The 57,671-nt window shown below is 49.1% G+C and carries 58 protein-coding genes, 1 pseudogene and 1 riboswitch (2 of these 60 cut by a window edge); of the genes and pseudogenes, 49 read left to right on the forward strand and 10 right to left on the reverse strand.

Annotation, left to right across the window (positions count from 1 at the left end; translation table 11 throughout):
• The 14 genes from CFI03_RS20560 to CFI03_RS20620 all read left to right on the forward strand — a co-directional run.
• On the forward strand, nt 1-450 hold the 3' portion of the coding sequence (locus tag CFI03_RS20560; RefSeq protein ID WP_248759119.1) for a copper amine oxidase N-terminal domain-containing protein. It extends 531 nt beyond the left edge of the window; only the last 450 of its 981 coding nucleotides appear in the window; its start codon lies beyond the left edge, outside the window; it ends in the stop codon at nt 448-450.
• 165 nt (nt 451-615) lie between these two features.
• Nucleotides 616-1,056, forward strand: coding sequence for a GNAT family N-acetyltransferase (locus CFI03_RS20565; protein WP_248759125.1), 441 nt, complete (start codon nt 616-618; stop codon nt 1,054-1,056).
• A gap of 272 nt (nt 1,057-1,328) precedes the next feature.
• Complete coding sequence (locus CFI03_RS20570) at nt 1,329-3,617, forward strand: glycoside hydrolase family 3 N-terminal domain-containing protein (RefSeq protein WP_248759126.1); 2,289 nt, start codon at nt 1,329-1,331, stop codon at nt 3,615-3,617.
• A 330-nt stretch (nt 3,618-3,947) separates the two neighbouring features.
• Nucleotides 3,948-6,026: a serine hydrolase domain-containing protein gene (locus CFI03_RS20575; protein ID WP_248759127.1), complete on the forward strand. Its 2,079-nt coding sequence runs from the start codon at nt 3,948-3,950 to the stop codon at nt 6,024-6,026.
• Nucleotides 6,027-6,165: 139 nt separating this feature from the next.
• Entirely contained in the window at nt 6,166-6,288 is a 123-nt protein-coding gene (locus tag CFI03_RS31165; RefSeq protein ID WP_283094638.1) for a hypothetical protein, read from the forward strand.
• A gap of 274 nt (nt 6,289-6,562) precedes the next feature.
• Nucleotides 6,563-7,078: a hypothetical protein gene (locus tag CFI03_RS20580; protein WP_248759128.1), complete on the forward strand. Its 516-nt coding sequence runs from the start codon at nt 6,563-6,565 to the stop codon at nt 7,076-7,078.
• 323 nt (nt 7,079-7,401) lie between these two features.
• On the forward strand, nt 7,402-8,436 hold the full coding sequence (locus CFI03_RS20585; protein ID WP_248759129.1) for a LacI family DNA-binding transcriptional regulator: 1,035 nt from the start codon (nt 7,402-7,404) through the stop codon (nt 8,434-8,436).
• Nucleotides 8,437-8,515: 79 nt separating this feature from the next.
• Complete coding sequence (locus tag CFI03_RS20590; RefSeq protein WP_127492054.1) at nt 8,516-9,973, forward strand: extracellular solute-binding protein; 1,458 nt, start codon at nt 8,516-8,518, stop codon at nt 9,971-9,973.
• A 113-nt stretch (nt 9,974-10,086) separates the two neighbouring features.
• Nucleotides 10,087-10,962, forward strand: coding sequence for an ABC transporter permease subunit (locus CFI03_RS20595; RefSeq protein ID WP_248759132.1), 876 nt, complete (start codon nt 10,087-10,089; stop codon nt 10,960-10,962).
• Between the two features lie 5 nt (nt 10,963-10,967).
• Nucleotides 10,968-11,837, forward strand: coding sequence for a carbohydrate ABC transporter permease (locus CFI03_RS20600; RefSeq protein ID WP_248759134.1), 870 nt, complete (start codon nt 10,968-10,970; stop codon nt 11,835-11,837).
• 11 nt (nt 11,838-11,848) lie between these two features.
• The gene (locus tag CFI03_RS20605) at nt 11,849-13,327 is read left to right on the forward strand and encodes a CehA/McbA family metallohydrolase (RefSeq protein WP_248759138.1); all 1,479 of its coding nucleotides are present in this window, start codon (nt 11,849-11,851) and stop codon (nt 13,325-13,327) included.
• A 140-nt stretch (nt 13,328-13,467) separates the two neighbouring features.
• Nucleotides 13,468-13,719 (forward strand): DUF7667 family protein, encoded by a 252-nt coding sequence (locus tag CFI03_RS20610; RefSeq protein WP_174806528.1) that lies wholly within the window; start codon nt 13,468-13,470, stop codon nt 13,717-13,719.
• A gap of 194 nt (nt 13,720-13,913) precedes the next feature.
• Entirely contained in the window at nt 13,914-14,147 is a 234-nt protein-coding gene (locus CFI03_RS20615) for a hypothetical protein (protein WP_248759139.1), read from the forward strand.
• Nucleotides 14,148-14,185: 38 nt separating this feature from the next.
• Nucleotides 14,186-14,380 (forward strand): hypothetical protein, encoded by a 195-nt coding sequence (locus CFI03_RS20620; RefSeq protein WP_201008028.1) that lies wholly within the window; start codon nt 14,186-14,188, stop codon nt 14,378-14,380.
• A 63-nt stretch (nt 14,381-14,443) separates the two neighbouring features.
• Here CFI03_RS20620 and CFI03_RS20625 read toward each other — a convergent pair whose 3' ends face one another.
• Nucleotides 14,444-15,154 carry a class I SAM-dependent methyltransferase gene (locus tag CFI03_RS20625; protein WP_248759141.1) on the reverse strand — a complete coding sequence of 237 codons (711 nt, stop codon included), beginning with the start codon at nt 15,152-15,154 and terminating at the stop codon, nt 14,444-14,446.
• A gap of 225 nt (nt 15,155-15,379) precedes the next feature.
• Here CFI03_RS20625 and CFI03_RS20630 point away from each other — a divergent pair, with 225 nt between their 5' ends.
• From CFI03_RS20630 to CFI03_RS20680, 11 genes are all read left to right on the forward strand, one after another.
• Nucleotides 15,380-15,751, forward strand: coding sequence for an LSm family protein (locus tag CFI03_RS20630; protein WP_201008026.1), 372 nt, complete (start codon nt 15,380-15,382; stop codon nt 15,749-15,751).
• Nucleotides 15,752-15,772: 21 nt separating this feature from the next.
• Nucleotides 15,773-16,282: a hypothetical protein gene (locus CFI03_RS20635; RefSeq protein ID WP_248759143.1), complete on the forward strand. Its 510-nt coding sequence runs from the start codon at nt 15,773-15,775 to the stop codon at nt 16,280-16,282.
• Between the two features lie 184 nt (nt 16,283-16,466).
• Nucleotides 16,467-16,865, forward strand: a complete 399-nt coding sequence (locus tag CFI03_RS20640; RefSeq protein WP_248759150.1) for a VOC family protein — start codon at nt 16,467-16,469, stop codon at nt 16,863-16,865.
• A 282-nt stretch (nt 16,866-17,147) separates the two neighbouring features.
• Complete coding sequence (locus CFI03_RS20645) at nt 17,148-17,876, forward strand: amino acid ABC transporter ATP-binding protein (protein ID WP_248759151.1); 729 nt, start codon at nt 17,148-17,150, stop codon at nt 17,874-17,876.
• A 66-nt stretch (nt 17,877-17,942) separates the two neighbouring features.
• A complete protein-coding gene (locus CFI03_RS20650) occupies nt 17,943-18,791 on the forward strand; it encodes a transporter substrate-binding domain-containing protein (protein WP_127492077.1) in 849 nt (282 codons plus the stop codon).
• A gap of 75 nt (nt 18,792-18,866) precedes the next feature.
• Complete coding sequence (locus CFI03_RS20655) at nt 18,867-19,520, forward strand: amino acid ABC transporter permease (RefSeq protein WP_248759152.1); 654 nt, start codon at nt 18,867-18,869, stop codon at nt 19,518-19,520.
• A 69-nt stretch (nt 19,521-19,589) separates the two neighbouring features.
• Nucleotides 19,590-20,240: an amino acid ABC transporter permease gene (locus CFI03_RS20660; protein WP_248759153.1), complete on the forward strand. Its 651-nt coding sequence runs from the start codon at nt 19,590-19,592 to the stop codon at nt 20,238-20,240.
• 77 nt (nt 20,241-20,317) lie between these two features.
• Nucleotides 20,318-21,571 carry an ATP-binding protein gene (locus CFI03_RS20665; protein ID WP_248759154.1) on the forward strand — a complete coding sequence of 418 codons (1,254 nt, stop codon included), beginning with the start codon at nt 20,318-20,320 and terminating at the stop codon, nt 21,569-21,571.
• Between the two features lie 5 nt (nt 21,572-21,576).
• A complete protein-coding gene (locus CFI03_RS20670) occupies nt 21,577-22,476 on the forward strand; it encodes a response regulator (RefSeq protein WP_248759156.1) in 900 nt (299 codons plus the stop codon).
• Between the two features lie 324 nt (nt 22,477-22,800).
• A complete protein-coding gene (locus CFI03_RS20675) occupies nt 22,801-23,964 on the forward strand; it encodes a hypothetical protein (RefSeq protein WP_248759158.1) in 1,164 nt (387 codons plus the stop codon).
• Entirely contained in the window at nt 23,865-24,656 is a 792-nt protein-coding gene (locus CFI03_RS20680) for a hypothetical protein (RefSeq protein WP_248759161.1), read from the forward strand. The genes CFI03_RS20675 and CFI03_RS20680 overlap by 100 nt, the downstream gene beginning before the upstream one ends.
• 87 nt (nt 24,657-24,743) lie before the next feature.
• Here the strand turns inward: CFI03_RS20680 and CFI03_RS20685 are convergent, their stop codons facing one another.
• The 3 genes from CFI03_RS20685 to CFI03_RS20695 are packed head-to-tail and all read right to left on the reverse strand — an operon-like array spanning nt 24,744 to nt 27,841.
• Nucleotides 24,744-25,568 (reverse strand): carbohydrate ABC transporter permease, encoded by an 825-nt coding sequence (locus CFI03_RS20685; RefSeq protein ID WP_201005097.1) that lies wholly within the window; start codon nt 25,566-25,568, stop codon nt 24,744-24,746.
• A gap of 14 nt (nt 25,569-25,582) precedes the next feature.
• Nucleotides 25,583-26,545: a carbohydrate ABC transporter permease gene (locus CFI03_RS20690; protein WP_481857699.1), complete on the reverse strand. Its 963-nt coding sequence runs from the start codon at nt 26,543-26,545 to the stop codon at nt 25,583-25,585.
• A gap of 36 nt (nt 26,546-26,581) precedes the next feature.
• Nucleotides 26,582-27,841 (reverse strand): ABC transporter substrate-binding protein, encoded by a 1,260-nt coding sequence (locus tag CFI03_RS20695; protein WP_248759162.1) that lies wholly within the window; start codon nt 27,839-27,841, stop codon nt 26,582-26,584.
• 399 nt (nt 27,842-28,240) lie between these two features.
• Here CFI03_RS20695 and CFI03_RS20700 point away from each other — a divergent pair, with 399 nt between their 5' ends.
• The 3 genes from CFI03_RS20700 to CFI03_RS20710 are packed head-to-tail and all read left to right on the forward strand — an operon-like array spanning nt 28,241 to nt 29,072.
• Nucleotides 28,241-28,711 carry a DinB family protein gene (locus CFI03_RS20700; protein ID WP_248759163.1) on the forward strand — a complete coding sequence of 157 codons (471 nt, stop codon included), beginning with the start codon at nt 28,241-28,243 and terminating at the stop codon, nt 28,709-28,711.
• A 24-nt stretch (nt 28,712-28,735) separates the two neighbouring features.
• On the forward strand, nt 28,736-28,873 hold the full coding sequence (locus CFI03_RS20705) for a hypothetical protein (RefSeq protein ID WP_248759165.1): 138 nt from the start codon (nt 28,736-28,738) through the stop codon (nt 28,871-28,873).
• 4 nt (nt 28,874-28,877) lie between these two features.
• A complete protein-coding gene (locus tag CFI03_RS20710) occupies nt 28,878-29,072 on the forward strand; it encodes a hypothetical protein (protein WP_248759167.1) in 195 nt (64 codons plus the stop codon).
• Nucleotides 29,073-29,229: 157 nt separating this feature from the next.
• Here CFI03_RS20710 and CFI03_RS20715 read toward each other — a convergent pair whose 3' ends face one another.
• The 3 genes from CFI03_RS20715 to CFI03_RS20725 all read right to left on the reverse strand — a co-directional run bounded on the left by CFI03_RS20715 (nt 29,230) and on the right by CFI03_RS20725 (nt 32,166).
• Nucleotides 29,230-30,321 carry a PRK06851 family protein gene (locus CFI03_RS20715; protein ID WP_248759175.1) on the reverse strand — a complete coding sequence of 364 codons (1,092 nt, stop codon included), beginning with the start codon at nt 30,319-30,321 and terminating at the stop codon, nt 29,230-29,232.
• A 143-nt stretch (nt 30,322-30,464) separates the two neighbouring features.
• Nucleotides 30,465-31,814 carry a hypothetical protein gene (locus tag CFI03_RS20720; RefSeq protein ID WP_248759177.1) on the reverse strand — a complete coding sequence of 450 codons (1,350 nt, stop codon included), beginning with the start codon at nt 31,812-31,814 and terminating at the stop codon, nt 30,465-30,467.
• 160 nt (nt 31,815-31,974) lie between these two features.
• Entirely contained in the window at nt 31,975-32,166 is a 192-nt protein-coding gene (locus CFI03_RS20725; protein ID WP_248759179.1) for a hypothetical protein, read from the reverse strand.
• 110 nt (nt 32,167-32,276) lie between these two features.
• On the opposite strand from CFI03_RS20725, the gene CFI03_RS20730 reads away from it, so the two are divergent.
• The 19 genes and pseudogenes from CFI03_RS20730 to CFI03_RS20820 all read left to right on the forward strand — a co-directional run bounded on the left by CFI03_RS20730 (nt 32,277) and on the right by CFI03_RS20820 (nt 51,088).
• Nucleotides 32,277-32,687, forward strand: coding sequence for a MarR family winged helix-turn-helix transcriptional regulator (locus CFI03_RS20730; RefSeq protein ID WP_248759182.1), 411 nt, complete (start codon nt 32,277-32,279; stop codon nt 32,685-32,687).
• Nucleotides 32,688-33,095: 408 nt separating this feature from the next.
• Nucleotides 33,096-34,847 (forward strand): ribosomal protection-like ABC-F family protein, encoded by a 1,752-nt coding sequence (abc-f, locus tag CFI03_RS20735; RefSeq protein WP_248759183.1) that lies wholly within the window; start codon nt 33,096-33,098, stop codon nt 34,845-34,847.
• A 189-nt stretch (nt 34,848-35,036) separates the two neighbouring features.
• Nucleotides 35,037-35,462, forward strand: coding sequence for a macro domain-containing protein (locus CFI03_RS20740; protein ID WP_248759184.1), 426 nt, complete (start codon nt 35,037-35,039; stop codon nt 35,460-35,462).
• Nucleotides 35,463-35,761: 299 nt separating this feature from the next.
• The gene (locus tag CFI03_RS20745) at nt 35,762-36,166 is read left to right on the forward strand and encodes a DUF5071 domain-containing protein (RefSeq protein ID WP_248759186.1); all 405 of its coding nucleotides are present in this window, start codon (nt 35,762-35,764) and stop codon (nt 36,164-36,166) included.
• Between the two features lie 106 nt (nt 36,167-36,272).
• Nucleotides 36,273-36,842 (forward strand): annotated as a pseudogene (locus tag CFI03_RS20750) (hypothetical protein).
• 237 nt (nt 36,843-37,079) lie between these two features.
• A complete protein-coding gene (locus CFI03_RS20755; RefSeq protein ID WP_248759188.1) occupies nt 37,080-38,096 on the forward strand; it encodes a LacI family DNA-binding transcriptional regulator in 1,017 nt (338 codons plus the stop codon).
• Nucleotides 38,097-38,125: 29 nt separating this feature from the next.
• Nucleotides 38,126-38,950 carry an ABC transporter permease gene (locus tag CFI03_RS20760; RefSeq protein ID WP_127492115.1) on the forward strand — a complete coding sequence of 275 codons (825 nt, stop codon included), beginning with the start codon at nt 38,126-38,128 and terminating at the stop codon, nt 38,948-38,950.
• 132 nt (nt 38,951-39,082) lie between these two features.
• Nucleotides 39,083-40,108 (forward strand): ABC transporter ATP-binding protein, encoded by a 1,026-nt coding sequence (locus CFI03_RS20765; RefSeq protein ID WP_248760083.1) that lies wholly within the window; start codon nt 39,083-39,085, stop codon nt 40,106-40,108.
• 57 nt (nt 40,109-40,165) lie between these two features.
• Nucleotides 40,166-41,356 carry an extracellular solute-binding protein gene (locus tag CFI03_RS20770; protein WP_248759190.1) on the forward strand — a complete coding sequence of 397 codons (1,191 nt, stop codon included), beginning with the start codon at nt 40,166-40,168 and terminating at the stop codon, nt 41,354-41,356.
• Nucleotides 41,356-42,198 carry an ABC transporter permease gene (locus tag CFI03_RS20775; protein ID WP_248760085.1) on the forward strand — a complete coding sequence of 281 codons (843 nt, stop codon included), beginning with the start codon at nt 41,356-41,358 and terminating at the stop codon, nt 42,196-42,198. Before CFI03_RS20770 ends, CFI03_RS20775 begins: the two co-directional genes overlap by 1 nt.
• Nucleotides 42,198-42,662: a hypothetical protein gene (locus tag CFI03_RS20780; protein ID WP_248759192.1), complete on the forward strand. Its 465-nt coding sequence runs from the start codon at nt 42,198-42,200 to the stop codon at nt 42,660-42,662. The genes CFI03_RS20775 and CFI03_RS20780 overlap by 1 nt, the downstream gene beginning before the upstream one ends.
• A gap of 4 nt (nt 42,663-42,666) precedes the next feature.
• The gene (locus tag CFI03_RS20785; protein ID WP_248759198.1) at nt 42,667-43,662 is read left to right on the forward strand and encodes a CehA/McbA family metallohydrolase; all 996 of its coding nucleotides are present in this window, start codon (nt 42,667-42,669) and stop codon (nt 43,660-43,662) included.
• A gap of 42 nt (nt 43,663-43,704) precedes the next feature.
• On the forward strand, nt 43,705-44,466 hold the full coding sequence (locus CFI03_RS20790; protein WP_248759199.1) for a glycerophosphodiester phosphodiesterase: 762 nt from the start codon (nt 43,705-43,707) through the stop codon (nt 44,464-44,466).
• Nucleotides 44,467-44,660: 194 nt separating this feature from the next.
• Nucleotides 44,661-46,367 carry a biosynthetic-type acetolactate synthase large subunit gene (ilvB, locus tag CFI03_RS20795; protein WP_248759204.1) on the forward strand — a complete coding sequence of 569 codons (1,707 nt, stop codon included), beginning with the start codon at nt 44,661-44,663 and terminating at the stop codon, nt 46,365-46,367.
• Entirely contained in the window at nt 46,364-46,840 is a 477-nt protein-coding gene (gene ilvN, locus CFI03_RS20800; protein WP_248759207.1) for an acetolactate synthase small subunit, read from the forward strand. The genes ilvB and ilvN overlap by 4 nt, the downstream gene beginning before the upstream one ends.
• A 113-nt stretch (nt 46,841-46,953) precedes the next feature.
• Nucleotides 46,954-47,166, forward strand: a complete 213-nt coding sequence (locus tag CFI03_RS20805) for a hypothetical protein (RefSeq protein WP_248759208.1) — start codon at nt 46,954-46,956, stop codon at nt 47,164-47,166.
• A gap of 90 nt (nt 47,167-47,256) precedes the next feature.
• On the forward strand, nt 47,257-48,168 hold the full coding sequence (locus tag CFI03_RS20810) for a hypothetical protein (protein WP_248759210.1): 912 nt from the start codon (nt 47,257-47,259) through the stop codon (nt 48,166-48,168).
• Nucleotides 48,169-48,303: 135 nt separating this feature from the next.
• A complete protein-coding gene (locus tag CFI03_RS20815) occupies nt 48,304-49,884 on the forward strand; it encodes a spore germination protein (protein ID WP_248759213.1) in 1,581 nt (526 codons plus the stop codon).
• A 37-nt stretch (nt 49,885-49,921) separates the two neighbouring features.
• Nucleotides 49,922-51,088 carry a Ger(x)C family spore germination protein gene (locus CFI03_RS20820; RefSeq protein ID WP_248759217.1) on the forward strand — a complete coding sequence of 389 codons (1,167 nt, stop codon included), beginning with the start codon at nt 49,922-49,924 and terminating at the stop codon, nt 51,086-51,088.
• Between the two features lie 212 nt (nt 51,089-51,300).
• Here the strand turns inward: CFI03_RS20820 and CFI03_RS20825 are convergent, their stop codons facing one another.
• Nucleotides 51,301-52,404 carry a GerAB/ArcD/ProY family transporter gene (locus tag CFI03_RS20825; RefSeq protein ID WP_248759218.1) on the reverse strand — a complete coding sequence of 368 codons (1,104 nt, stop codon included), beginning with the start codon at nt 52,402-52,404 and terminating at the stop codon, nt 51,301-51,303.
• Nucleotides 52,405-52,612: 208 nt separating this feature from the next.
• On the opposite strand from CFI03_RS20825, the gene CFI03_RS20830 reads away from it, so the two are divergent.
• Nucleotides 52,613-53,596 carry an SLAC1 anion channel family protein gene (locus CFI03_RS20830; RefSeq protein ID WP_248759221.1) on the forward strand — a complete coding sequence of 328 codons (984 nt, stop codon included), beginning with the start codon at nt 52,613-52,615 and terminating at the stop codon, nt 53,594-53,596.
• A gap of 213 nt (nt 53,597-53,809) precedes the next feature.
• Nucleotides 53,810-54,000: riboswitch (Lysine riboswitch) on the forward strand.
• Between the two features lie 168 nt (nt 54,001-54,168).
• Nucleotides 54,169-55,560 (forward strand): amino acid permease, encoded by a 1,392-nt coding sequence (locus CFI03_RS20835; protein ID WP_244935520.1) that lies wholly within the window; start codon nt 54,169-54,171, stop codon nt 55,558-55,560.
• 39 nt (nt 55,561-55,599) lie between these two features.
• Here CFI03_RS20835 and CFI03_RS20840 read toward each other — a convergent pair whose 3' ends face one another.
• The gene (locus CFI03_RS20840) at nt 55,600-57,273 is read right to left on the reverse strand and encodes a DUF11 domain-containing protein (protein ID WP_248759223.1); all 1,674 of its coding nucleotides are present in this window, start codon (nt 57,271-57,273) and stop codon (nt 55,600-55,602) included.
• On the reverse strand, nt 57,270-57,671 hold the end of the coding sequence (locus CFI03_RS20845; RefSeq protein WP_248759225.1) for a DUF7507 domain-containing protein. The gene runs 6,312 nt beyond the window's last position; the window shows 402 of its 6,714 coding nt (coding positions 6,313-6,714); its start codon lies off the right edge, out of view; its stop codon occupies nt 57,270-57,272. The genes CFI03_RS20840 and CFI03_RS20845 overlap by 4 nt, the downstream gene beginning before the upstream one ends.

Genomic DNA, 57,671 nt, shown 5'->3' on the forward strand with positions numbered 1-57,671 from the left:
TTACGCAATTATGAGCTTCCTCCCTTGAAAACGGGAGCATTTGTCGCTAACGAAGCCTACCTGTTCCCAGAGGGAGAGGCGCTGCGGTTTTTCATGATCGAAGACAATGAGATCATTACGTATTATGAGTATAAGGATGATTTCCTCGTAGCCACTTGGCAAGGGCGGTTGGAAGACAAGGCAGGCAACGCCATTGATCAATTGTACGCAGACAAGTTCAAGGAACGCACGGGACCGACTCCGAAAATTAATAAACCCTTTTTCTACCGATACTATTCGGGGTACGAAAATTCGGTCTGGCGCTGTGGTCGCATCGATGTCGATGGGAAGTTTACTGAAACTGGATTTAAAGATGAGACGCAGTCCATTGGAATGATTTCGTTCGTGTTTCCGAATGAGATTCGAAAGGAAGTCATACCCGTATCGCAAACCAGTCTAAGAATCCCTTGATCTTAAAGTAAATAATCTGTAGAACTTAAGAAATGTCGAATATAAAAGATCCGAAAAGAGAGGTAAGAATGAAGCCATATATCAATTGGAGATATACGATCACCATCTACAAGAAAAGCATGGAAGGAGCGTGATAAATTAAATAAAAAAAAGGAGCAGAACGAAATGATACAAAACAGAAAAGCAACCGTTAATGATTATGATATGATCATAAATCTTTGGGAAAGATCGGTAATGGCCACTCATCACTTTTTGAGTTTCAAGGATAAAGAGGAAATCAAAAAAGAACTACCCAAGTATTTTCCTCATCTTGATGTACGTCTCTGGTTTACCGAAGACTCCATCCTTGGTTTTACCGCCATTAATGAACATCACTTGGAAGCATTGTTTCTCGATCCCGCAAAAATTGGCAAAGGGTATGGGAAACAAATTATGCAAACTTGCGTTAATGATTTTGGGATCACTTCCGTAGATGTGAATAAACAAAATGAAAATGCGACAAGATTTTACTTAAAAAGCGGTTTCGGAATAACCGGTGAAGATTTGACAGATGGAGCAGGCCGCCCATATCCCATTTTACATTTGAAATACAATGATCAGCAGTAGCCTTCTATATAACTAATCAAAAATCAGCACATTCATCTCAGTGTCACTTCCAGTTTTGGGGTTCGGAGATGATTACTATGGTAATCACGCCGAGTTGGCCGGCTATAGTGGCAGAGCAAAAGCCGCAGCGAAATGCCGCTGCGGCACTTTGGCATGCCCTCATGTTTAATTGGTAGAACATCCCATACAGGCGATGGTTTGCTTACGAGCAACATTTCACCCTTAATGACGTATTACTATCGACAATCATATCGGGGAAGTGACAAAGAGAAATGAGATTCAAAACATTGTCTGTCGGGATAGCCGCCGGGCTATTTGGTTCGTTATGCTTTTTTGGGAGCGCCGCAGCTGCGGCGGAAAAGTTTACTGATCTGCAGCACGCGCAGTGGGCCGAGGATAGCATTCAATACTTATCGAATCGGGGTACGGTGGCCGGTTACGGCGGCGGTCGATTTAACCCAAACGGGGCGGTTACACGCGCCCAGGCTGTCGCTTTCATGACGAGGGAGCAGTACCCTCTAGGGATTCCCGAAGCTGACGCCAACGCTGTTAGTTATTCTGATGTTTCGCCGTCGCATCCATTCTATAGGGAAATTGCCGCTGCGGCGTCAAGTGGGTTGGCAAGCGGATTCCCGGACGGCTCCTTCCGTCCGGACGCTCCGATCACCCGTGCGGAGACTGCGGCGTTCCTCGCGCGAGCGTATGCGCTTGAGGCCGGTAATCAGGAGATGCGGCTTACCGATGCAGCGGCTTCATGGGCAGCCGATCCGATTCGCGTTATGAGCTCGAATGGCCTCATAGGCGGCTACGCGGACGGCACGTACCGTCCGGATCGATCCGTGACGCGGGCAGAGTTCGCGGTTTTTATGACACGGGTAATCCGTTTCGAACGCGAGATGGCGATTGAGGAGAAGGATTGGGACAAGCTGCTGTCGTATATGACGGTGAACGAGCAGGTCGGACAGATGTTGATGCCGGATATCCGCATGTGGAACGGAGCGTTAACGACGACCGTCCATGACGGACTGAAGGCGATTATCCATGAGCAGGCGCCAGGTGGCTTTATATTATTCGATAAAAACATAGTCAGCGCGGAACAAGTCGTGACGCTAACCGACGGTCTACAGGCGGAAGAAAGGAAGGCAGGCGATATTCCTCTCTTCCTCGGCGTCGACCAGGAGGGCGGCGTCATCCAGCGCATTCCGAGCGGCACGAATTTGCCTGGCCAAATGGCGCTTGGCGCAACGGGAGACGAGGGGCTCGCCGAGCAGGCTGGGAAGCTGACGGGCGAAGAATTGAAGGCGCTCGGACTGCAGCTGAATTTTGCACCGGATCTGGATGTGAACAGCAATCCGGATAATCCGATCATCGGCAAGCGGTCATTCGGCTCCGATCCGTATCTGGTCTCTCGCCTTGGTGTTGCGACGATGAAGGGACTGAAGGAATCAGGCGTGATCGCGGCGGTGAAGCATTTTCCGGGACATGGGGATACGATAGTCGACTCCCACTTGGGTTTGCCGGTGCTCATGGATGACCGCGACCGGTTGGACGAGGTGGAATTGCTGCCGTTTAAAGCTGCCATTGCGAGCGGAGTGGACATGATTATGACCGCGCATATAGCTTTCCCGGCAGTGGACGACACGCATGTCACTTCCAAGAAGGACGGCAGCAGCGTACCGATTCCAGCGACAATGTCGAAGAAAGTGTTGACGGGGCTGTTGCGGGAGGAGCTTGGGTTTAAAGGCGTTATCATCTCCGACGCTTTTACGATGAAGGGTATCGCGGAGCATTTCGGGGAAGAGCAGGCCGTCGTGAGAGCCGTGAATGCGGGCGTGGACATCATACTCATGCCCCAGGAGCCGGCAGACGCGCAGCGGGTGCTGGTAAAGGCGGTGAAGGACGGCGCCGTTCCGCTGGTTCATCTTCATGAATCGGTGAAGCGGATCCTGGAGCTCAAGGATAAGTATGGGCTATTCGATCAAGACGAGAGCCTGTCCGCCAAGCTTGCATCCTTAAGGAAGATAATCGGATCTAACGCTCACCGGCAAGTAGAGCGCACAATCGCGGAGCGCGCGGTGACGCTGCTAGCTGGACGGGACGGGAAGCATCCGGACCAGATTCGGCAGGGGGATAACATCGCTATAGTCGCGGTCGACATAGAGCAGGCGAAGCAGCTGGAGAACCAAGTGAAGCAAGCAGGCGCGTCGCTGCAGCTGAAGACGCAAGTTATCGTTCTGAAGCCAGGCATGGCGAATGCGGCGATGCAGGCGATCAACGGAGCGGATTACGTAATAGTCTCGTCTTATCAATTCCGTAACATGGCTAGCCAATTCAACTGGTCCGACAGCCAAGCGCTTATTGACGGGCTGAACAAGCTTAATAAGCGTTATGTGCTGCTGTCGCTTGGCAATCCGTACGAAATGCTTTACGTGAAAAACGTGAAATCGAGTCTTGCGGTATACGGTAAGGAAACCCCTAATACGGCTGCGGCCGCCCGCGTGCTTCTTGGTCAGTTGGAGCCTCAAGGCATGCTGCCCGTTGCTGCTTCGGCAACTAAATGAACGATCATACCGGCCGAGCTGCTTGCGAGTTTGATAATATGGAAAAAGATCAGAGCCAGCCCCCTTGGAGGGGCTGGCTCTGATCTTTTCACGGAATCGATCTACGATATTGCATCCGTCTAGCAAGATTCCAATAAGGAAAAGAATAAGCCGGTGTGCTTGCCTATTCGTTTTTTAATTTACCTGAATTTATTCCAAATTAAAGGAACTTTGGGAGAGATTTAACGTAATACCTGTGACTACGATCTTAAGCTCATGCTTACGTAGCAAGAATCATCACAAATGGACTGAATATAGCCATTTGTATGATAATTCTATTTAGGAGGTATTATGAAAACGAAAAGAATGGTTCTAATGCTAGCTATTATGACATTGATGTTGTCGATGCTGGCACCGCTTGGCGTAGTTGCAGCCGCCTCTGGCGAGGGGGCACTTGCTTACAAGGATACCCAGAAGGCCGCATACGAGAAAGCCTCGCTCCTCACGGGCCAATACGGTACGACAAGCGTTCAATACGCGCTTATCGATCAAGGGAAGATCGTTGTTTCCGGGCAAGCCGGAATTAACGATACTGCTGGGAAAAAGCCATTAACGGCAGGCACGATGTACGGTATCGGGTCGACAAGCAAAATGTTCACGGCGGCAGCAGTCATGAAGCTGGTGGATGCAGGCAAGATTAATCTGGATCATCCTGTTACGGAATACGTCCCTGATTTTACAATGAAGGACGACCGATTCAAGCAAATTACTCCCCGCATGCTGCTCAATCACTCCGCGGGTTTTAACGGTTCATCACTGACGAATGCATTCTTATTCTCGGATAACGATACTTACGCGCATGATACGCTTCTTAAGCAATTGGCCGAACAGCAATTAAAAGCGGTGCCTGGCGCCTATTCGGTCTATTGTAATGACTGTTTTTCTCTAGCAGAAATTTTAGTTGAAAGAGTAAGCGGTACCGATTTTACTTCCTATATCCATCAGAATTTTACCGAACCACTGGGGATGATGAATACGAAAACACCCCAGGATCAGCTAAATACATCCCAGTTTGCTGCACTTTATTTCCCTAATTCCCAAACTCAACTGCCAAGAGAAACGGTAAACGCTATTGGAACGGGAGGAATCTACTCCACGGCGGAAGATCTGGCTCGATTCTCTCAGATTTTTACCGGGCAAGCTGCCGGCATTCTATCATCCGGCTCGGTGGATGCGATGGCGCAAGCCGAGTATAAGAAGGGCTTCTGGCCGGAGGATGCGGATACTGTAGTCAATTATGGATTGGGCTGGGACAGCGTCAACCTGTTCCCGTTCGGCGACTATGGCATTCAGGCATTGACCAAGGGTGGAGATACGATTCTGTATCACGCGTCGCTAGTCGTTCTTCCCGGAGAAAACATGGCAGCGGCCGTGCTGTCATCGGGAGGCTCCAGCACAACCAATCAACTGCTGGCTAACCAGATTCTGCTCCATGCCTTGAAGGAAAAAGGAACCATAGATGAAATTAAGGCCGAGAAGTCATACGGAGCACCTGTTAAAGCCGACATGCCCGCGGAATTGCTGGATTCTGCAGGGATGTATGGTGCAACGAATCAATTACTTACGGTTAACATTGCCAAGAACGGGGAGTTGTCGATTGCGACGCCTCAAGTTCCGAATTATCCAGCCGAGAAATACGCGTATTCGTCAGATGGTTCATTCTTGAGCGCGGACGGAAACGTGAAAATTAATTTCGTCAAGGATAACAACGGCCGTACCTACTTGTGGACTCGGCAATATCTATCGTTACCGGGACTCGGACAATTAGCCTTATCGGAGTATGCTGCCGAGAAGCTCGAACCTAACGATGTCTCTGAAGAGGTGCTTCATGCATGGAAGGAACGGGACGGCAAACGTTATTATGTCATCAACGAAAAATATACTTCCGTCACCTTATTGAGCCTCGGCTCCTTACAAGTTCGATTGTTCAAGGAAGCACCTGGTTACGTTATAGACCAGAAAATAACGGGTCTGAATACTGCTGTCGCAGACCATCAGATTCCTACAACGGGCAGCAGAGACGTTACGCCGCTTGATTTCTACGAGCAGGATGGCGTTGAGTACCTTCGTTATGGGGGGAGCCTGTTAGTAAGCGAAGATGCCTTGAAACCGATTTACACGGGCAAACACTCTTCAACGACCATTCAAGCAACCGGTTATGCCAAGTGGTACTCGATTCCGGACCGTGCCGCCGGCAAGACCATGGCGGTATCATCATCATCCAAGGGCTCATATGCCGTGTATGACGAGAACGGAGCATGCGTCGGTCTCGGTATCGTCAAACCGGACAAAGCAACTGTACTTCCCAAGAATGGCACCATTATGTTCGCGGGCGAGGCGGGAGCAAAGTTTGAAATTAAATTGAAATAAGCATAGCCTAGAATATAAAAGCGGTGCAGGCAGCTATGCCTGTGCCACTTTTTTTGATTTAGAGGCATGCTGCTTTTTCAGTAAGTTACAGCAAATGAAAGTCGAATAGCCTAAACGCTATTCGAGGAGGAGGCATTTAATGAAGAATCAATTAAAAGGTAAAGTTGCTGTTATTTTAATAATAATAACTTGTTGTATCCTCTTATTTTCATTTTGGTTGTTATTTAATATGGTCGATGCTCCAGATCCATTAAATCCCTGACCGATTGAGCATCACCATTAATTTTAGTTGCGTTTAAAATGAAGGAAACTCAATTTGCAAGAAAACGCATAGTCTATAGGTAATAATTGTTTATGGAGTTGAAAAATGATACAACAAATAACCTAGTTTAGGAGGTAATATGCGTAAATATAGTCTTTGTTTAATGCTATTTGGGATACTTGCTTTTCTTCTTGCCAGTTGCAGTCAGACATCGATCTATGGTACGCCCGCGCCTATCCAGAAATTGAAATGGGGTATGAATGAGGAGGAGGTAATGAATGCTCTAAAACTATCCGAAAAAGATATTACAAAAATAGATACAGGGCTTGCTCACAATGATCTAATTCATTTAAATCATTCAATTAAATTATATGACCGCTCTGCTGAGGTCAGCTTTACCTTCTCCTATCACATCTTAATTGGACTTACAGCACATTTTAAACCGGAGGATGTTGAATACGTAGAAAAAGCGATAACGAAAGAGCGTGGAACAGGAATTTATAAATATAATGGTAAGAATGAGAAAACCGATGTAACCTGGCAAGACGAATTACTGGAAAACAATAAAACGTGGAAAGCAGCAGTGGAAGAGATCTATAAAAATCTTGGATTCAAGATAAGTGATGATCCCATGAAGGACGGAATATCCGTTGGTCAAAAGCCGATAACGTGGTGCAGGCTAACGATGGATAGTAATAGCCCCTTATACGGAAACCTGTATTTTAATGGCGATGTCGCATCGATGCTCAATTATCCTGAAAAATATGCTCCAGAATTCATTCTGAATTAGGTACGATAACCCCCTTTTAATTAAGAAGACAGTTAATAATTTGAGGGGGAGTATATGAGGAGATTCTGGAAACTTTAAAACGGCAGCTGACGGCTGTCGTTTTTTTATTCCCCGTTGAAAATCATTCCCCTATTAAAACGGTTTAATGCTGCTTTTTTCCTAACTTCATGATATTTCACCTGAATTTCTGCGATAATACGTGACTTTTAGACGAATTTTCTATTTTTACAATAACTAATTATCATTCTGAAATAGATTTTACAAAACCGGTTTAAGCTTAATCTCGTGTCCGGTATCACGGAAGAAAGCGAGGTTTAACGATTTTGGCAACTATTGATGACGTCGCCAAGGCGTCCGGCGTCTCCAAAGGAACGGTTTCAAGCGTGTTCAGCAAGAAACGCCCAATCAGCAAAGAGGTCACAGAGCGCGTTCTTGCTGCGGCTAAATCGCTGAACTACAAGCCGAATTATTGGGCGAGGAGCCTAGTGAACCGCTCCACGCGCATACTCGGATTGAATATCAGGGGGGAATCGCTCGAATTCGGCCAGTTCCACCATTCTCTTCTTAACGGCGTTCTTCGCGTCTGTTACGAGAATGGCTACCGTCTGCTGGTTAATGCGCTGTCGCCTGCCTATCTCAGTCAAGTCGAGAATATCTCTTCGGATCCGGTGGACGGCGAAATCTTACTGGACCCCATAGAATCGGATGCCAGGATTGTAGAGCGGCTTCAGAACGGCATGCCCATCGTCATTATCGGCCGCCCGCCTGTGCCCTACGAGGCGCAGGTCAGCTATGTCGATAACGATAATATCGGCATGGCTGCAAAGGCCACAAACTACTTGATCGGTCTTGGGCATACGGAAATTCTGTTTCTGAATGCGCCGATATCAAGAACGGTATCCGAGGATCGAAGTATCGGATACAAAGCTGCCTTCAAGCATGCCGGCATGCAGCCGAAGCCTGAGCTGATCCTGCACAAGCCGCTTAAAGGCGAGACCGCACATACCTTTGGCTATGAGGCGGCGTTGGCGAAGCTAACGGCTTCGCCTGGTATTACAGCGGTCATCGCCGATACGGACATGATGGCGCTTGGCGTATACAAGGCCGCGGAGCAGCTAGGACTGCGCATTCCGGAGCAGTTGTCGGTGTTCGCGTTTAGCGACGATACCGTGCTCTCCCCTGAATTGTCGCCGCCGCTCACCGGCGTTCGGCTCCATGCCGACCGGCTTGGGATTGAAGCACTGCGGCTCTTGCTTGAGCAGTTGAACGCGACCCAGAAGAGCGCCAAACGGGTGCTTGTTCCGACGGAGCTTGCGATTCGCGGCTCTTGCGCTGCGCCTGGCGCACGAAGGAAGTAGAGGCAGCCTGTTGTGTTGTACCTTAATCGCTCTGATTTAGAATACCAATACGCTTGTGCATGTAGGAGGTTAACAACCCATGAAAAAAGTATGGTTAACGATGTCGACCGTTGCAGCTCTCGGAACGCTGCTTCTGTCCGGCTGCGGTTCGGAGAATGGAACGAACAACACCGCCAATACGCCGGCAGCTGATAATACGCAAACCGGCAATGGCGCGAACACGCCGGCCAATACACCGGCGGCAGATATGAAGCTTCGGATTCTGGACGGTAACGTCGGCGGCAAGACACCGGAGGAGACTACGAAGTTCGCAGCCGAAATCACGCGACTGACCGGCATTGATACGACGATTGAGAAGCCGGCTAGCGATTACGATCAGAAGGTGTTGACGGCACTCGGCTCCGGCGAGAAATATGATCTGATCGAGCTCAGCGACCTCGGCAAGCTGGCTACCTTCGTCGATCAAGGGGTTGTCACGGACCTGACGGATTTCGTCACCGGCTCCAAAGTGCTCTCGGACCCGACAGTCGTCCCAACTAGCGAATGGGAGCAGCTGAAGGATAAGGACGGCAGAATTGTTGCCGTGTTTAACAAATTCCAAGGCGGTACGATGCCGATTGTACGCAAGGATTGGCTGGACAAGCTTGGTCTGAAGGAACCGAAGACGCTTGACGAGTACTATAACGTGCTCAAGGCGTTCAAGGAGAAGGATCCTGACGGCAACGGAAAGAACGATACGTACGGTCTCAGCACGGCCGATATTTACGATATACAAGCCTTCATGAGCGCCGCCGGCGTTAAGGCGCATTACGTAATGAAGGATGGCAAGCGCACCATTCCGTACGCGACGGAAGCAGCAATCCCGATTTATGAATGGTTCGCCAAGCTGGTGAAGGAAGGAATCATGGATCCGAATTTCGTAACGAACGACACGGGCAAAATGCGCAATCTGTTCCTCACCGACCGCGTCGGAATGGTTACCTATTGGGATGCTTGGGTTGGCATGTTCAACAACACGCGCAAACAAGAGGATCCGAATACGACGTTTAACGCAGAAGCTCTTGAAAGTATCCCCGGAGCTGACGGCACCAAACTAATGAGACGAGGAGATCCGGATTTCTGGATCATTCCGTCCAATGCCGAGCATCCGGAAGCCGCGCAGAAATTCCTCGAATTCTGGCATACGGAGCCGGGCATTATGCTTGGAAGCCTGGGCATCGAGAACGAGGATTACACCAAGGAAGGCGATGCGTATAAGCTGACCCAGACCGGCACCGAGCATAACATGGACCACGGGGTACCTTTCTGGTACAACCAAAACGTGAAGTATCCTTTCGGCAAACTGCCGGGCGTACAAGAAGCGCAGGATCTCGTGAACAAGGACGCGACGCTTGAATTATCGTTGCCGGGTTGGCCTGACGCGGAGAAGATCGTCAAGAATTACGCGCTTAAAGCGATGTCCGGTCAAATGGACGCTGCGGAAGCCGTAAAGAAGATGCACGAAGAGCTGCTTGGGAAGAAACTGATCGACGAGTAAACCCGATCCGAATGAATGGAATACAAGCAGGCAGGGGAGTTTGAATTCCCCTGCTTGCGTGCTTTTCATCCCGATAATGGTTCCCTTTACCAGATAAGGACGTGAATAAAAGGATGAGATTATTGAAGAAATACAGCGCCCTCTACGTCATGATGGTGCCGGTGATCGCTTATTTTCTTGTTTTTGCCTATTACCCGCTCGTGAAAGGGCTTCAGACCAGCTTTCAGGATTACAAACTGATGGGGGACAGACCATACGTCGGATTCGCGAACTACTCCGCGGTGCTTCATGACTCGTTATTCTGGGAAGCGGTGATGAACACGCTCGTCATTGGAGGAGGCATTCTCTGCTTCAGCTTCGTTGCGCCTCTCGTGATCGCGCTGTCGCTTAACGAAGTGCTCAGGACCTGGTTCAAGAAGGCGGCGCAGATGATTTTGTACGTACCGCATCTGCTCTCGTGGGTCGTTGTAGGAGGAATCTGGATCTTCATGCTATCGCCTGACAGCGGGATCATTAATATGATCCTTGTTCATGTGTTCCACATGAAGCCGATTAATTTCATGGCAGACTCCGGATGGGCGCGCTGGATCTTGATTCTACTTGCAACATGGAAGGAAATGGGCTATACCTGTATCCTGTTCCTGGCAGGGATCGTATCGATTAATCCGTCGCTCTACGAGGCGGCGCGCATGGATGGCGCGACGCGCTGGAGGCAATTAATCTACGTCACGATTCCGCAGCTCAGCAACACGATGAAGGTTGTCTTCCTGCTGAATACGCTTGGCATTCTGAAAATCTTCGACGAAGTTTTTATTTTGCGGAACCCTACAATCGCCGCGAAAGTGGACGTGCTCATGATGTACACGTTCCAGAAGGGGATTCTCGAAATCCAGCTTGGCCCTGCGGCTGCTGCCAGCTTCTTCATACTGCTACTAACTCTTGCGATGACACTCGTCGTACGGCGAATCACGCGATTTGATGAGGTGTAAATACAATGTCCGATCGATTTGAACGTCTCGGGTGGAAGAATAAAGCGTTCGACATGCTAAACGTCTTGTTTCTGTTCGGGCTCATGCTGACCATGATCATTCCGTTTATTAACGTACTGGCGTTGTCCTTCTCTTCGGGTATCGCCTCCATGAGGCCGGAAATCGTGCTGTGGCCGAAGCAGTTCAGCGCGGAGGGATACTCCATTGTATGGAAAAGCCTAGACATCTGGCGCCCCCTGATGAACAGCGTCATCGTGACCGTGGCCGGTACCGTACTGCACGTATTGCTGTCCAGCTTGGCCGGCTATGTATTTATCTATCCTCGTCTTCCCGGCAGGAAGGTAATGTTGACGTTCATTCTGATTACGATGATGCTGCCGCAGGAAGCGATCATGATTCCGCTTTATGTGGTCAACAAAGACCTGCATCTGATCAATACGCTGAGCTCGCTTGTGCTGTCGGGTCTCGTGTCCGGCTTTTCGATCCTGCTTATGCGCAGCTTCTTCCTGAACGTTCCTTACGAGATGTCGGAATCGGCCAAGATCGACGGCGCCGGAGAGTTCCGTATCTTCCTGACGATGTATATGCGTCTTGCGGCTGCGGGTCTTGCGACCGTTATACTGTTCGAGTTCGTTGGACGGTGGAACATGTTCACCGCTCCGGTCATGTTTATTAACGATTCCATGAAGTACACGCTTCAGGTTGCGCTAAAAGCGATGATCATCGATACGAGCAGCAATTCCGGTACCTATATGGTCACGACAAACGTGCGGATGGCAGGTATCGTCATCAGCATTCTTCCGCTGCTCGCGGTATATCCGTTTGTGCAGAAATATTTCATGAAGGGCATCCTGCTTGGTGCCAGCAAAGAATAGGAGGAAGTAAAATGGTCATAAAGAAACAACGGCTCGTGCTGCGGAGATGGATCAACAAAGACGAGCAGCGTTCCTATTTGGAGGTTCCTTTCGCGGTGGAAGGAGCTGTGGAGCGTATCGATATCGCCTACCGTTACGACCGCGGTGAAAACGGCGGGACGGTTGTCGATATCGGCCTTCGCTCGCATAAGCGGATCGTCGGCTGGAGCGGCGGCGCTCGCGAAGCATTCTTCGTCGGCACGGAGAAAGCAACCCCGGGCTATCTGGCTGGACCGATCGCCCAAGGTGAATGGGCCGTGCTGCTTGGTGCTTACAAGATCCCCGAGGGCGGCGCGGAGGTTATCGTTGAAGTGGAGCTGACCCGGCCGCACGGCCGCTGGATGAAGGGTGATCTTCATATGCACAGCGTGCATAGCGACGGGAGCTACACGATCGGTCAGGCGATGGAATCGTGCAAAGCCCGCGGTCTGGAATTCATGGCGCTGACGGATCATAATACGTCCTCACAGAATTATGCGGCGCTTGTCCCTGACGAAGAGATGCTGCTTATTCCCGGCGTTGAGATGACCAGCTATTTTGGCCATGCCAATGTCCTTGGCGCGTCGGACGCGCTTCAAGATTTTCGCGTGACGACGGCGGCGCAAGCGGACGCGGTGCTTGGGGATGCACGCGAGAGAGGCGGCTTCGTGTCGCTGAATCATCCATTCTGTCCCTCTTGTCCTTGGGAGCTCGGTTTTGACGTGCCATATGATGCAATCGAGGTGTGGAACGGCCCGTGGCGCGGGCTTAATGAGCGCGCGCTTGCCTGGTGGCAAGGGCAGCTTGCAAAAGGACGCCGCGTGATCGCCCTCGGAGGAAGCGATGCCCACCGGGAGGAAAGGTTTGTCAAACATGGACGTCCGACAGCTTCTGTGTGGACGGAAACCGACACGGTGCATGGCGTGTTGGCCGGCATCCGCCAAGGCCGTGTCGTACTGCAGTTCGATCCTGATGAGACCTGCCTTTCCCTTACCGCCGGCGAATACAGTATTGGCGAGACCATTCCGCGTACGGCTATCAAAGAGATGGATGGCATCCCGTTGACAATCGACGTTTGCGGCGCCAAAGGTGACCGCGTGCTCTTATGGTCTGACCGCGGTATTGAAGCGGCATGGGACATTGCCGTTGTGCCGGCATTCGTCGGAGCGAAGGAGTGGGAATCGGATGGCATGGAGGCAAGCGGCCGGACCGTGCAGCGGGAAATCGCCGCGATGCTCGAATTCGATGCGGCGGATAATAAAGACTGCGCTTTGTGGGCGCCGGAAGCAGCGTTTCTTGCAGTCGAAGCCGCGCCTCAATGGATAGAAACGGAGAACGGTCACGTCCGCTTGCCATTCGAGGGCTCGAGCGACAGATTATTTTACCGGCTGGAAGCACGACGCAGCGTGGAGGGGCTTAAGCAGTCGGCGGTGACTTGTCTGACAAATCCGATTTACATCGATCAAGACTAGCCTCCGCCGGAATCGAACGACTTTTCCCGGGAGAAAATTGCTCTCTTTTGTCGGAGTTGCCGTCCAGACTGCGCTTGGAAGCTTTCTTTTTGGGTCATACTGGCTAGTAAGGTAAGACGACAGAAGGAGGCGCATAAAGCATGACCATTTTGCCGATACATGAACGACTTGCGGAGTTGTGGACCATACGCGGCAGCCGGCATCTGACCGGGGAAGAGCAAGCAGACTTCGAGCATTGTCTAGCGGTAAATGCTATGCATATCAGACAAATCGCCAATTTGTATAATCTATCGCTGGCCGCGTCCATGGCAGGGGATGTGGAATGGCAGCACGAGATTTGCCAAAGGCTGGAGAAGCTGGGCGGCAGGCTGCCGGGCTCGCCCCAATTATAACGAATGCCCGTCGCTAGCCAACCGGCCTAGCCTATTCCAATCTCGCTAAAAGCCGCGAAAATCGCGGTTTTTTACTTGTACCACTCATTGATGCCAACGGAGTGAATCCGATTTCGTTCGCCTGGTAAAATCAAACCTTCATACATAATTATGGATGCATTAATCCAGCCTAATAGGCAGGATGGTGATCAGCAATGGAATCAAAATCACAGAATGAACCGACCGAGAGCGAAAGCAGGTTCCATAAAAATATCGAACTAGATTCAGATGTCAATGAGGACCGTGGGCGTGAGTTGCAATTGGATGCTTCTTTTGAAGAATGGTACCGGACTATCGGGCATTGGGAAGAACAAAAGTTAGAAATGAAACAAGCTACCGAGTCCAATGTGTTTGATGACGCAGCCAATATGGATCGCGAACAAGAATAAAAACAGCGTGCTGACAGCGAAAGTGAGGATCAACATTTATGTCCAATAAAAAAAACTACTATTCCTTCGAAGATCCATCCGGAACTACTATTGAGTTTCGAGCCACCAGTTTACAGCAGGCAATGGTCATTAAGAAAAAGCTGGCTTTAAATTTGGGGATTTCCAAGGAGGATTTTGAATTAACAAACATTAGCAATAAACGAAATGCATCCAGTGATCATTCTGACGAATGACAAGTTGCATGGAGACAAGGCAGACGATCAGCGTGATCGTCTGCCTTGTCGTTTTATATGCATTCAACCTTTCCAAGCCGTAATTACAACACTGCCCATCACATTGGAGAAGTTGCTCAACAGGCGCTCGTTTGTCATCATCATGGCAATTACATCCGGTTTCGTGAATAGTTCGTGATCGATTACCCGTAAGGGGTCATCATCGCCCGCCAGCTGCTTCATTTGCAAAAAAGGAGACGCGGAGTGCTTATTAAACTTTGATTTGCTCATCAGCTTCAGCCATTCCGGAACGGTTCGCAGATGATGAAGTCCGTAAAACGACTGCAGCTTTTTCTTTTGCACCGTAGTTAATTTTACGGCAAAAGCCAGCTCTCGATCGTAGAGGACTCCTTTTGGCTTCAGAACTCGCCAATATTCGCTTATAGCGGAACTTCCTTTGGTGAAAGCCGTTACCGACTCCGTAAAAACGGCATCAAACGTTTCATCCGAGAAAGGCATTGAAGCGGCATCTGCCTGTAAGATTCGGACGGGGAGTTCGCTTATCTTCGCACGGTAGGCCGCTTTTTGAATCATATTCTCGTTCCGGTCAATGGCAGTCACGCTGCAGCCTAAGCTCGCTAAATAACATGCCGTCCGGCCTGTTCCGCATCCTACCTCCAGCACTTTCGTGCCGCGCGGAAAATGGATCTGTCCGATTAATTCTTTGGTTGCTTGAAAGCCTCCCGGATGCGCGCTGCCTTCGCCGAGCCGGGCTAATAATGAATGGTAATCCAACGCCTTCTCACCTCTTCCGATATTCTATGCATATCCTCCGTTATGACTGCACCCATTCTTCGCTGCTTTTTGAATGCTCGCTCCCCCATCTTTTCATAATCTCATTGCTAGAGAGAATGGAGTAAAATTCGATTTTTTTCTAAATAGAAGACAATCGTACAGACCTTATTGCAGATTTTTTCATAGTCTAAGATATAAGAGCATCAGGTTAGGAGGAATGAAGTTATGCAGGAAATTTATCCGATTAGCCATCATACGGTATATCCGTACATCGGACGGAGGGTTAGTGCGGTTACGCATGACGGAAGGCATTTTATCGGAACGATTAAGGGAGTAGAAGACGGAAAGTTAATCGTGGAGGATTGTACTTTTGATAGAAAGCCTTTGACTTTGTCGTCCGTTCGGAACGGAAAACCTTCAAAAAAACAAACGCGCTCCAAGCATAAAGCCAGACTGTCCAATTATGGTTACGGTTATGACGGTTACGGCGGGGGTTATGGCGGTTACGGCGGAGGCTGCGGTTTTGGCGGCGATTGTTTCTTTTTTCCGTTTGCCATACTTGCTTCGCTTTTCATTTTGCCTTTCTTCTTTATTTGATTTCGGAAAAGAGGGCTCACGATGGCATTCAGGAAAGCTCCTAAAAAAAGAAAACCCGAGGGAAGAAATCTTGCGGTCAAAAAAGCAAGCCGTTGTATCGGGCAGCCCGTTTGCGTGCTGTTAAATGACGGTAACTGCTATGTCGGAACGGTTCAAGCCATTCATGACCATCAACTGATCCTTTCCGAAACCAGAAGCTGCGGGATTGTAAATTTTTCTGATCGTTCGAGAACACCGGAAATCCAAGTATCGGGACTGCTAGATTCCTTGATAGGCGGAATCGGCACGATCAATTCTTTTGGTTCAATGGCGACAGGCTTATTTAAGCCAATGTTATCGGGACCTTCGGGTCAATCAGGAGCGGGAGTACAAACCAAACAAGAAGATACGAAGAGCCCTACTTCAGGGCAAGCAGCTGGAGAGCAGCAGAGCAGTTTTTTCGGATCTTTTAAACAAATGCTGCCGACTATTCAAGTTGGACTTAATATGGTGAAGACGATTATGCCTCTAATGAACATGTTTAAAATTTGATGCTTTAATCCGTTTAGCTCAGCCTGCCGGGAATGCCCGGTGGGCTGAGTGTCATTTGCACTACGGGGAAGACAAGCTTTCGTGAACGACGGAATACAGCCTCCATATTTACATTGACAATGGTACAGGCGGTTCGTATGATCAAACTAGAACTGTAAAAAATTGCAAATGGGATCGGAGGCGGATGGCGATAGCTGACTGGACGAAAAAAATTACCGAAATCACATTGTTTGTAGAAGATTTGCATCGGTCGAAGGCATTCTATCAAGAGACATTCAAGCTTGCAATCCTATATGAGGATGAAAGCTGCGCGGTGTTCGATTTTGGCAATACAAGTATCAATTTGTTGAAACAATCGAATGCCCACGAGTTGATTGAACCCGCGCAGGTCGGTAGCGGCGAAGATGGAGCGCGGTTTCAGTTCACGATCCAAGTGTCGGACGTTGACAAGGTATGCGAAGAGCTGGACATGCTAGGAATTAAGTTGCTGAACGGTCCGATAACGCGCCCCTGGGGGCGGCGGACGGCTTGTTTTGCCGATCCGGACGGGCATGTATGGGAGATTGCACAATTGCTAGGATGAAATGGTATTACTTGAAAGAGTCAATGTTAAATTATTGAGGAATATAGCGAACAAACGGCAGCAGATCTAAGATCTGCTGCCGTTTTTATTGAGTAATAGAGCGAGATGGTTATCGCCATTCACATGGTTGGAAACGCACTCGTTTGTAAAAAAATCATAATTTTGATGTCGGATTCGTTAGGATTGCGTAGGTTTTCCATATAGTTGTCTACACAGTATGTTATCTAACCTAACACGGCTTGTCCATCAAAGCGTTGCAAGCAACGGAAAGGGGGGATTGCATTGATTGAATTCCGGCAAGTGGAGAAGCACTATGGCGATTTTCATGTGCTAAAAGGCATCGATCTTAGCATCGCGCAGGGTGAAGTCGTCGTTGTGGTGGGGCCTTCCGGCTCGGGAAAGAGTACACTCCTCCGCTGCATCAACCGGTTGGAGGCGATCACGAGCGGCACTTTGACCGTTAATGAAGTCAATGTCGCCGACAAAAAAGCCGACATCAATAAGCTGCGGCGAGAAATCGGCATGGTGTTCCAGCACTTCAATCTTTATCCTCATATGAAAGTGGTCGACAATATTACGCTCGCTCCAATGAAGTCGCTCGGCGTGCCGAAGCCGCAGGCGGTGGAAACAGCCAAGATGTATTTGGAGAAAGTCGGCATCTCGGACAAAGCTAGCGCGTTTCCATCGCAGCTGTCCGGGGGGCAACAGCAGCGCGTGGCAATCGCCAGGGCGCTGGCCATGAAGCCTAAGATCATGCTCTTCGATGAACCTACCTCCGCGCTTGATCCGGAAATGGTAGGAGAGGTGCTGGACGTCATGAAGACCTTGGCGCAAGAAGGGATGACGATGGTCGTCGTTACGCACGAGATGGGTTTCGCGCGGGAAGTGGCTGACCGCGTCGTCTTTATGGACAAAGGGCAAATCGTCGAAATCTCTCCGCCTGAGGAGTTCTTCGAGCAGCCTAGGGAAGAAAGGGCGCGGTTGTTTCTTAATCGCGTGCTGCGCCACTAACGTTTTACGTTAGGGCGCCATGTTGCCAAAATCATGCAATCCTATAATGGAGAGGGGTTTCAAGCTATGAAGAAAAGAAGCTGGATGACGCTTGGCGTCGCACTGACGTTTCTTGCCACTGTATGGTTGGCCGGATGCAGCAGCAAAGAAGGAGGGAACGGCAACGGCGCAAGCGGGGAGCCAGCGTCCGGAACGGCTTCGGCGCTGGAGAGCATCAAAAGCCGAGGGAAACTCGTTGTCGGCGTTAAGTACGACACGAAGCTGTTCGGCCTGAAGGATCCGGCGAGCGGCAACGTCGAAGGATTTGACGTCGACATCGCCAAGGCGCTCGCCAAGGAGCTTCTTGGCGACGAGACCAAGATCGAGCTGAAGGAGGTTACTTCCAAAACGCGCATTCCGATGTTGAACAACAATGATATCGATATAATCGTCGCCACGATGACGATTACGGAAGAGCGCAAGAAGGAAGTCGATTTCTCCGACGTGTACTTTAAAGCTGGCCAGTCCCTTCTGGTGAAGAAAGGAAGTCCGATCAAGAGCATCGACGACATCAAGAAGGGTACGAAAGTATTAGCCGTGAAAGGCTCCACCTCGGTCGACAACATTAAAGCGAAAGCGCCGGATGCCACCATCCTGGAGTTCGATAATTACCAGGACGCGTTCAGCGCGCTTAAAGCCGGTCAAGGCGACACGCTGACGACCGATAACGCGATTTTGTACGGCATGGCGGTTCAGGATCCGAACTTCGAGGTTGTCGGCGAGCCGTTCACCGATGAGCCGTACGGCATTGCGATCAAGAAAGGCGCAACCGATCTTCTGAATAGCGTAAATGCTGGATTGAAGAAGCTCCATGACAGCGGCGAATACGACAAGATTTACGAGAAATGGATCGGCAAAGCGCCGTCCGGGGAATAGAAGTCTGCGAACAAGAGGATGGGTGGCGATTGGCCACCCATCATTTGCATATCGAGAATAGAGGGAGGGAGTAGCATGCCGGACATAGCGATTTTCACAGACAATTTCGAAATTTACATGAAAGGGTTTGGCAACACGGTCTGGGCGAGCGTCATTGCATTACTCGGCAGCTTCGCTCTTGGGACGATCATCGCCGTATTCCGTATTTCGTCAGTCAAGCCGCTCAGGTGGATCGGGACGGCTTACGTCGAGTTTGTTCGGAATATACCGCTTTTGCTAGTCGTCTTCGTGTTTTATTACGGCTTGCCATCGTTCGGCGTGACATTAAGCGGATTTATATGCGGCACGGTCGGACTAACGGTATATACCGCTTCCTTCGTTGCCGAAGCGATCCGGGCGGGCATTATGAGCATTCCGGCCGGACAGACGGAGGCGGGCAGAGCTTCGGGTTTGACATACATGCAGACGATGCGGCATGTCGTGCTTCCGCAAGCCATTAAAATCGTCATTCCGCCGCTCAGCAATCAGTTCATAAACCTCGTGAAAAACTCGTCTGTGCTTGGCGTCTTCGCCGGATTCGACTTGATGTATTACGGCGATCAGGTGGCGAGCAAGACGTACGCGACCTTTGATACTTACCTCTTTGTTGCGGCGCTGTATCTCGTTCTTACGATTCCTTTGAGCTTAGCGGCGCTGCAGCTAGAGCGAAGGTTAGCCAAGAACGGTTAGAGTTCGTTTTTACGCCACTGAACACCGTGAACCGCAAAATTCGCGAATAACTTTTAGGAGGATCGGCGGATGGACATTGCTGGCGCTTTTTCATACCATAATCTCATCTTCATCATAAAAGGCTTCGGCATCACGCTCTGGGTTGCTTTCATCGCGATCGTGCTGAGCTTCGTGCTGGGCAGCATCACCGGAACGCTTCGTTATATGAGAATTCCGGTCGTATCCCGCATCCTCGGCGTAATCGTCGAGTTTATCCGCAATTTGCCGCTGCTGCTGATCTTGTTTTTCACTTATTTCGCGATGCCGGACGTCGGTCTCAAGCTGGGGGTCATGAGCTCGGCCATTGTTGGTCTGGCGGTATTCGAAGCCGCCATGATCTCGGAAATCGTGCGCAGCGGACTAAGCTCCATCCCGAAAGGACAGGTCGAAGCAGCCCGATCATCGGGTCTCACCTATACGCAAACGGTGTGGCATATCGTGCTCCCGCAGGGATTGAGACGCATGGTTCCGCCAATCGTAAGCCAGTTCATCTCCCTTCTCAAGGACACGTCGCTAGCCATCGTCATATCCCTGCCTGAGCTGATGCATAATTCCAAGATCGTCATCGCGCAAAATTTCAATTATACCCTTCCCATTCTTTCACTCGTGGCCGTCTTATATTTCGCAATTAACTATGCGCTGTCGCTCGCGGCTAGGCGCCTGGAAAATAAATGGGGCTAAGCATCCTCGGACTTTAGATCCCGACGGGGGTCATTCCTATAACCATTACAAATTGGTACAAATCCGAAAGCATGCAAATGACCGTCGTCGCCATCGTTGTAGCGGTTGCCGGGGAATTCAAAATCAACCCGTTCAGCGGTGAGGTCTTTCGCATCGGTCTTGGCAGCAGCGCCTTTCTGTTCTTGCTTCTGTTGATGAGCCATCTGCCTTATTTGCGGACGGGACTTGCCGCTGGCGCGACGGTACTGCTGTTTCGGGTATCTTTTGACGGAGCAGGCTTGGAGAGCGCTTTCTATCTTCTGGGCAGCTTGAAGACGCACTTCTCCGCCATGCTCTATTACATCGTCTTCGCGGCCGGAATGGCTCTCATTCAACGCAGATTGCATCAATTGAATCCTCTTATTCTCGGCGCGTGCGTGTCCCTCATCGACTTTGTCTCCAATGAAGCGGAGCTGCTGATGCGAAGCTTCGCTTTCGGACTGCCGTATTTTCAAACCAATCAGTGGCTGTTGATTCCGGTCATCGCCGTGGTGCGCAGCTATTTTACGACGGGCATCTACAGCAGCATCGCCGTGCACCAAATGCGGAGCGTTCACGCCGAACAGCAAAAACGGATCGAACAAATGATTAATGTCGGCAGCGGGCTCTATGGCGAGGTGTTCTATTTGCGCAAATCGATGGATGTAATCGAACGGATTACCGCAAAGAGCCATGATCTGTACGGTCTACTGAACAAAGAAGGACTGAACGACTACGCCCGGTCCGTTCTCGAGATTACCCAGCAGATTCACGAGGTGAAGAAGGATTCGCAGCGAATTCTTGCGGGACTGATGAAGCTGGCAGACTTGGAGAGCGCCCCGGAAATGACCTTGGCGGAGATTGTTGAGCTTGTGATGAAGTCGAACGGCGAATACAGCCGGATGCTGAAAAAAGAGGTGAGGATCGAGAAGGAAGTCGGAATCGATTACCTGACCGCGCACTACATACCGCTAATCACCGTACTCAACAATTTGGCCGCCAACTCGGTCGAAGCAATAGAGCGGCTCGGAACGATTCGCATTCGCGTAAGCGAACTCGAAGGCGAAACCATGTTTATCGTCAGCGATACGGGAACGGGAATCGCCGAACAGGATAAAGAAATGGTGTTTGAGCCCGGATTTACGACCAAATTCAATCAGGAAGGCGTCGCTGCGACGGGTATCGGCCTCTCGCATGTTCGCGATATCGTGGGCTCGTTCAGGGGCAGACTCCTCCTAATGGAACCGGGACGGGAAGCAGAAACCACGTTTGTCGCGGCCTTTCCGACCGTTAAGTTGAAGAAGGGAGTGTAGGCGCAATGCTATCATTCTGTATTGTCGACGACGATGCGGTCAGCAGGCGTATGCTGCAGACCATTATCGAGAAAGGCGGCGTGGGAGAGGTGCTGGGAATGGCGTCGGGCGGCGTTGAAGGGAAGCGTCTTGTACTGGACGAGAACCCCGATGTCGTGGTCATTGATTTATTGATGCCGGACCAGGACGGAATCGAAACGATTGCGCGGCTGAAGCAGGAAGGTTACGGGGGCAAGTACGTCATGATCTCGCAGATCGAGAACAAAGAAATGATCAGCAAAGCGTACCAAGCGGGCATTGAATTTTATATCCAGAAGCCGATTAACCGGGTGGAAGTAAAAGCCGTGCTTGGCAAAGTAAGCGAGCAATGGCGAATGGCCCGTTATCTGAAGGAAATCAAACAGTCGATCGCAAAGCTGGATGACCTGAATTCAGAGCCTGCGGGGATCCGGAAGAAGCATGACGCCAAAGAGACCATGCGGATGATCTTAATGGACATGGGTATCGTCGGGGAGAGCGGAAGTCACGACATCATCGAGATGACGTCGTGGTTGATTGGGCGGCAGCAAGGCGGCGGCTTCCCGTCACTGAAATTGTTGTACGAGGTTGGAGCCCGGGCGAGCAAGCCGGAGGGCTGCGATATGGAAAAGGAAGGGAAGGCGGTCGAGCAGCGCGTCCGCCGGACTGTCATTGCCGCTTTATCCAACTTGGCAAGCATTGGGCTCACGGATTACAGTCATCCAAAGTTCGAGCATTACGCACCGCTTTATTTCGATTTCGAAGACGTGCGTCTCAAGATGAGAGAAATCGACGAGAAATGCCCGCAGGAGAAGCGCAAAGTCAACATCAAGAAATTTCTTCAAGTGCTGTACCTGGAAACGCTGGATAAAATGAAAAACCAGTAATAGATAAGTCGCATATACTGCGGCTTTTTTATTTTTATAGGAAGTTAGATACATATATGATTTCCGGGGAGTTTTTCATTATTTTAACCAACTGTCGAATTATGTCGCTATCTCGTGCATCCGAATAGTCCCGCTGCCGTGACGATTTTGCCCTTTAAAATAGTCCTTCTATATAGGGGCATCTCCCTATGTACGTGCCATGATCGGACAGGCATAATAATCTTGCGCAAGCAAAAGGAAAAGTTTACCTGTTGTTCGAGCCTTCGTTTGCGGCGCTTTACATACGGGACGATGTTCCGAACGATAAGGAGGAAAAGTCAAAAAATGATGAATTCGAACACCAGGATCAATCATAGACGGCAGCTCGCGAAAGCGGCGATGGCCGTCCTGCTGCTTCTCGGCCTCGTCTATATCCATGTCCAGCCCGCCCGCGCCGCTTCGGTACCGCGACTAGTAGTAACGAGTCCGGTGGCCGATTCCTTCGTGCAAGATCGCATCTTTGTCCGCGTTACGGTCAATTCTCAGGTGCCCATTGCCGAAACAAAGGCCACGGCGGCAAGTCTACCGACGGTCAGCTTAACGAAGCAGGCTAGCGTCTGCGGATCGTCCTGCGAATACACCGGCTGGGTCGATGTCTCTTCGCTACCTTGGGGGAATTTCACCTTGACGCTTTCCGCGGTTGACGTTGATGGCATTTCCAGCGCTCCGACCGCCATCGCGCTCAAGCACAACCAAAATCCAGTGATTAATCCTGCTGCGCCTCTTCCGTTCGAAGTCGCTGACCCGAATCTGACGGTCAACGTTTCTTGTACCGACGATAATCCCGGATCGGGCTGCAGCAGCCTGAAGCTTAGCATCAACGGAAAGCTGTTGCTATCCGGCACGAATACGCTTGCCGAGACGATCTCCGCGGAGCAGTGGCTCGGTCAGCCGGCTACCGTACAGCTCAGCGCCACCGATTCCAGCGGGTTGACCAGCACGCAGTCGTATCCGATCTACGTCGAGAACGTCTCGAACCTGACGACCGTCTCGAAGGAAGCGGGTCTTGTGCTGGATACGGACGCGTCGCGCACGCTGCTATGGAATGCCTACGATCATCGTCTTCGCATTCACCACCGGGATACGAACCAAGTGGAGACGCTGCCGCTGCTCGTAGCGGAACAGACGCAGATGAACGTACGGCTAATCCCCGGAGGCGCTATGGGCAGCGCGTTTGATGCAACCGGCTTAGACTTGCCCGACGGCTATTATCGGAAAGGTCTCGACCCGCTGGGTACCTATTCGCGTTTCGTATGGCGCAACGGCCATTCCGGTACGCGGAGGGCGCGGCTGCGCAAATTACGCCAAACGACGGGTTCACCTACCGCTCACCGGTCATGGACGGCGACGTGCTGCTCTATGCACGGGATGACCAATCGACGAACAGCTCCAAGCTTATTATCGATCGGAATGGCGTTACGGAGGAGCTTGTTGGCGCATCTACCGTGACGGGGGATTACCTGACGGCAGGCGGCTGGATTGCCTATACGGTATATACGGAGGCGGGTCAGAAGCAGCTATGGCTGCGGTCGCCTGCCGGAGAGAATGAGCGGTTGACGCCGACCAGCACGGCCGACAGCCATTTCATTGCGCTTTCGGCTGCTGGCGAAGCCGCTTACACCTATGATGGCGGTATTTGGCTGAGTCGTCTGCAAGAGGATAGCAGGCTGCCATCCGAGCGGATCGTCACGGATAAAGCGAAGATGCAATGGAAGCACGGATGGCAGGTCTATCTCGGCACCGCTTGGTACGAGGTGCCGGGTACGGATCCAGGCACGGATCCAGGCACGGATCCTGGCACGAATCCAGGAACGGACCCTGGTACGGATCCAGGTACGGACCCTGGTACGGATCCAGGAACAGACCCTGGCACGGATCCTGTGCCAACAGCTGACCTCGACGGCAATGGCCAGGTTGACTGGCTGGATGCGATCGAATTCCTGCGTTCGTACGGAACGGAGCGAGGTCAGCTTCATTATGATCCCAGAGCCGATTTTGACGCGGACGGCGTTATTGGGAAGGCGGATCTGATCGTTTTCTTGAGAGAGGGACATTTTGGCGCCAACTTGAACGCCGCCCTGCATAAGTTGATAACCGAAATCGCGGGCGGAAGCCACCGGACTTCGATTATTCACCGGTAGCAGCAGGTTTACGCGAAGGAACGAAAAGAGCTATCCTCGAAGCGTCTGCTTCTTGGATAGCTCTTTGTATTCTCCAGACGGGCATGTTCAGCTTTTGATCGCGCCGGCAGCGATGTCGGAAATAAACTGCTTGCTGACAAACAGGAACAAGACGATGAGCGGGATTACCGCCAGCAGCGTGCCCGCGACGACCATCGCATAATCGGTCACGTAAATTCCGTTCAGAGAGGAGAGCGCCACCTGCAGCGTAAATTTGCTTTCATCATTAAGGATGATCAGCGGCCAGAGATAATCGTTCCAGGAACCGATGAAAGTAAATGCCCCCAGGAAAGACAACGCCGGGCGAAGGATGGGTATGGCGACGTTCCAGTAGAGACGAAAGTAACCGCAGCCGTCGATCCGTCCGGCATCCAGCAGCTCGGATGGAACGGCTTCCTGCGCGTATTGGCGAATCCAGAAAATGCCGAACGCATTGGCCATACCGGGAATAATCAGCGCCTTGAAGGAGCCTACCCACCCGAACTTCGCCATAATGACGAAGGAAGGAACGAGCGAGAGCTGCGACGGCGCCATCATCGTTGCGAGCAGAAGGACAAACAGCCACTTTTTGCCCGGAAAACTGAATTTAGCGAACGTAAAGCCGGCCAAGGAATCGAAGAACAACACCAGCAAGGTGCTGCAGGAGGCCACGAAAAGCGAGTTGAGAAACGCGCCAAAGAAATCAACGTTATCGAACACCCGCGTTATGTTGCTTATAAAATGCGTCCCAAACCAAAACTTTGGAGGGAAGCTGTATATTTCCGCCGTCGTACGCGTGGCCATCACGGCCAGCCAGTAAAAAGGAAAGACGGAAACGACAAGTCCAATAATAAGCCCGAGATAGAGCAGGATGGCAGATTTCCTTTTAACCATGCGTATCACCCCGTTTATTCATCTTTGGCACCGCCGCCCTGAACGATCCGCCAGTTGAAGACCGAGAAGAGGGCTATCAATAGGAACATGCCCCAGCCTACGGCGGAACCGTAGCCGAAGTAATTGTTCACGAATGCCTCCCGGTACAGGTAGAGAACGATGGTCAGCCCCCCGCCGCTGACGCCGCCGTCGTTACCGACGAGCACTTGCGATTCGGTGAAGATCTGCATGCCTCCGATGGTGGAAGTAATGACGGTGAAAAGAATAATCGGCCGCAAGTTCGGGATCGTAATGCGGAAGAAGGACTGGATGCCCGTGGCTCCGTCAATTTTGGCCGCCTCATAGAGAACGGTAGGAATGCTCTGGAGTCCCGCCAAATAAATGATGGCATTGTATCCGACCCAGCGCCAGATGACCATGACGGACACGGCCAGCTGGATGCCCCAGGTTTTGTTCAGCCATTCCACGGGGGAAAGTCCGAAGAGGGACAGGAAATAGTTCAGCAGCCCGTAATTATTGGAGAATACCGTGCTGAACACAATGGCAACCGCTACAAGAGATGTGACGTTCGGCAAGAAATAACCGATGCGGAAGAAGGTGCGGAACCTCGTGAACGACGCATTCAGCAAAAACGCGATGATAAGCGCGAAGAACAGCATCGGAATGGACGAATAGATCCAGATCAGGATCGTATTGCCTACCGCTTTCCAGAACTCGGGATCGGTGACCATAAATTGATAATTGTTGAGACCGTTATAGGACATCACGCCGATGCCGTCCCATCTCTGGAAAGAAAGATACATCGAGAATAATATGGGGAATAAGCCAAAGACGGCAAACAAGATGTAAAAGGGAGAAATGGCCAGATATTGTTTTCGGTGCTTCCATATTTCAGACGCTAAACCTCGCTTCCGCTCCGAGAGCTGCATGGAGCTTCCGCCATCGAATTGAGTTCGGTTCTGTAAGGGTTGAGCCATCAGATTCTACCTCCATTGCCGGGATGGTATGATTCTTTAACGCAGCAGCTCCTTTTTTACTCTGGAAAGCGCGTCATTCCAAGCCTTATCCGGGCTTTTGCCTTCAAGGGCAACCGATGACAGCTCACGGTTTACGATTCCGTTTAGGTTGGAGTATTTCGTTCCGAAATACGAGGGCTTCACGTTGCGGGCGGACTCCGTAAAAATCTCGCCCGTAGCTTGACCGCCGAAAAACGCCTCTTTCATCTTCATGGCATCCGAATCGAGCGCCTTGGAGGCGGAAGGGAACAGGTTGAGCTCTTTGAAGCTTGTCACCTGATTCTCTGCATTCAGCAGCCATTTCATCACCTCGAAGGACTCCTTCGGGTATTTGCTCGTTTTCATAATGGCAAGGAAAGAGCCGCCGTTATTGCCGTCTCCGCCCGGAGCTCTCGCGACGCGCCACTTGCCCGCCGTATCCGGAGCCGCGTCCATCAGGATTTGTTTACTCCATACAGCTCCTACGAAGGATGCGATCTTGCCGTTGTTCATCGCGGCGTTCCACTCGGTGGAGAAGGTGCCCGCATTGGCAAGCAAGTCCATCTGCGAGGCTTTTACCGCGAGATCCCACGCCTTTTTCATGGAAGAGGAGGGATCCTCGCCTATGAAGTTTTCGTTTTTATCAAAATAAATTTTATCCGACTGCGCGTTGACCTGGTTATACACCTGTCCGATATTGTCAAGCAGCTTCACCTTGCCGCCAAGCGCCTTCTGAAGCTTTTCCCCTGCGGCGAAGTAGTCATCCCAAGTGCCCATCATCCGATGAACCTCTACCGGGTCGGTTGGCAGCCCCGCTTGTTCGAACAAGTCCTCTCGGTAAAATAAAGCTGTTGGGCCAGTGTCAATCGGCATGGCGATCATTTCGCCCTTCGGCGTAACCCCAAGCTGCCATTTCCAGTCGAGATAGTCCCCCTCGATGTCCTTCGCTCCGAGCTCGTACAAATTGTAGAAACGGTCGGCGCTTGGGAACAGCTCGGTAACCCAGTCGTTAAAGGCGACGATATCCGGGCCGCCTTTGCCGGCGGCGAGAGTCGTTTTCAGCTTGGATTTGAAGTCGCCCCCAATTTTTTGGGCGTTGATGCGAATTCCCGGAAACTGCTTCTGGACCTCGTGGATCAGGTTATCGTCCAGACTCCGGTTCCAGTACCAAAGGGTAAGCGTTTTCGTCCTGCTGTTAGATGAGGTCCCGCTCGAACATCCGCTAATCATGAAAACCAGAAGCAATAAACACGTTAATAATGCTCGGTATTTAGCCATCGTTTTCGGCCTCCCATTGCGGCATTTTGGTACTGCGGCAGCATCACCACCACTCTTTGAATGCTTGAGACGCGTTCGTCTTACGAAACATTATAGACGCATCCAAATCGATTTTGAACACGCTTTCCTGAATTGAGGCGATGGTAGGACATCGCCCGGGTGCCATTTTATAATGTATGGGTTCATAGTCTTAAGGGATTGTCTCGACTGTTATCGCATCCTGACGATAGGCTTAATTCCGACTTGAATTAGCAGGCCTTCACAAGTAAAAGCTCGAAAATAGTCCGTCTGTTTTTAGTTACGATAAGAAAATTCCATGTAATTCTAATATTTTTAGATGTTTCGCGAACGTAAGTTCTGGTATAATGTAAAAAATATTGAAGTCGAAAGGAAGCAGCTATGAACGCTATTGAAGTTATAGTACAGAATTTAAGCGAAGTTAGACGCAGAAGCCTGATTATTTGGGAGAGTGTTCCGGATACATTTTTGGACTGGAGACCGGATTCGGAAGCGCTGAGCATAAAAGAGATGATTCGCCATGTCTTGGAAAGCGAACATTATTACCACCTTGCCTTGCTGAATGAAGGAAGTCTAACCTCATATGAATCCCCCTATGAGGCGCGTGCTTTCACAACGCTCAAAGACGAACTCCAATTTTCAGAACCCTATCGAAATGAATTTATGAATACAGTAAAATCTTATACGGAAGAGGATCTAACAAGAATCCAGATTGATAGAAAAGACGTAGGGTACATTCGGTCATTAGGAGACATGCTCATGAGGATTGCATACCACGAAGCAGTACATTCCGGTCAACTTTTAGATTATTTAAGAACAGCCGGGATAAAACGGCCTAAAGTTTGGGATTAACGAACAGTTAAGAGAGGTGCAAATATGAGTGAATTTACATATGGCAATATCATTCGAATGGCCGATAAGCCTAAGCTCTATGAGTTTTTGCCTACAGGAACGCCTACTATGAAGTTGAACGAGGATTGGTTAGCATTTTTTACGCCTTCAGGTGCTTTATGAATTAATGGACGGAGAGCTCGAGGAAATGATGGACGAATATGACGAAGAAGAAGCTTCGCTTTTTGAAGGATATATGAAGCAAAATCCCGATGCGGAAGCTTTTAAGGTATTCGGAATAAATAATGAACGGCGGATAAAATCGATGGAAGGGCTCCTTGCCGGCAATCTAGGATTTAATGATGAGGATTTGTCGCGGTAGAGAGGTTTAAGGAGTTGCTCGGCATTGAAGAAATGAGTTGGATTCGTTACGATCGTACGGATGACCGAGAAGAGATTGAATACGTCTAAATGAAAAATTTGATTAACGACGCAATAGGCCATCCCGAAAGGATGGCCTTAACGATTTTCACCTGTTGCTATAGGCTGTGGTTCATTAGTTCCGACTGCAGCTGAAGGCGTAGTTTCTCAATAATTGAAAAATTCGTCGCAGCCGTGTAAAAGCATTTAATCTGTGAATCTATGGATTCCGCTGCCGCCAAATGGGAGGTGGCTTCCTTCATTTTCGCCGAATAACGTTCTTTTATTTCCGCTATTTCCGCTGCATACGTTTCATCCGTTCCTGGGATCATCGTACGTTCATACATATCCAAGATCTCATCCCCGTCCCGGTCCGGAAAGTATTCATGAGGAGCGGTACTGTCGAATATAGCTATGCTAAGTTTCGGGAAGATAAGCATATCCAGACTGTTTGGATCAAAACCGCAATGAAACAGTTGAACTTCGATGCCATTCTTCTCGGCCGTTGCGGCAAGTTTTTTCAGAAGCGTGGATTTACCGGAACCCGGTCTACCCTTGATAAAGATTCTCCTGTTTAATGGAGCCGTCAAGCTTTGAATAAAATCAAAAGCACCCTTCGGAGTCGCTGCGCCCAAAAACAAATGGCGTCCAATGGTTGGCGTTCCGATTTCATGACCAGCGTACAATTCCTCAATCAATTCCTGCGTGACTTCATCCGCCTTATCGAATTCCATGCTTTCGATATAAAATTTTTCCCATTCATCATGAATTCGCAGGGCGGCTGCAAAAGATTCATAGGCTTTGGAATAAGCATCGCTAAGCTTTTCTTTAAGCTCTTCGATTATACCAATAGCATTCGTGGAGAAATTTCTGCTATCGAGTGCTACGCCGAAATCGATCTCAATCACTGCACCTGCACCGCTCTCTATGTTCCAGTCGCAAGCTTGCCCGTCAACAATGCCAACCTTTAATTCGGTTGCAATAATACCGTCCAGCTCATCAGGTCGAAGCGGGGAATGAAAGCATTGCACCTGCTGCCCGCTGTCCAACAGACTATCGGCTAATTTACGAATGATTGTGGATTTGCCTGTACCACGGGGACCCATTAGGACGAGAATTCGATCAAGCCCTTGGAAAGCTGATTTATACAGAATATGAGCTCCGTGTGCCGTATTGCCGCGGGCAAAATAGTGAGATGCCTTTTCAACCAACCTGAACACTCCTTTGTGCGCCTATCCTGTGATATAAGCGCATATGGGATAGATGCCTATCGTTAAGCTTATTCCGGTTGGCGCACAGAGGTGTTTATAATGTTGAACTGAGAATAGACTACAGTATTTTATGAATGCTTGACTTACGGAGTATAAGCGATATTTTCCGTGCCGCCAGTAAGTGAATTGATGTATACTAGCGCAATGCCCTCTACGCCAGACACGGGTATTTTATACACGAGCTTGCTCTCGTGAATTTCGAGTATAGGCGAGCCGGTCGCTCGCAAGTTCGGACTGATTGCCGCGGCAGCTTGCTCCGCTGTAAGCTTGGGATGAAGAGGAAAACTTTTATTGTAATCGCTGAAATAGTTGGATGCATCAAATTTCATCAGATCGCCCGTTTGCGCATCGAATTTCCATACAACCTTCATTTGCGTAATAGGGACTTGCTCTCGGACTGGAATATACACGAGTTGAATCGAGGTAGTCGATTTCTCTTTCGTTACGAGTGTCAGGCGGTCATCGGACCAACGTTTCATCCATTCGTCTGCGAGAGCAACGGCTTGTTTCATGTCTACCGTCTGCGTAGAAATTTCTTTCTGCATGTCGCTGCGCGTCACCCGAATGACGTGTCCGCTTTTGCTTAGCGTAACGATATACGGGCTGGTCCTTTTTCCGTTGGCATCCGATAACGTAAAGTCCATGACCTCTCCCAAATCGGGGCTGCTACCGCCTGATATCATATGAACGAATTGTTTGCCGGGGCCCTTGTCCCAGCTATCGCCCATGAAGATTTTGGCTTTAGCCGCCAGTTCCGTTGCTTTATAGGTTGGCTCGCCTGCAAACACAGTCCCTTTCTTCGACGGCGTGTAAGGATTCAGATTGTACTGGAAGTCATTGAAATCTTTATTGCCGTAAATTGAAATCCCATTGAGTTGACTGAGTGCCGTCTCCATCTCTAACGAGATACGTTGAATTTCGGCGAGAGAGATGCCATTTGCTTTCATTCGATCTATGTAGGGCATCGCAGTGCGGGCATATTTACGCATCCGACTAATTTGTTCTAATTGATCCGAGAGGAGCGCCGGTCCTTTCTCGCTGGCAGGATAGGGCAGGTATCGACTGCTATCGATCGCAAATGATTCGTAGGCTGGCCAATATAACCCTTGGAAGTTGATCATCGCAGATCCGTTGGTAAGTACGCTTTTGATGAGGTCTGAGTCGTGAATGGCTTCCTCTATTGCCTCTTGACGCTTGCTAGGAGAGTTGGCTGCAAGTGCCTCCGCAAGTGAATAGTCAAAACCGTTCAAGTACATGGATTGCATTTGAACCAAATACAAGATGTTTCGATACTGTTGCTGTTCCCATTGCCTAGAGTGCTGATGTTCTTTATAGCCATAAATCGCGCCCGCAATCGTTGTTGCTCCGAGCAAACCGATGATGGCTTTGGAAAGAAGGTTCATATTTAAGTAAGCTCCTGTCTTCGTCTTCACATGTCCTATCCACTTTAACAAAGACGGGAATGTAGATTAAGATGTAAAAACTACCAATACCAAAGCTGGTGGCGTATGCGCCTTATTAATCTATATTACTGAAATAACGTCAGGCATATTATATATAGAGAGAAGGCTTTCTCTAAATAAGGCTTAACAACTATTCTTCCTCATCTTTTTTCTTTCTCGGAAACATGAACAATAGTGACGATGTCTCCAGCCATTCGTAATTCTCCGTGATACCGTACATATCTGCTAAACTAAATACGACTAAGAATGGTAAAAGACCAAGAGCAAATACAGCAATCAATATTCCGATCGAAATGGATTTGAAAATTTCCATTGCTTTCATAAACTCATCCCCAATCTAAAATTGATTCCAAATGCCTTCATTGACTACAGGCTTATCCTTTTAGAAAATGTATCGTATTACGATATAAATATGTAGAGGAGCATGTATTAATGTCAAATCCGGTTGTTACAAAATCCTTGTACGAGCGATTGGCTAGCTTCAGATACAAGTTACGGGTATTTATGCATTTTAGTGAAAGCGTTGCAAAGGAAGTGGGTTTAACTCCTCAGCAACACCAACTGCTTCTAGCCATACAAGGTTACCCCGGTCGTGATTACGCGACTATTTCGGAGGCAGCAGAGAAATTGCAAATAACGCATCATGCTTGCGTCGGATTAGTATCCCGCTGTCAGAAGTCCGGACTAATAAAGCGCCGGCGAAATCCGGATGATGCGAGAAGTACTCTAATTTCTCTAACGGACAAAGGTCTCAATCTCTTGGAGCATATATCCGAAGTTCACCTAAAACAGCTTCAAGATCTAATGATTGACCTTGCATTTTTTGAAACGACCATTCCATAATTGCAATTGCTTTTCATAATCCCATGTCGGATTCATGCCCCTTTTTTTATTTTCCAAATAAAGGAATGCGAGTGAGAGGTTATCATGCTATAATGGGTTAACTTGAAAGTTATTGGAGGTATCTAATTAGACATCATGTGGACCTAATTTCCTGTCGATCATGATTTTCGAAAATGACGATAAGCGATAAGAGCTCAGCCTATGCGCGGAGCGGATTAGGATACGTGTGTCTATTGGAGAGTACTCCTACCACCTTGGTGAATGCCATTTATTGGCGTCTATTTAGGGTGTTTTCACGCTATTTCTATATCCGCATATCCTTAGCCGCAGGCGCGCCCTGCGGTTTTTTTGTCTTCGACAATCATAACCCTTGTCAGTTGTTCAACTAAACTTGAAGCGGTGATTGGAATGACAATATTAACCTTACGCGGAATTAAAAAAAGCTTCGGCGACACGAATGTGCTCGTGAACGTAGACGCCGATCTGGCATCCCGAGAGCGGATTGGCTTGGTCGGGATGAACGGGGCAGGCAAAACAACGCTCGCCAATCTCATATTTGGAACGATTCTACCTGACAACGGTAAGGTCACTTTCCATAAGGATCAACTTCGAATCGGTTATTTGCTGCAATCGACCTCGTATACCGTTAATACCTTCAGCAACATGATGGACCATTCCGATGGGTCCCATGAAACCGAGCAGTTTCTAAAGACTACGAGCCATTTCGGCTTGCAAAAGGTGAAAGAGTGGGACGGAGCGCGTTTAGCGGGATTAAGCGGGGGAGAGAAGACGAAATTGGCGATTGCCCATATTTTGTCCTCCAAACCGGATATTCTTCTGCTCGACGAACCGACGAATCATTTGGATTTTGAAGGCGTCGATTGTCTCGTTCAAGAGCTACGGCGGTATAACGGCACAACAATTGTAATATCGCATGACCGTTATTTTCTCGATCAAACGGTGGACCGGATTATCGAGCTGCAAGATGGCGTTTCGACGTCATTCCCTGGCAATTACACGTTCTATCGGGAGGAGAAGTCCCGCCGCTTTCAGAGTCAACTGCATCAGTATGAAGAACAGCAGAAATACGAGCAGAAGATTGAAGCGGAAATCAAGCGGTTGAAAAGCTGGTCCGAGAAAGCGCATCGCGAAGCCGGTAAAGTTGGGAAAATGGCTGAGATGCGTGCAGGCGTGAAGGAATTCTATCGCAGCAAAGCCAAAAGCATGGATAAGCAAATTAAATCCCGCATTCATCGCCTGGAAAAGATTGAGATAGAAGGCGTGAAGAAGCCTAATGAGGAAGCAAAGGTATTCTTCGGCTGGGATCACCCAGACAAACGCGGCCGGCGAATCGTGGAAGCGCAGCAGATTAGCAAGTCGTATGGCAGCCGCTCCTTGTTTAAGAATAGCTCCTTTTATTTGCAACGCGGGGAGAAAATCGGTTTGCTTGGTCCTAACGGCTGCGGAAAAACGACGCTTATTCAGATGCTGTTGGGCAAAAAATCGGTAGACTCCGGTCAGCTATGGATTAGTCCGACTGCAAAGGTTGCGTATTTAACGCAGGATGTATCGGATCTTAATCAGCAGCAAACCGTTCTCGAGCTTTTACAGGAGAGCCATGAAATCCGGAGCGATATTGGGAAAGCACGGACATTGCTGGCCAACATGGGGTTCGATGCGTCTATGCTGGAAAAGCCGATCGCTCAGCTAAGTCTTGGCGAACGCACGCGGATCAAGCTATCGCTGCTAATGATGCGCGAGCAAGATTTGCTCATATTGGATGAGCCAACGAACCATCTCGATCTGGCAAGCCGCGAGCAGCTGGAAGAGACATTATCGGAGTATCGCGGAACGCTTATCGTAGTCTCGCATGACAGATATCTGATGGATAAAATCTGCACGAAGCTGCTTGTTTTTGAAGATGGCAATATAAAGCGGATTGAATCCGGCTACGAAGCGTTTCGCGAGCGGACACAGAGTATCCTTGGTTCAGGAGACAAGAACGAACAGCAATTGGAGGAGGAAAAGCTGGTTATTGCGAATCGAATCGTTTTTGTACTTGCGGAACTAAGCATGCTGAAGCCAACCGACATCCGGTATGCGCAGCTTGATGAAGAGTATAAGCAACTGCTCGTATTAAAGAAGCAGCTAGGTATTTGAAAAGCTAGGAAATAGAGTGGAAATGGCAGTTGATCATCACATCAGAGGATCAGCTGCCCTTTTTATTGAAATAAAAATAAGTCCTGTTCCAGTATGTGGTAACATAGATGTGGCTGGGATTGGGAATTAAGCCAGAGGTTATATGATTGAGGTTCCGAGTTGAATTCATTATAAGGAAGAAGGCATATTGTGGATTTTAGAGAAATAAAGAAAGACCTGTTCACTATGACGGAGGATTATTACTTAGCGCATTGCATTTCTGCGGATGCAAAAATGGGTGCAGGAATTGCAGTTGAGTTCAGAAAACGGTTTAAGCTTAAATCTCTTCAAGATATGGCAAACAAGAGTCCATTAGAAATAGGGAAATGCTATAGAGTGGGAAGAGCTCTGAATCTAATTACCAAATCGAAATACTGGCATAAACCCACATACGAATCTCTTACCCAGGCTGTTGTATCAATGAAAGAGCTGTGCTTAGCTGAAGGAATAACCAAGCTTGCTATGCCGCAGATAGGATGCGGGCTTGATAAGCTTCAATGGGGAAAAGTAAGAGAAATTATAACGGAAGTTTTTGAAGATACGGAAGTTGAAATTATAGTATGTCACTATCGATAGCAAGGAGGTAAGGGGTATAGAAGGAAACCAATCACTTTGACGCGTACTTCGAGCTGGGGCGAGAAGAAAAAGGTATATTCGAGTAATCATAAGAATGATTTTTCGATGTCTTGAAAGCATCGGACATCCTGTCCATAAAAAACGAAAGCCCTGAATATAATGAATTAAATGTAAGTACGGATATATATGAAGAGTCAGGAGCTGCATGTCGAAGTCTTTTGCTGCTTGGTTTTTAAGTTCCTAACAATAAAACAGCAGTAGAAATCATCTATAGAGAAATCGGATAGAGGAGTGGAAACGTGTACTCCATAAATGAACTGGTACCAAAAGATAAATTCGACGAGGAAGCCATAGTAAAGTTAAAAGCAATTGATCCGTTAATAATCAATCTGAAGCCGATAATCGGTGAGCTGTTCGAATGGATTCAAGACATTAACTGGCCTATTGCAGAAGAACTTTGCATCATTTTAGCTGGTTTTAAACCAGAGGACATCATTCCTCAAATAAGAATGATACTTAACAGTGGTGATGATACTTGGCAATTTTCATGCATTCAATTTCTTATACCGCGTTTATCGCCTGAAGTAAAAAAAGCAATCGCTCCAGATTTACTAAGAATAGCTATAGCCCCTACTGAAAACGAAAAACTCTGTGAAGTTGACGAGTTGGCCAAAAAAATATACGAAGGTTATATGGACAGTTGAGTTAAAAGAAAAAAATCCATTGTCCAGAATTTTCCTCCCGACTAATATGGTATTTAATGACGCACTTATTTCCGAAAAATCCATATCCTCGGAGGAAAAAGTACATATGTCTTTCAGCTATTATGGTGAACTTTGCACAGAGGTCTATGACCTTACTAAAAAAGTCGGGCAATCCTTCAGCGGAGATATAGAGTATTATCGCTATGAAGCGATCATTATACCTGGGGGCTCGTTTTTGTTGATTGAACAACGGGAGGAGTCGATACAGGTATTAAATCGGCTTTATGAACATTTGGAACCAGGCGGAAGGTTGATCCTTGATCTGTTTTTGCCTGACAACAATTACAACAGTTCGGAATTAGGGCGTTGGGACGGTATGGCAACTTATCACTTGCCAAATGGTGATCTCATTACGATGGAAGGCAAGAATGCGGAAGTTGATTTGTTCTTCAATCAGTACCGTGTCAGCTATTTGAAATATGAAAAGTGGTGAAAAGGGGTATTGATCCAAACGGAATTACAACGTTTTGCCATGCGCTGGTACGGGGTAGAAGAGTTCAAATTGATTCTAGAGGGTATTGGTTTCTCTGACGTAACGGTTTGCGCTGATTTTGTGGATGGGAAAAAACCTTCAAACGGCAATCAGAAGTTGGTTTATCAAGCTACGAAAATATAAAATGAATTTGTCCAAGGGATGGACATATAATTAAGTCCCGAAAAATTTACATTTTACACAAAACCACCGAAATCATGACATGATTCGGTGGTTTTCCATTTTTCTGGATATTTTTAGCGCTGGATTTACAATTCCTTAGGCTCGGTTTAACGCAGAAGAAACATCCGCTCCTTAATCTATACGTATGGGAACGATCCCATATGGGAACGGTCTCACAGCTATGAAAGGGAGTGCACCGTGGACAATCCGACCATCAAAGAAATCGCCCGGCGCGCCGGGGTATCCAAATCTACCGTTTCGCGGATTATTTCCGGGAATGGTTATTCCAGTCCGGAAGCGCGCGACAAGGTTCTTGGTTTAGTCGAGGAATTGCAATATAAACCCAATGCTGTCGCTAGGGCTATGGTATCGCAAAGAACACATAACATCGGGGTGCTCTTGTATAGAAGAGAACTTCCGATAGCCTCGCATCCCTTCTACGGGAAAATCGTCGATGCCGTCTTGTTGGAAGCGGCACGGTTGAATTATTCGATATTCGTTACAACGGATCCCGATATGTCGTATCGTTCGGCCGACTTTATGATCGAGAAGCGGGTGGACGGGCTTATTCTCATCAGCCGGCTCCAACAGAACGTGATTGATCACATAACGAGCTTCGGTATCCCATTCGTTATGGTGAACGGTTCGACGGATGTGGATGGCGTTATCCATATCGTCAACCAGGATGAGGAAGGCGGCAGAATGGTCGCCGAGTTCTTGACGCAGACCGGGCATGAGCGAATATTCGTTGTCGCGGGGCCGCAAAGTCATCGCAGTCATCATTTGCGCCTAAAGGGATTTATGACTTCTATCAGGCAGGCTGGTATCCAAGAAGCCTATGCGGCAATCCAATCAGCGGCTACTTCGACCTTTGCAGAAGGATACGAGATTATGAGCCGGGAGTGGGAGCAATTCCGGGAGGGTGGGTATACGGCGCTCTTCGCCACCAATGACATGCTTGCCATGGGCGCGATGAAATTTTTGCTGGAGCAATCGGTCCGGATTCCCGAGCAAATGTCGGTGGTAGGATTCGATGACGTTGATTTCGCGGCAATGTTCTCGCCATCCTTGACGACGGTCAAGGTGGATACCGGGGATATGGGTACGCAATCCGTTCGGCTCCTCGATCAATTGATCCGGCAGGAACAGAATGTTGCGCATCCCAACCAACTGGTGCCCCGGCTGATCGTCAGACAGTCTACCCGATCACTATAGATCCATACCGAAAGGAGCGATAACTCTTCATGCGCTGGTATTTCAAGGCACTTGGAACAAGGAAAATCATTGAATTTATCGTGCTTGTCATCTTTGTCATCTTCTTTTTAGGACCGCTTCTGAACTTGGCTATTCTAGCTTTCACCGGAAAATGGAGTTATCCGGACGTTATGCCAACGGAGTGGTCCATGAAATGGTGGGCTTTCGTCTTCAAGCAGGAGGACATCCCACAGTCAATCGGCTTGTCCTTTATGATCGCGGCGATTGTAACCGGGTTGTCAATTGTATTGTGCATCCCGGCAGCCTATGCGTTCGCCCGCATCCGGTTTCCGTTCAGCCGATTCTTCCTGTTCTCGTTTCTGCTGACCCATGCCTTCCCTAAGATGGGGCTGTATGTCTCGATCGCGGTGCTCTTCTACAAGCTTGGACTCATGAATACGCTGCTTGGCGTTGTCTTGATCCATATGATCAACGTGCTTATGTTTATGACTTGGATTCCGACGGCCGCCTTCCGAAATGTGCATCAAGCACAGGAGGAATCGGCTAGAGACGTGGGAGCGGGTCCGTTCCGCGTATTTCTTAAAATCACCTTGCCGATGGCACTGCCAGGCATCATCGTCGCTTCCATCTTCACTTTCCTTAACTCGCTTGACGAAGCGCAGGGCACGTTCCTGGTTGGCATCCCGAATTACAAAACGATGCCGATCGTCATGTATTCGATTATCAGCGATTATCCCGCTTTTGCTGGCGCGGTGTTTTCCATCATTTTGACGGCACCAACGATTATTCTGCTGCTCGCAGCCAAACGTTTCGTTAGCGCGGATGTCATGTCCAGCGGGTTCACATTGAAGTAACAAGGCATTTATCGCAAGACAAGGGAGGCTATTACGGGTATGGTTCAAGGCATTCAAGGCGTTCAAGAAAATCAAGGCATTCAAGGTCAGCAGGGCAGGCAAGAAAATCACCAGGTTCGGGACAGCCGGGAAATCCAGCTATCCGTGCAGCAGCTTTCGAAACGATACCGCACCGGCGAAGGGGTTACTTCGATCTCGCTTGACGTGCATAAAGGTGAGCTCGTTACGCTGCTTGGTCCTTCCGGCTGCGGCAAAACGACGGTGCTGCGCAGCATCGGCGGATTTCTAGAGCCGGATTCCGGCGATATTCTCATCGAAGGGGAGAGCGTACTTAAATCGCCGCCGGAGAAACGTCCGACCTCAATGGTATTCCAAGGCTACAATCTATGGCCGCATATGACCGTCTTCGATAACCTGGCATTTGGCCTTAAAATACGCAAGGTGAAGAAAGCCGAAATCCGTAAGCAAGTTACGGACGTGTTGAAGCTCGTACGTTTGCCGGATGCCGAAAACAAATTCCCCGGCCAGCTTTCGGGCGGTCAGCAGCAGCGTATTGCTCTAGCCAGATCGCTGCTTTTGAAACCCGCCGTTTTATTGCTCGATGAGCCGTTCTCGGCGCTGGACGCGAAGCTTCGGCATGAGATGCGTGAAGAGCTGCGGGAGATTCAGGCGGAGACCGGCCTTACGATGGTATTCGTTACGCATGACCAGGAAGAGGCGCTGTCGATTTCCGACCGGATCGTCGTTATGAATCACGGGAACATTGAGCAAATCGCATCGCCGCAAGAAATTTACGATCATCCGAACACGCTGTATGTCGCCCAATTTATCGGCAAAATGAACTTTTTGAAAGGGGTGGTTTCGGAAGGTCAAGTAATGGTAGGAAAGCTGAGGTTTCCAAATTCGAAATCGTTGTCCGGCGGGGTATGGCTGGCAATCCGGCCTGAAGATGTCATGCTGTCAAGTCATGGCCAAGAGGGTTTGCCCGGTATCGTCAAACAGATTATGGTTCTAGGCCATTATGCCGAAGTATCGATCCAATTACCGGAATATGGCGTCATTCGGGCGTTTCAGCCGCGGGATGCCGTGAAGGAGCTGAATTCAGGCGACCAGGTTTACATCAGCTTCAAGAAAGTCATTGCGTATCCGGAAGTTTAAGCAAATCGCATCTCGAACGAGAACAAAAATTCCTCAATGCCAAGGAGGCAAATAAGCATGTTAAGCAAAAAATCCACCTTTACTTTACTGACTGCAACAACCGTTACCGCTGCTCTTCTCGCGGGTTGCGGGAACTCCAATAATTCGGATACTGGCAATGCCGGCGGAACAAACGCCGGAGCGACGAATACCGCCTCGGCGGATCCGTCTGCCCAGCAAGTCGAATTCAGCTTTTACTTTACAGGCTCCGAGAACGTAAAAAATCTATGGGATACGATTATACCGATGTTCGAAAAGGATCATCCAAACATTAAGGTTAAAGAGGTGTATATTCCATCCGGCACAGGCGCGCAGCCGACGTATGACCGCATTCTTGCTGCGAAGCAGGCAGGCAAAGGCTCCGGCGGAATCGATCTGTACGAGGACGGGCTAAGCAACGTAACCCAAGGGCAAAAGGACGATCTGTGGGAAACGCTTGATCCGGCTAAAATCGGCAACCTTGCTTCCGTTGACGCCAATACGATGAAGGACGTATCCAACCTGGCAATTCCGTATCGTTCGTCCGCCGTGGTACTCGCATACAACAGCGAGAAGGTGCCGACGCCTCCGAAGACGCTGGACGAGCTGTTCGCTTGGATTAAAGCGAATCCGGAACGCTTCGCTTACAATGATCCTTCCACGGGCGGCGCTGGCAGCTCGTTTGTGACGACAACGCTATACGACAAGCTTCCGGAGGATGCGATTCATAATTCCGACCCAAGCATTGAGAAGGAATGGGACAAAGGATTCGATACGCTGAAGGAACTCGGCAAATACGTTTACGGTAAAGGCATTTATCCAAAGAAAAACCAAGGCACGCTGGATCTGCTCATCAGCGGCGAAGTAGACATGATCCCGGCATGGTCGGACATGGCGCTTGAGCAAATCGGTAACGGCCAGCTTCCGGCTTCGACGAAAATCGCGCAAATTACCCCGGGCTTCAACGGTGGCCCGACCTACTTGATGGTACCGAAGCTGTCCGATAAGAAAGACGCGGTTAACGAGTTTCTGAACTTCGTCTTGTCGCCGGAAGCGCAAGCGGTTGTGGTGACCAAGATGCACGGGTTCCCTGGCATCGAGCTGTCGAACATGCCGCAGGACATTCAGGATTCCTTCAAAGGCGTGGCTGAAGGCTTCCGGACCTTCAACATTGGCGATTTGGGCAATGAAATCAACAAACGCTGGCAAAGCGACGTAGCGGCGCAATGATGAACAAACAAGTGAAAATGGGGATACTGGGCTTGCTTCTGGTCATCCCCTCTTTTCTGCTGCTGTTCCTCACGGTCGTCATCCCAATCGCGGTCTCGTTCAAAGAAAGCTTGACCAACAAAGAGGGCGGCATGGACCTGTCGAATTACAAGTTCTTGTTCACCGACAAGCTTATGCGCTCCAATATCGTATTTTCGCTGGAAGTAACGGTTATATCGGTCGTCATCGTGCTGACCGTTAGTTATGCGCTGGCAGCTTACATGCGCTTCAACAAAGGCAAGTTAGTCAATTGGATTCGGAATATGTACATGATCCCGATGTTTATTCCGTCGGTCATTGCGACGTACGGCTTGATTCAGCTGTTAGGCAACCACGGCTGGGTAGCCCGGTGGGTGCTGTTGTTTGGCGGAAGCGGAATTCCGCGCCTTATTTTCGATATGAAAGGCATTATTATCGCTAATTTGTGGTTCAACATTCCCTTCACGACGATGCTGCTTGGGTCTGCCTTGTCAGCTATACCGGATTCTGTAATGGAAAGCGCGAAAGACGTAGGTGCGGGGAAGCTTCGCATTTTCACCCGTTTTATCGTGCCGCTTACCTACAAAACGCTGCTTGTAGCGGTAACCTTCGTATTTATGGGCGTAATCGGTTCGTTTACCGCGCCGTTCCTGCTTGGACCTAACGCACCGCAAATGCTTGGCGTATCGATGGAGCAAATATTCGGCGTGTTTCAGGAAAAAGAGCAGGCTTCCGCACTCGCATTCTTCACCTTCCTGCTCTGCTCGTTTATGGGCTACTTCTACATTCGCAGCATGATTAAGGAAGAGGGGGCGCGTTCTTAATGAAACGTCTTGTTCTCGAAGCGGAGGGCCAGGTGACTCCGGTATGCTCCAAGACGCATATTGCCTACAGCTTTCATCTGGATCGGCAGGGAGGCAAGCTTTGGATCGGCTTCTCTTACGAACCTAAAAATCTCGAGGACCGCGAGCAAGCTCATCCGTTAATAGCGGCCGGCATCAACAAGTATACGGAGCAGGCGCAGCGCGCTCGATTATTGGAAAAGTGGGAATCGTTTCTTCCTCTTAAAAACCTGATTACCGTTTCGGTCGACGACCCCAAGCGGCACCGCGGAGCCGGTCATCGGCATGATCCGAAGCAGCTGCTGTTGATCGCAGGCGAGGATGCGTCTCCGGGTTTCGTCAGCGGCGAATTGAGCGAAGGGCTGTGGCGCGTTACGTTAAGTCTTCATGAGATTGTAACGGATCATTGCCGATACCGCCTGCGAATTCATCATGAGGAGGCTTAATAAAATGCGCTGGATGGCATGCGAGCTGCACAGTCATACGAATCATAGCGACGGCAGGCAGTCTTTGCCGGAGCTTGCGCAAGGAGCAAAGGCGCTTGGCTTTGATTGCGTTGCTCTGACCGACCATAATACGATGACGGGTTTGAAGGATAGGGAGAGTGTAGAGCAGGAGACCGGCTTGACCATTATTTCAGGCATGGAATGGACGACGTTCTACGGACATATGGTGACGATTGGTCTAACGGAATTCGTGGACTGGCGTCCCGCAGGTCCGGGCGATATTCACGAGGGGATTGAACAGGTTCATGCGTTTGGCGGGATTGCCGGCATGGCGCATCCTTATCGCATCGGTAATCCGATGTGCACGGGCTGTTTCTGGGAGTTTGAAATTCGAGACTGGAACCAGCTGGATTATATCGAGGTATGGTCGGGTACATTCCCGTCGATTAAGACGGATAATGCCCGCGCGTTTCGTCTATGGACCGATCGGTTGAACGACGGATTCCGGATTGCGGCAACATCGGGAAGGGATTGGCATGCGCAGGAACAGACAAACGACCCCTTATCGGTTACGTATTTGCAGCTTGACGGAAGCGAAGGCAGCGTAACGGAACAAGCCGTCCGTGCGCTTGCCGCAGGGAGAGCGTCAGTGACAATGGGACCGCTGGTGATGCTGGAGCTGCGTTCCGGAAGGATGGTTTACGCGATCGGTGATTGCGTGCAGGCGCAGGAACGAAGCGATAGCTACGAGGCTGTTGTGGGAATTGATTTTCAGGTTAGGGCAGGCCATTGGGCATTTCCCGAAGCTCGATATTCGATCTCGCTGATGAGCAACCTCGGCGTTATTGGCGAGCAGCCGGCGAGCTCGGAGCAGGAGCAATATCGCTTCGGAATTACCGGTAAGGGATTAAAATGGGTTCGGGCAGAGCTAAAAGGAAACGTACGCGGTATGCGTACGATGATTGCTTTTACGAATGCGATTTACGCGGAATCCGAATAAGCTTATGATGAACGAAAGACGGTAATTAGGAGTGTGACGGGAATGACGCAAAGCTTTCCGCTGATTACGGCTCATGCAGGCAGCATGAACACGGAAGCGCATACGCTTCGATCGGTCCAAATCGGGCTTGAGCTTGGCGCCGACGTGGTGGAAGAGGATATACGGGTGACCAGGGACGGGATTCCCGTGCTGGCGCATGATGAGGAATGGTTTACCGTTGAACGGTTTAATGTGAATATAGCGGACAGAAGTTACGCGGAGCTGACCGAATGGCATGCCGAGTCGGAGAAAGGTACCGTGCCGCCGCTCCTTAAGCTGGAAGATATTCTGCCCCTCGTACAAGCTTCCGGTAAAATCGTGAATTTGGACTTGAAGGTTGATGCGGCGATCGAGCCCGTTGCGGCGCTGGTCCGCAAATTCGGCCTGTCGCAGCAGGCTTTCTTCTCCGGCTGCGAGCGGGAGCGGGCGCTTCTCGCGCAGCGGCTGCAGCCGGAAATGAGCAAGCTGCTTAACACTAACGTGGAATTGTTTAAGACCCTGCCATATCGGGAAGCGATGATTCAAACCTGCGCGGATGCCCGCGAAGCTTCCTGCACCGGAGTGAATATTTATCACGGAATCTTGCGGCAAGAGTTTGTGGAATATGCCGCGGGACTTGGAATGCCCGTATACGCATGGACCGTTGAGGATGAAGAGCTCATGCGCCAATACGCCGAATGGGGCGTGCGATCCATTACCACGCGTAATGTGGCGTCCTTAATCCGCGTGAAGCAGGCGTTCCGGGATCAGCAGCCTTCCGTCTAATCTATTTAAATCGAACCGCCCTTGTTCAGGGGCGGTTTTTTGTTGTTCAACGAAATAATGATTAATTCTATCTATCGTTACGATAGAAACGACGATATTGATCAATGATTCTGAATCTCATACAATCAGGCAACAGGAGTACTGCTAGTAAACTTATAGGATACCACCAAAGGCGTGGAGAGAGGATAAATGTCATGGGCGAGCTTTTTAGGAATGATAGGGTGACAGGCTCGGAGGTTTTACTTAGAAGTTTACTGATTGAAGGGGTAGAGTGTATTTTTGGCTATCCAGGTGGCAGCATTTTAAATATATATGATGCGATTTTGGATATTCCGGAGTTTAAATCTATTTTAGTGCGTCATGAGCAAGGCGCCATTCATGCCGCAGACGGTTATGCGCGCGCAACGGGTAAAGTTGGCGTCTGTTTTGCGACATCGGGACCCGGCGCGACAAATCTGGTTACAGGAATCGCAACAGCTAATATGGATTCGGTTCCTTTAGTTGTGATTACAGGTAATGTCTCTTCGTCCTTACTCGGTACGGATGCGTTTCAGGAAGCGGACATTGTCGGAATAACAATGCCGATTACGAAGCACAGCTATTTAGTTCGGGATATCGAAGAATTACCACGAATCATTCATGAAGCCTTTTATATTGCATCGACGGGGCGAAGAGGCCCGGTATTAATCGATATTACCAAGGATGTAACAAGCAAATTGACGACTTTTCAATATTCGTTAGATACTCCCCAAATTCGAGGGTATAAACCGGATATACAGCCTGATTCCAATCAGATTGACAAGCTGCTCAAAGCGATTGAACAAGCGGAACGGCCTGTCATACTGGCGGGGGCAGGGGTTATTTATTCGGATGCATCGAAAGAATTGCTTGCTTTTGTTGAAAAAACGCGGATACCGGTAACTACGACTTTGCTCGGGTTAGGCGGCTTTCCAAGCGGGCATGAGCTATGGATGGGCATGCCAGGCATGCACGGAACCTATACGGCCAATACAGCCTTGCAAAATTGCGATCTTCTCATCAGTATCGGAGCACGCTTCGATGACCGGGTAACGATGAAAACGAGCGGATTCGCTCCCAAGGCCAAAACAATCGCGCATATCGATATTGATCCGGCAGAGATTAGCAAAATTTTGTCGACGGCGATTCCATGCATTGGCGACGTGAAAGCTGTCCTTCAACAAGCAAACCTAACTGCCGCCCCTGCCAAATCAGAATTATGGCTCGAACAGATTAAAGATAATAAAAACAGCTTTCCGCTTCGTTACACCGACTCGGACGTTACTTTAAAACCGCAATTCGTTATCGAAATGATTAGCGAATCGACCGGCGGCGAAGCGATTATTACGACGGATGTCGGCCAACACCAGATGTGGGCCGCCCAGTTCTACAAATATATGCATCCGCGTTCGATCATAACTTCAGGCGGACTTGGTACGATGGGCTTTGGCCTGCCTTCGGCAATAGGGGCGCAGATCGGCAATCCGAACCGGCTCGTAGTGTCCGTTAACGGTGACGGCGGTATTCAAATGTGCGCGCAGGAGCTTGCGGTTTGCGCCTTGTACAATCTTCCGGTGAAGATCGTTATATTGAATAATCAGGTTCTGGGCATGATCCGGCAATGGCAAGAGCTCATTTATGATAACCGGTTTAGCAGCATGAACCTATCCGGCAGTCCGGACTTTGTAAAGCTGGCCGAGGCCTACGGTGTCAGAGGCTTTAGAGCAACGAATAAAGAGGAAGCTATTGAAGTATGGAATAAGGCTCTGGAAATCGACGGTCCAGTCGTTATAGATTTTACGATCAGTCAGGAAGAGAATGTCTATCCGATGGTTACCCCGGGTTCGACAATAGATGAGATGATTATGGGGGATGAAGCATGAAACGCTGCACGTTTTCGGTACTGGTAAACAATCATCCAGGTGTTTTGCAGAGAGTCACGGGCTTATTTAGTCGTCGCGGTTTCAATATTGACAGCATTACGGTTGGCCAGTCGGAGACGCCGGAGCTGTCACGAATGATTATTGCGACTTACGGTGACGACAACACGCTGGAGCAAGTCAAAAAGCAATTAAATAAATTAATCGATGTCGTACAAATCGTTGAATTAAGCGCCTATCCGATGGTTGACCGCGAACTGGCTCTCATCAAGGTAAGTTCCGTTAATAAAGCTGATCCGGCAATATTAAGCATCGTTGAACCTTTCCGGGCTTCCATTGTCGATATAGGCTCGGAAAATATAGTGATCCAAGTGGTTGGAGACCAAGAAAAAATAAATTCTTTTATTACGCTGCTGAAGCCATACGGCATTGTAGAGTTAACCCGCACGGGGATGACGGCTATGCTCCGTGGTTAATGATTGAAGTGATCTATCGTTTTCATAGAAATACCGATATTGATCAATCTTAATATCTTTCATAGAATGAGGTTGCAGGACAGGCAGGAGCCAAACGAAAGGGATGGGATATAATGAATTCTAATAACCTTCAATTTGACGTTCATTTTGATAACGCCTTATTCTTCGGTCAATACGTGATGGTTATTCGGAATGAGAAATATACCGGTGGAGGATTATTGGAGAAATATGATCAAGAGTATGTATGGATAAGAGGCAAAAAACATTCTCGAGCCCTTTGCTCCTTCATTCAAATGCCGCCGCCGGATGTGGATTTTCCGAACTAGTATAGGATGTAAACAGCTGGCGGATATTAAGGAATAATTATGCCTTGGAGAATCCGAAAGCAAGCGATATTGAAAAGGAGAGGAATGGAGATGTTTTGGGAGGCATTTAAATCCGGACGTTTTGTATCGGCATACCTATTAGTTTTTCTAATGCTAGCGGTTGCCGTGGCTTCTCATCAGCGGGATATTCTTTTCCCCGAAATCGCCGGCATGGCTATGGGAGTTATGGTGTTTCCGGTACCGCATTGGGTTAAAAATCCCGTTCATTTGTGGCTTTCTCCAACAATAGGCGCCTTTATCGGAACTTCGATGAACTTCTTGTCGATGCCGCCTTTGCCCAAGATTTGGCTGGGATTAATTCTTATCGTCATTTTGATGCATGTATTCCGCGTTAACTTTGGACCCACGATTCCCGCAGCGCTATTGCCGATTTTTCTTGGGCTGCACAATTATACATTTGCAATCTCGACAGCCATCTTTACCTTTGTGATTATGGCTGCCGCCTTTAAATTCAGAGATCCGAACAAATTGTCCGGGAGTGACGTTCGCAAGGTAAAGGATACGGTTATTATAACCTTGATTCTGGCTCTATGGATTGGACTGGCTTTTTCGACCCAATTAAATGTACTCATCATTCCGCCTGTATTTGCGCTCATTTTCGAGCTGTTCCATACGGAGAAGTTCCATTGGAAGATGATATCGCCTCGTTTATCCGTATTGACCGTTACGGCTATTCTATCCGTTGGCGTTTATCATTTAATGCCGGGTTCCATTATAGGGGTCGGAATAATAAACGTGCTCATTACCTTCATTCTCTGCAAACTGTTCAAAACTCCCGTACCTGTTGCCTTCGGCGTTTCCTTAATGCCGCTTATCGTCCCTGATTGGGGGACATGGGCATTTCCGGTTGGCGTGTTTGTTACGACAGGCTTTTTAATGTGTTTTTCGGCTGCTTATCGCCAGTTCAGAAACAAGCATGCGGTACTTGCCGCACGAACTTAATTTATTATGCGAAAGACAAAAGACAAGAAACCATGGAGCAGAGCTTTATGGTTTCTTGTCTTTTGTCATCGAATAAAACGAGGCAATAATTGGGAAGATATAACCAAACGAAGGTTCTGCGAAGGGGGCATTGGAGTGAAACGGTTCAAGAAATGGATGCAGGCTAAACCAAAGCATCCATTCATAGCTGAAGGATCTCCGGAGGATAACGAGCATGTCGATCTGTCCTCTGCTTTGGATCAAAACGAGGCGATGTTCCAAGCCATATTCAAGAACTGCTCCGATATGGTTTTCCGCAAAGTATGTTACTCCGGACAAGAGTCTCTTGTTATCTATCTCGCGAGTCTTGCCGACGAACAGCTGATTGACGATCATATCCTGAAAGCTTTGTTCGAGAGCGATATTGAGCAAGAGCAAGGTCGTAAACCTTCCGGAGCGGAGGCTCTGGGTAACTCGATCATCTCCGCGGGAATGACAAAGCTATCTTCCGATGTGAAGGAGATTGTTCGTCAACTATTGGACGGTTACGCGGCCGTCTTAACGGATTCGGACAGCCAGGCCTTGCTGGTCAAGGCAAACGGAGTCAAACATCGCAGTCTCGAAGAGCCATCCTCGGAGCAGGTTATCCGCGGTCCTAGGGATGGATTTATTGAAAATATAGCAACGAACATCGGCTTGATACGGGGTAGACTCAAAACGGCAAGGCTAAAGATGGAGTCCGTCGTAATCGGTGAATTAACGCAAACGCAAGTTGTCATAACTTATATCGTTGGAATTGCCGAGGATTCTCTCATTGAAGAAGTTCGCAGCAGGGTAACCCGAATTCAGATAGACGGCGTTCTCGATTCCGGTTACATTGAAGAATTTATCGAGGATTTGCCGTACTCGCCTTTTCCGCAAGTCCATAGCACCGAACGCCCGGACGTCGTAGTTGCCGAGCTTTTGGAAGGAAAAGCAGCCATTCTTGTGGATAACACCCCATTTGTATTAATCGTTCCCATGACATTCTGGACAGGACTCCAAGCAAGCGAGGACTATTACATACGGTGGCCAATCGCTACTTTTGTCCGTTGGATTCGTTTCTTGTTCATTTTCATCGCTATCTTTGCTCCTTCCTTATACGTGGCGATAACAACCTTTCATCAAGAAATGATTCCGACAAATTTGGTGCTGAGTATTGCGTCCTCCAGGGAGGCCGTACCTTTCCCAGCCATGTTCGAGGCGCTCTCGATGGAGATTGTCTTTGAAGCGCTGCGGGAAGCGGGCATTCGTCTGCCCAAGCAGATCGGACAAGCGCTCAGTATCGTAGGAGCATTAGTTATCGGACAGGCTGCCGTGCAGGCGGGGATTATATCCGCTCCCGTCGTTATTATCGTGTCCATAACGGGTATCGCTACATTTGCCATCCCTCGCTTTAATTTCTCGAGCGGTATCCGGCTGCTGCGATTTCCGATCTTGTTTTTAGCGGGAACACTTGGTCTTTACGGGATTGTGCTCGGATTTCTATGCATCGTATTGCATGTCGCCTCGATCCGTTCGTTTGGCGTTCCGTATATGACGCCGCTTGGCCCGATAACGATGGCCAATCTGAAGGATATCCTTATTCGAGCGCCTATCTGGGCGAGAAGAATCAGGCCTCGGGCGACAGGAATGAGCGATCCGGTTCGAGAACCGGCCGGACAAAAGCCAAGTCCCGACCGTAATAAGCGCAAATAGCTGCTAGCAAGTCGCGAAGAAAGAGAAAGGATCCGATATGAAACGATTGCTGCGAATTTGCTTGATCTTGCCCATCCTCCTAACTAGCGGTTGTTGGGACCGTACGGAAATCAACGATCTTGCCTTTATTACGGGGTCTGCGTTTGATTTGACTGAGAGCGGGGAAAGTCTGTTGACCCTGCAATTTGCGATACCCTCCGCTTCACAGTCGGCAGGGATGAGCGATCAGCCCAAAAAGTTCTTTGTCTTGTCCGCCACTGGAAAAAATGTCAGCGAAGCGTTTGTGAAGATTCAGAAGAAGAGCTCGCGAAGGCTGTTCACCTCTCACCGCAGCGTGATTTTTATTGGCGAATCGCTGGGCCGGCAAGGGATTAACGATGTCCTTGACGTATTCGCGCATGATCCGCGCCAACGTCTGAGAACGTATATAATGGCTGTAAAAGGGGGAGAAGCAAGACAGGTTCTGGAAGCGCAATATCCTTTTGACCAAGTGCCAATGGAAGCGGTCAAAGAGATGGAAATCGAGCAAAGCGAAATCGCCGTAACCTTGCGGGATTTCTTCATGGCGTCTTCCAGTCAGGGGATTCATCCGATCATGGGGGTTATAGAGACGGATTCGGAAGGTACCGGAAAAAGTAAAACCAGTGTGTTCAAGCTGTCGGGGACTGCCGTGTATAAAAATATGAAATTAGTCGGTCTGTTGAATAGTTACGAGACGGATGGATTAAATTGGGCTAGAGATCATATGGAGGATGGCAGAATCAATTCCGAACTGCCTGACGGCAAAGGGAATGTGGGGATAATTGTTACTCATGCCAACCGCTCCATCAAATCGGATCTAACAGGAGACAAAATAAAATTCAAGATCCTATTGCAAGCAAAAGGCGCTCTTGTCGAGAATAATTCGGATCTGGACGTTACACGACCGCAAAATCTAATTCTGGTACAACAGGCATTGGAGAAGGCAGCGGAAAAACAAATTCAGGAAGCGATTATGAAGCTTCAGAAGCGCTTTTCCGCGGATGCCGTAGGATTAGGGCGGGAGCTTTACCGGAATAAGCCGAAGGAATGGAAAGCTATTCAAACGCAATGGGACAGCAAGTTTTCCGAAGCGGACATCACCGTTGACGTGAAGCTTTCGATTGGCGGAGCCGGAATGGCTGGACCTCCGTTGCAATTAAGCGAGAAGGAGATTAAACATTGACTGCCTATATAATTGTCTACGTGCTTTTTGTGACTGTTTGGTTAATTTACCTTATAAAATCCTTTCGGGGAAAACAAGAGACAATGGAAGTTATTGTTTGCGGAGGGATTTTATTCATTTCCATGCTGATAGGCTCCTTGCTCCTTGCTCATGCAAAGGTGCCGAGTTTTATCCTCGCTTTTCAAGTCTGGCTAGAGCCTATCGGAATGCGTCTATTGAACCATTGAGCGCCCCGCTTTTTTTCTAATGGAATCGACCAAGAGCAGCATTAAAGGAATCAAACTTTGATTAATGAAAGCCAACAAAGGAAAAGTGAAAGCGAGATAATTGAGAAGCTCGGCGCTATTTTTGAAAATCCAGACGGATCCGACCAAAGATAGCAGCGTAAGCGGATAAATCAAGCTTCGGTAAGTACGCAGCCCAAATAACTGGCTCACGCAGAGGCTTAAAATAAACATGGATACCGAAACCTTTACGAAACAACCAATCACCCACGTGGAAACCGCAATCGCCTCCAGCCGCTCGAAAGAGCCCTCGACTCCGATATATTGGACAACGCTCAAAAAAGAATAGGTCAGTTTGCTCGTTAGCGGTCCAAAGATCATAATCGTAAGGGATACGATGCTTACGGAGAGCAGAGTAACGCCGGAGAGCGCTATAAAGGAAACCTTGCGGGCAGCCTTAGGCTGATTTAAATAGGGAAGAAGCCATCCCAATATAAAGAGCTGGTTCATAAACCCTCCTGCCGGGTTGACTGCACCTTGAAGGACCGGATAGATGCCGCCGCTTAATATCGGCTTAATTTCGTTAAAATTAGCCTCTTTTATAGTCAGAATCAAGAGCGGAATGAAAAAAACGAGTAGCAGTACGGTTAGGAATTCAGTGCTTCTGGCGATAACTTCAATACCAAGCTGAGCAGCCAGTCCGCAAATGACGAGAAACGTCAGACTAATGATAAGGGTAGGGCTTGTCGGAAGCAGTAACGTACTGATAAATCCCGTGTGCTGCATCGTAATGGTCGTAATCGATACAAACCAATAATAAACGTAGTTGGCCGCTACCAACTTTCCCAAGCCTTTACCTAGAATCTTCGAACTGTATTGCGTAACGGTTTGTCCCGGGTATCGGTTCGCGAGTTCAATCATAACGAAGATGCAAACAACTCCCGTAATAGGCGCGATCAGGGCAGACAACCAAGCGTCTTGCTTGCCAAACATAACCATAAAGGAAGGTACGGTTAATAAGTTCGTGGAGATGATGAACGTAAATATTAAGAAGCCTAATTGATTTCCCGTAATTTTCTCGGTTCCTTGCATGCTGTATTCTCCGTTTCCTGGCAAAGGTGTTCCAAGTATTGACGGCGCATGATGGATTTATACCAATCATTTATTTTATCTATCATAACGATAGAAACAACGATATTGATCAATCATTGCGATTTTCATAAAATGAGCCAATAGGAGATCGAGATCGGCGTAGCAGATTGCACTCCGCATTAAATCATTAGAAAGTGGTGTCCGTTTCATGCAATCCATGACTGCCGTTGAGAAACAAAGAAGTTTTGGTTCCATACAGTTTTTGCCCGTTAATCTATTTGCATCGGTTATGGGGATATCCGGTTTGTCTCTGGCCTGGAGAGAAGCCAGCAAGCTGCTGGGTACCTCCACCGTTATCGCTGACGCATGCGGGATTCTGGCCATAGCCATTTTTATCGTGTTAAGCATCAGCTATTTGGTAAAGGGGCTCTTGTACCCGCAGAAAGTAAAAAATGAATTTCTCCATCCCGTAATGGGAAATTTCTTCGGTACGATTTCGATTGCCATTCTGCTGCTTTCTTCGGTTATTGGAAGCTACAGCCAAACCGCTGGGCAAGTGATTTGGGTGATAGGGGCGGTACTTGCTTTCGTTCTAAGTTTCGTTTTCGTTGCGCGCTTGCTAAACGGAAATTATAACCCGGAAAATATGGTTCCAGCCTTGCTGGTTCCCGTGGTGGGAACCTTGGATATTTCGGTTGCCGGCGGGCAAATGCCTTTTCACTGGGCACACGAGATTAACTTGTTATCCCTTGCGATCGGCGGGTTTGTGGCATTAGTCTACTTCACCTTGATTCTATCCAGGCTGATTCTTCACGCTCCGTTGCCGGCCGGCTTAACGCCTTCCATGATTATTATGATTGCGCCATTCGAAGTTGGATTTCTTGGTTACACGAACTTCGAGCAGCGGGTTGACTCTTTTGCGTCCGTCTTGTTTTACTTCGGTCTGTTTTTATTCCTTGTGTTGTTCTTTAAAGTGTTCAAAAAAACGATACCGTTTGGCGCTTCTTGGTGGGGGGTAAGCTTCCCGATGGCGGCGCTTAGCAATGCGGCTTTAAAATACGCGCTATATACGGATGCATGGCCGTTAACCGTGATTGCCGTAATCGTACTCGCTTTGCTGAGCATCGTATTGCTGGTGCTCTTTGTTCGCACGTTGAATATTTTGTTTAACGGAAAACTTCTTAAAGGATAAGAGAAGCGAAAGGCAGCCGATCCAGGCTGCCTTTTTCATAGGTTTGGGTATCGTAAAGTGAAATTATGTAAACTGTCTGCCAACTCCTCTCTCGTAAACCTTAAACGTTTGTTCAAAGCGGAAAATTGGTTCGTTTATCCATTGCTTTCTTGGATGGAGGTCATTATTATAAGACAATGTCAGTCCAACTAAATAGTAAATCCTCATCCATTTCGATGAGGTAGAGGTCGCGTAGTTGATGAGTAGATCAGGGGAGGTCCAGTAAGACCGCCGATCCCGATTGAAAGGCAGCATCGCCGAAGCCGTCCGGTATACTGACCGTGGCAGGCTGGGGCCGTTTCCGAACAGGAACGGAACTGTCATATTGCTTGTAATCAACGGCAATATGTTGTGCTATCTTGATATTGGAAGTGAGGAAGATGAAGCGGTCTTTCTTGTTTTTGCGAAGAGAGGCGGCTTTTTTTGCCTTTATAAGGCTGCTATTCATGTGACATTATTGGAAACGTTGATAAGGGGAGTATGAGTTCGTGAAAGAAGAGAACAAATTACGCAGAGGCCTAAAGTCCAGGCATATGGCGATGATTTCCCTGGGAGGTTCTATCGGGACGGGGTTGTTCCTGGCGAGCGGAGGAGCGATTCATGACGCTGGTCCGGGCGGCGCATTGCTTGGTTATTTCATCATAGGCATTATGGTATACTTCCTTGTTACCAGCCTTGGCGAAATGGCGACCTACATGCCGGTATCCGGTACGTTCAGTACGTATGCAACAAGATTCGTAGATCCATCCCTCGGCTTTGCGCTTGGCTGGAACTACTGGTATAACTGGGCTATTACGATTGCGGCAGAGCTGTCCGCCGCAACCTTGATTATCAAATTCTGGCTGCCGAACAGTCCTTCCTTCTTATGGAGTGCGCTGTTCCTGGCTTTAATGGTTGGTCTTAATCTGTTGTCGGTCAAAGGGTACGGGGAATCCGAATACTGGTTCGCCATGATTAAGATCGTTACCGTCATTGTATTTATAGGTATCGGCTTATTAATGATCGTTGGGATCTGGAAAGGCGACGCGGTTGGCTTCAGCAACTTTACGGCGGGCGACGCTCCGATCTCGGGAGGATGGCTTGCGGTTCTGGGGATCTGTATGGCAGCAGGTTTCTCGTTCCAAGGAACGGAGCTTGTAGGAATTGCGGCAGGGGAATCCGAGAATCCCCGCGAGAACGTTCCGCGCGCAATCCGCAGCGTATTCTGGAGAATTCTCTTGTTCTACATCCTGGCGATCTTTATTGTAGGCATGTTGATTCCATACTCGACAGACACGCTTGCGGATGACAGCGTAGCGGCTAGTCCTTTCACTATCATTTTTGAAAAGGCCGGCCTCAGCATCGCCGCTTCCGTCATGAACGCGGTCATTCTGAGTTCGGTATTGTCGGCAGGCAACTCGGGCATGTATGCTTCGACCCGTATGTTATGGGTACTCGCGAAAGAAGGAAAAGCTCCGAAAATCTTCGCGAGGCTGAACAAACGCGGCATTCCGGTTTATGCGCTGCTTGCTACGGCAGCGATTGGCATGCTGGCCTTCCTGGCCTCCTTTTTCGGCGATGGACAAGTGTATATCTGGCTGCTTAACGCATCCGGTATGTCAGGCTTTATCGCATGGCTCGGCATTGCCATCAGCCATTACCGGTTCCGCAAAGCTTATGTGGCGCAAGGCCGGAAAGTGGAGGATCTGCCGTACCGTTCGCTTTGGTATCCGTTTGGTCCGATTCTGGCAGGCGTCATGTGCATGATCGTCATTATCGGTCAAAGCTTCAGCGCCTTTACGGACGGCAAGGTAGACTGGACGTTTATGCTTGCTTCTTATATCGGAATTCCGTTCTTCCTTGCGATTTGGCTCGGATACAAATGGAAGTACAAAACCAAAGTATTAAAGCTTGAAGAATGCAATATTGATCCTACAGCGGAATAACAAAAGGAAAAGCAGAGGCTGCCGCAGCCTCTGCTTTTTTTATTCGATATCATGATCAACCGGCAGGATCAGTTCATTGGATTGGCTTTCGCCGCTGCAGGTATTGTCATCATAGGTATAGTTGAAACGGGCTGTGTATCGCGTAGCTACTTGGGTAAGGGATTCGTTCTCTATTTCCTCCGAGTCGGACACGTAAATCCAGTAGCTAACCTTAACCGTTTGACCGGGTGCTATTAAGCCTAGACTCGCGCCTTCCGCAACGGTAAAGGAAGGAACCTGATTATCGTTGATTTGAGGATCAAGCAGGTAGAAGCCCTTCGGATAATCCGTGCGGTATAAGGTGACGACCGCTGCGAGATTCCCCGTATTTTGCACGTAGGCGGTAAAATGGACCGAGCGCTCCGCTTCGTAATACATGGGCTCTGCTGTTGCCTGAACGGAAATAACCGCCGCAAAGATGCGGGTAACTACAGGGTTGGACACGGCATTTTGCCTGACTAACCGTCCATCGGTCAGTCTATAAGTGTAGATGGCTTCTACTTGATTCGGAATTTGAGAATTTGCCGTCCGGATGGTGACCTGATAAGTAATGACGGCAGTTGATCCGGCTAATAAAGTACCTAACGGGAGACCCGAAGACGGATTCGTTCCTTTGCGGGGCAAACCGTCCACCATTATGCTATCCGGAAGAAAATCGGTTCCTTGCGGAATAAGGCGAATCAGAAAGAGGTCAACGGCAAAGGTGTTCTCGTTGTTAACGGTAACCGTATAAGTCAGACTGGAGCAAGCAGGCGCCATTGCAGGATCTACTGCTAAGCTAACGGATAAGGAAGGGTCTGTAATATTCAAGATAAGCAGATTGGCCAGCGCGCGGTACACCGTGCCGTTAACGGTATACTCGATAGTCGCTTGGAACGGCACACGCGTCTCGGCAGGCATTGCGGCAAGCCGGATAGCTACCCGGATGGATATAACCGCGCCCGGTGCCAGGTATCCGATATAGATGCCGGAGGCCGGATCAATCCAAGGCACAAGCACGCCATCGATAACAACGCTGCCCGGTACGAATTCAAATCCTTCGGGCAGCGGCAGATATGCGATTACGTTTTCCATCGGAAGCAAACCGTCGTTTCGAACGATCAAATCATAGAAGACGACATCGCCGAGGAAGGTGACCGGCGTACTCAAGCTGGCGTGCGCATCCAGTTGAAACGGCACTACTACAAGTGTAATTTTATTGGATAATACGGAATCCGATACGACTCTGCCATCAGGAGTAGAGAAGGAGTAGAGTACTGCCGCTTCATTGTGGAATACATGCGAATCGGGTATGAAGATTACAATAGCTTGAAAATTAACCTGGATGGTGCTGCCAACCTGAATCGTTCCAAGCGGAATGCCAGTCTGCGGCGAGGCTCCCGGCAAAGGGGAGCCATCCAGCAGAACGCTGTTCGGAATAAAAGACAAACCGGCCGGAAGCAAGTCCTGCAGCTGCATGGACGCAGGACGGTTACCGGTATTGGAAATAAGAATGGTAAAAGTGACGGTTTGATCCCGGTTTAATTTCTGCGGGAAAGCGGACTTATTCGCCGTAATAATGGGACCGACAAGCGGCGTCTGGACCGTATTGGAATAGGCAACTCCATCATAAATGCCGCTGCTGAACCGGACATGAGTCTGGTTCAGCAGCTTGAAGTCATTGGGCGGGGTCATATCGCAACCACCTGTACGTTAAAGGTTACGGTTGCCGTAGCGCCGTTTGCAATCGTTCCGATGGAGATGCCGGTATTCGGGTTGCCCGCAGGCAGCGGATTACTATTCAACGTTACGCTGCCCGGCACAAATACGGTGCCTGTTGGAACAGGGTCGACCAGAATAACGCTGTTGACAGGGCTTATGCCAAGGTTAGAAACGAGAATCGTATACGTAATAACGTCGCCGACTACGGCATCGATTGCGTTGGTGCTCTTCACAACGGATACATCCGGCGAAGATACCGGAATCGACAGCGTATTTGAATTGACCGAACCGGTGATCGTTCTGCCGTCCGGTACCGCATACGAATAGTCGCCGCTTGCCGTATTGACGAGCTGCTGGGAAGGCGGCAGCGT

It is taken from the genome of Paenibacillus sp. ATY16, from assembly GCF_003399985.2.
In the GTDB taxonomy this organism is placed as follows: Bacteria; Bacillota; Bacilli; order Paenibacillales; family Paenibacillaceae; genus Pristimantibacillus; species Pristimantibacillus glycanilyticus.

Excerpts from the sequence above, each read along its gene's own strand:
- CFI03_RS20710 (WP_248759167.1), top strand. The coding sequence starts at position 28,878 with ATGGACGGAGAGCTCGAGGAAATGATGGACGAATATGACGAAGAAGAA.
- CFI03_RS20610 (WP_174806528.1), top strand. The coding sequence starts at position 13,468 with ATGACCATTTTGCCGATACATGAACGACTTGCGGAGTTGTGGACCATA.
- CFI03_RS20600 (WP_248759134.1), top strand. The coding sequence starts at position 10,968 with ATGTCCGATCGATTTGAACGTCTCGGGTGGAAGAATAAAGCGTTCGAC.
- CFI03_RS20630 (WP_201008026.1), top strand. The coding sequence starts at position 15,380 with ATGCAGGAAATTTATCCGATTAGCCATCATACGGTATATCCGTACATC.
- CFI03_RS20675 (WP_248759158.1), top strand. The coding sequence starts at position 22,801 with ATGATGAATTCGAACACCAGGATCAATCATAGACGGCAGCTCGCGAAA.
- CFI03_RS20830 (WP_248759221.1), top strand. The coding sequence starts at position 52,613 with ATGCAATCCATGACTGCCGTTGAGAAACAAAGAAGTTTTGGTTCCATA.
- CFI03_RS20615 (WP_248759139.1), top strand. The coding sequence starts at position 13,914 with ATGGAATCAAAATCACAGAATGAACCGACCGAGAGCGAAAGCAGGTTC.
- CFI03_RS20690 (WP_481857699.1), bottom strand. The coding sequence starts at position 26,545 with ATGGCTCAACCCTTACAGAACCGAACTCAATTCGATGGCGGAAGCTCC.
- CFI03_RS20810 (WP_248759210.1), top strand. The coding sequence starts at position 47,257 with ATGTTTTGGGAGGCATTTAAATCCGGACGTTTTGTATCGGCATACCTA.
- CFI03_RS20650 (WP_127492077.1), top strand. The coding sequence starts at position 17,943 with ATGAAGAAAAGAAGCTGGATGACGCTTGGCGTCGCACTGACGTTTCTT.
- CFI03_RS20725 (WP_248759179.1), bottom strand. The coding sequence starts at position 32,166 with ATGAAAGCAATGGAAATTTTCAAATCCATTTCGATCGGAATATTGATT.
- CFI03_RS20785 (WP_248759198.1), top strand. The coding sequence starts at position 42,667 with ATGCGCTGGATGGCATGCGAGCTGCACAGTCATACGAATCATAGCGAC.
- CFI03_RS20730 (WP_248759182.1), top strand. The coding sequence starts at position 32,277 with ATGTCAAATCCGGTTGTTACAAAATCCTTGTACGAGCGATTGGCTAGC.
- CFI03_RS20780 (WP_248759192.1), top strand. The coding sequence starts at position 42,198 with ATGAAACGTCTTGTTCTCGAAGCGGAGGGCCAGGTGACTCCGGTATGC.
- CFI03_RS20665 (WP_248759154.1), top strand. The coding sequence starts at position 20,318 with ATGACCGTCGTCGCCATCGTTGTAGCGGTTGCCGGGGAATTCAAAATC.
- abc-f (WP_248759183.1), top strand. The coding sequence starts at position 33,096 with ATGACAATATTAACCTTACGCGGAATTAAAAAAAGCTTCGGCGACACG.
- CFI03_RS20575 (WP_248759127.1), top strand. The coding sequence starts at position 3,948 with ATGAAAACGAAAAGAATGGTTCTAATGCTAGCTATTATGACATTGATG.
- CFI03_RS20590 (WP_127492054.1), top strand. The coding sequence starts at position 8,516 with ATGAAAAAAGTATGGTTAACGATGTCGACCGTTGCAGCTCTCGGAACG.
- CFI03_RS20570 (WP_248759126.1), top strand. The coding sequence starts at position 1,329 with ATGAGATTCAAAACATTGTCTGTCGGGATAGCCGCCGGGCTATTTGGT.
- CFI03_RS20685 (WP_201005097.1), bottom strand. The coding sequence starts at position 25,568 with ATGGTTAAAAGGAAATCTGCCATCCTGCTCTATCTCGGGCTTATTATT.
- CFI03_RS20775 (WP_248760085.1), top strand. The coding sequence starts at position 41,356 with ATGAACAAACAAGTGAAAATGGGGATACTGGGCTTGCTTCTGGTCATC.
- CFI03_RS20825 (WP_248759218.1), bottom strand. The coding sequence starts at position 52,404 with ATGCAAGGAACCGAGAAAATTACGGGAAATCAATTAGGCTTCTTAATA.
- CFI03_RS20705 (WP_248759165.1), top strand. The coding sequence starts at position 28,736 with ATGAGTGAATTTACATATGGCAATATCATTCGAATGGCCGATAAGCCT.
- CFI03_RS20790 (WP_248759199.1), top strand. The coding sequence starts at position 43,705 with ATGACGCAAAGCTTTCCGCTGATTACGGCTCATGCAGGCAGCATGAAC.
- CFI03_RS20820 (WP_248759217.1), top strand. The coding sequence starts at position 49,922 with ATGAAACGATTGCTGCGAATTTGCTTGATCTTGCCCATCCTCCTAACT.
- ilvB (WP_248759204.1), top strand. The coding sequence starts at position 44,661 with ATGGGCGAGCTTTTTAGGAATGATAGGGTGACAGGCTCGGAGGTTTTA.
- CFI03_RS20760 (WP_127492115.1), top strand. The coding sequence starts at position 38,126 with ATGCGCTGGTATTTCAAGGCACTTGGAACAAGGAAAATCATTGAATTT.
- CFI03_RS20770 (WP_248759190.1), top strand. The coding sequence starts at position 40,166 with ATGTTAAGCAAAAAATCCACCTTTACTTTACTGACTGCAACAACCGTT.
- CFI03_RS20655 (WP_248759152.1), top strand. The coding sequence starts at position 18,867 with ATGCCGGACATAGCGATTTTCACAGACAATTTCGAAATTTACATGAAA.
- CFI03_RS20635 (WP_248759143.1), top strand. The coding sequence starts at position 15,773 with ATGGCATTCAGGAAAGCTCCTAAAAAAAGAAAACCCGAGGGAAGAAAT.
- CFI03_RS20595 (WP_248759132.1), top strand. The coding sequence starts at position 10,087 with ATGAGATTATTGAAGAAATACAGCGCCCTCTACGTCATGATGGTGCCG.
- CFI03_RS20620 (WP_201008028.1), top strand. The coding sequence starts at position 14,186 with ATGTCCAATAAAAAAAACTACTATTCCTTCGAAGATCCATCCGGAACT.
- CFI03_RS20670 (WP_248759156.1), top strand. The coding sequence starts at position 21,577 with ATGCTATCATTCTGTATTGTCGACGACGATGCGGTCAGCAGGCGTATG.
- CFI03_RS31165 (WP_283094638.1), top strand. The coding sequence starts at position 6,166 with ATGAAGAATCAATTAAAAGGTAAAGTTGCTGTTATTTTAATAATAATA.
- CFI03_RS20695 (WP_248759162.1), bottom strand. The coding sequence starts at position 27,841 with ATGGCTAAATACCGAGCATTATTAACGTGTTTATTGCTTCTGGTTTTC.
- CFI03_RS20805 (WP_248759208.1), top strand. The coding sequence starts at position 46,954 with ATGAATTCTAATAACCTTCAATTTGACGTTCATTTTGATAACGCCTTA.
- CFI03_RS20605 (WP_248759138.1), top strand. The coding sequence starts at position 11,849 with ATGGTCATAAAGAAACAACGGCTCGTGCTGCGGAGATGGATCAACAAA.
- CFI03_RS20565 (WP_248759125.1), top strand. The coding sequence starts at position 616 with ATGATACAAAACAGAAAAGCAACCGTTAATGATTATGATATGATCATA.
- CFI03_RS20700 (WP_248759163.1), top strand. The coding sequence starts at position 28,241 with ATGAACGCTATTGAAGTTATAGTACAGAATTTAAGCGAAGTTAGACGC.
- CFI03_RS20835 (WP_244935520.1), top strand. The coding sequence starts at position 54,169 with ATGGCGATGATTTCCCTGGGAGGTTCTATCGGGACGGGGTTGTTCCTG.
- ilvN (WP_248759207.1), top strand. The coding sequence starts at position 46,364 with ATGAAACGCTGCACGTTTTCGGTACTGGTAAACAATCATCCAGGTGTT.
- CFI03_RS20580 (WP_248759128.1), top strand. The coding sequence starts at position 6,563 with ATGAATGCTCTAAAACTATCCGAAAAAGATATTACAAAAATAGATACA.
- CFI03_RS20640 (WP_248759150.1), top strand. The coding sequence starts at position 16,467 with ATGGCGATAGCTGACTGGACGAAAAAAATTACCGAAATCACATTGTTT.
- CFI03_RS20840 (WP_248759223.1), bottom strand. The coding sequence starts at position 57,273 with ATGACCCCGCCCAATGACTTCAAGCTGCTGAACCAGACTCATGTCCGG.
- CFI03_RS20660 (WP_248759153.1), top strand. The coding sequence starts at position 19,590 with ATGGACATTGCTGGCGCTTTTTCATACCATAATCTCATCTTCATCATA.